This is a genomic window from Maribacter sp. PR1, assembly GCF_028464145.1.
Classification (GTDB): Bacteria; Bacteroidota; Bacteroidia; order Flavobacteriales; family Flavobacteriaceae; genus Maribacter.
The window spans coordinates 346027-403697 of the sequence record NZ_JAQPCG010000004.1; the positions used below are offsets into that span (position 1 = coordinate 346027).

Below are 57671 nucleotides of genomic sequence, written 5' to 3' on the forward strand. Positions count from 1 at the left end.
TTATATCCATGGAAGGCGTTGTATTCTCTATAATTTCAGTAATTAGTTTACCTGTAGCGGGTCCTAAACTCCAACCCATCATGGCATGACCGGTCGTGATGAATAAATTATCAAAGTTATCGGTCTTTCCGATGTATGGTAGTCCATCCGGCGATACGGGACGTAATCCGCATTTGGCATTTTTTATTTCTTCTTCGGTAATCTGAATATCAGGATAGAAATTTTTCACAACGTCGGCTATCGCTTCCACCCTACCCAAGTTTATCTCATGATTGATACCGGAAAACTCCATGGTTCCGGCAAATCTGGTAAAACCATCCATAGGGGTAACGGCTACTTTAGCTTCCATGAGAATTGCAGGCAATTTTATACCGGTAGGTCTGTATACATCGATACAATATCCTTTCCCGGCTTGCACCTGTAAATTCAGGTCCAAACCCCTTGCCAATTTATTACTCCACGAACCTGCCGCTAAAACGACATTATCCGGAGTATAAGTCTTCGTTTTAGTGTACACCGTATTGATTTTCGATTCGGAATATCCAAACTTCGTTACCTCCTCACCATAAATAATTTGCACACCGGAATTGACTAGATAATCCTTCATTTTAGCCATAAAAACATTTGGCGTACTATGGGAATCACAATAATAATGAAATGCTCCCTTACCGATAACATTCATTTTACCATGAATGGAGGCTAACTCCTCTTTATTAAGAATTTTTACCTCCAAACCGAATTCTTCAGCCTTTTTCGCCACCTTCTGTTCGGCCTGACCGTAAGCCTCGGTCTGATAAATCATTAGCAGACCTTTCTTTTCTAAATGAAAATCATCCAAATCCCCAGACCGTTTTATCTCATCGTACAACTTGGAGCTTAATAGGTTAATATCCTTTAAAATGGGAGCCGCTCTTTCCACTTTCTCTTTTGTAGAAGATTTATAAAAGGACCAGGCCCATTTAAAAAAATTAATATCCAACCTTGGTTTTATATAAAAAGGACTCCTACTATTCAGCATCATGGAAAGTCCCTTCGTAATAACGCCGGGGGCGGCTAGCGGCACTATATGGCTTGGAGTTAGATATCCCGCATTTACAAAGGAAGCCCCTACTCCACCATCGGATTTTTCCAAAACCGTGACCTTGTGCCCTTTTTTATGTAAATAATATGCAGAACAGAGCCCCATGATACCTGCACCCACAATTAACGTATTTTTATTCGCCATACTTATATTACTTGAAAACCTTGAGCATATGGATCAGCTTCATCTATGGTTATTTCATTGTAACCATACTGTCTTGCCCAACCTTTGATGCTCGGAACTATCCCATTAAAATTACCAATTTTACATTCTGATTCTACTACACCGATAAATTTAGAACCAATAAAACTTTCATGCACAAATTCTTCTCCCAATGCCAATTTCCCCTTGGCATGCCACTGCGCCATTCTAGCAGATGTACCTGTACCACAGGGTGACCGATCAATGGCCTTGTCGCCATAAAAAACGGCATTCCTAGCCACGGCATTCTTAGAAATAGTTTTTCCCGTCCAAAGAATATGACTTACATCCCTTATGGACGAATGATCTGGATGCACAAACAAATCGGGATAGGCCAAGTTTATGTTCTGCCTAAGTTCCCTAGCCATTTCTATTAATTGGGAAGCGGAATAATCCTGCAAGCCTGTAAAATTATCTTGTGGATCAACGATGGCATAATAATTACCTCCATAAGCAACATCAAAGGTAAGTTGTCCCAAGAAGTTCGAGTTTACTTTTAAATCCAAAGCCGCGAGATAGGAACCTACATTGACCAACTTTACCCATTCAACCTTTCCTTCGTGTTGATGGTAAGTAATTTCTACCAAACCCGCAGGAGTCTCCATTTTAATTTTACCCGGTACTTTAGGAACCACAATTCCTTCCTCAATGGCCATGGTGACAACACCTATACTACCGTGACCACACATAGGAAGACAACCACTGGTTTCAATAAAAAGTATTCCAAAATCATTATTGGAATTTGCGGGTGGATATAAAAAAGCACCGCTCATCATATCATGACCTCTTGGCTCGAACATCAACCCTTTTCTGATCCAATCATAGTCTTTTATGAAATGCATCCTCTTTTCACTCATGTTGGAACCCTTCAATGCTGGAGCTCCCTCAACAATCAACCTTACTGGATTTCCACAAGTATGGCCGTCCACACATTTAAATACATGCTTTTTCACACTAATCAGCTCTTTATTACTAGATAATCGAAATTAACTACCTGAAGTCCACTTTGAAATATTCTAATTCTAACAATTTATTTACAGGGCTACTCCGCCATATTTCTACTTTCAATATAGCGATTCACCCTTCCTTCCAGAATTGGGAGTGTTACCGTACCCTGTCCGAGAATAACTTCATGGAACTCCCTGATGTCAAAATCTGCACCTAACTCATTTTCTGCTTTCCTTCTAAGTTCCCGAATCTTTAATTCCCCCATTTTATAGGATAATGCTTGACCAGGCCAAGCAATATATCGATCCGTTTCAGTGTTAATTTCATGTAGGGACAATGCAGTATTGTTTTTCATAAAATCCAATACCTGCTGCTTGGTCCAACCTTTGGCATGAATACCCGTATCAACAACCAATCTGGTAGCACGCCACATTTCATAGGTCAACTTTCCAAACTTCTCATAGGGAGTTTTATATATTCCCATTTCATCTCCTAAAAACTCGGTATAAAGTGCCCAACCTTCACCAAAAGCGGATATATACATATTTCTTCTAAACCCTGGAATGCTATCGGATAGTTCTTGGTTCAGGCTCATTTGTAGATGGTGTCCCGGTACGGCCTCGTGCAATGTCAACGATGGTAAAACATACAAGGGTCGACTGTCCAACTTATAGGTGTTTACCAAATAATAGCCCGGCTCCGTGGAACTATACGAACCGGAATAGCGACCACCGGTATACTTTGGGGCCAAGGCATCCGGGACTTTTTTTACACCATACGGTTTTCTTGGCAAGGTGGAAAAATAAGCAGGTAACTGGGCATCGATCTGTTTGGCAATATTTCTCGCTTCTTTCAATAAGTCTTCTCCTTCGGTAACATAAAACTGTGGGTCGGTTCGAAGAAATTCCAAAAAATCACTGAACGCTCCTTTGAAACCAACAGATTCGATAATTTTCTCCATTTCGGACTTGATTCTAGCGACCTCTTTTAATCCTATATTATGAATGTCATTAGCCGTGTAGCTATTTGTAGTGGTATAATAATCTATTCTATTTTGATACACTTCTTTTCCTCCTGGCGTATCTGAAATTCCAATACTGGATCTCGTTTTTGGTAAATATTCCGATTCAAAAAATATTTTAATTTTCTTGAAAGTGGGAACCACAGCTTTTTCAATTGATTCTTTTGCCGCTTTTAATATGGAATCCCTTTGTTGTGATGTTAAATTAGATGGTAGGTCCTTGAATGGAGCGTAAAAAGGGTTATTCCCGTATTCCTCAGTTATGTGTTGATTATACGTGGATTCATATCCGTCAAAAATCACCTTAGGTTGCGAAACTCCTTTTTCTAATGCTTCGCGCAAAACCACAAAATGTTCCTCTGCAAAACGAGGTATATCATTAAGAGTTTTTAAATAGTTTTTTGCGCCTCTAAAATCTCTAATGGGTCTAATGCTATAATTTAAACTTAAATGAAAACCTTGGTCTGCCTGTATTGGATTCAAGTAAAGCCCAAAATTGTAAAGGTCAATCCTATTTTGAAGACTAAACTCAAGTAATTCCAAGGAGATGCGTTCAGTTTCAGAAAGCGTTTCTAAGTTAATACGCTCTAATTCCTTTAGTTTTTCTTCTGCAAATTCGGCATCTTGTTCATAAACCTTAGGTAAATACCTACCTAGAGGGTAATCCTTTCTATCATATAGCTTAAAGTTTTCAACTTCATCAATAATTTCTTCCAAAACAGCCTCATTCCCTTCACTTCTCTGGGCATTTAAAGAAAATGTTAATAAAAATATTAACCCACCTATAAGAGTAAAAGGCTTTGGAATCCACATAATACTGTTCCCTATTTATTATAATTGGCTACGCCATTATTTCTTCCAATTCTAGATATTCCGGTAATTTGGGTCTGTTTTCCATACCAGTTTCAATAATCTTCAAAACCCTTTCACGCTCCGCACCCTGCAAAGGAAGTCTGGGAGCTCTTACGTTTTCCGTTCCAATACCCGTGGCAACCTCGGCTAATTTTATATTTTGAACTAATTGAGGGTTAATATCCAACTCCAATAGTGGTAAAAACCACCTGTAAATTTCTAGGGCCTCCTTAATTCTTCCTGCCTTTGATAATTTAAAAATAGCAACAGTCTCAGCCGGAAATGCGCAGACCAAACCTGCCACCCAACCTTCTGCGCCCATTAATAGACTTTCCAAACCAAGCGTATCCACACCGGTAAGTACCTTAAGTCGATCTCCAAACCTATTTTTAATTCGGGTTACATTAGATATATCTCGGGTGCTTTCCTTAACCGCCTTTATATTCTCTTCTTTTAAGAGCACTTCAAACATATCCAAGGTTACTTCAATACCATAATCTATGGGGTTGTTATAAATCATGATTGGCAGGTCCGTGCTTCTGGCCACCTCTTGAAAATAAGTTACGGTTTCAAAATCATTGGCTTTATATCGCATAGGAGGCAACATCATTAAGCCAGAAGCCCCATTAACCCCTGCGGCCCTTACAGCTTCTATTGCTCCTTGTGTAGTTTGTTCCGCAATGTTCAAAATTACCGGAACTTTACCGTCTACAATTTCTATCGTCTTTTTTAATAAAGTCTCTTTTTCCTCCCCAGTTAAAGTACTTGCTTCCCCAAGGGTTCCCCCTAAGATAATTCCATTTACCCCGGCAGATACTTGCGCCTCAATATTAACTTGAAACATTTTTAAGTCCAGATCTCCCTCTTTTGTAAATTTTGTCGTAACAGCAGGCATAACCCCACTCCATGAAAGTGCCATATTTCTTCATTTTAATTTAGATAAAATTACATACCTAGGGATTGAAACCCTAATCCCATTTTATCATATCTCAATACTATATTACCCTTTAAGTTTTAATTTTATCCTTTTAGGTGAATATTTAAACATAAATTTACAAAATGAAAGTGCTTCCATTCATTATCCCCAAGTCCCCTTATGAAAATTTAGTATTTCAAATTGATGAGCAGGCCCGTTTCTATGACAAACTACATCAACACGAAGAAATACAAATCAGTTTTATTAGTAAGGGAAGTGGAAAACTTATTCTAATGGATAGTATACATCAATTTAGTCCTGATGACCTATTTGTAATTGGCAGCAATATACCACACCTCTTCAAGAGTGATGACACAACGGATGTAAACTCAAAAATGTATACGCTATTTTTTACACAAGATTCCTTTGGAAAGAATTTTTTCAATCTTTTGGAGCTTCAGACTTTAAATTCTTTTTTTAATAGGGCCCAAAATAGTTTTCGAGTTCTGAAACATCACAATGAACTGGGACTATTACTTCAAAAAATGGAGCATAAAAATAGGTTGGAGCGCTTTATAGGGTTGTTGCAACTACTAAATCAGTTAAGTGAAACAGCTACCAAAAGCCTTTCCCAATATTTACCAACAAAAGTAAGAAGTCTAGATGAAGGTGAAAGACTTCAAAGTATTTTTGACCTAGTCATCCAAAATTTCAAAAGACAAATTACACTAAAGGAGGTCGCAGATTTAACGTTTATGACCAAGAATTCATTTTGTAGATTTTTTAAAAAACATACCAATAAAAGTTTTTTTGATTTTTTAAAAGCCTACAGGGTCGAGCATGCCTGTAAACAATTGGCACAATCCAAAGCTCAACCCATAACCGAGATTGCCGAAGGATGTGGTTTCCAGTCACAATCTAATTTTAACCGGAGGTTTAAGGAAATAAAGGGGATGACACCAACGCAATACAGGAAGTCCATTCAATAAGTCTATTCCTACCTTGCTAATGTATTTCCTATTACATTTGGGGTATTTATATTAAATTACAGTTTAGTAACGAATACTTAAAAAAATACTTCAAATGAAAAATTGGCTATACATTGGTGTCCTATTGTTTATTGGAACTACTGCCATTGCTCAAAAGGCAAACACAAAAACCTTTGAAAAGTTTACAGAACTCAAAGTATATGACCGAATAATTGTATCCCTGGTAAAAAGTAACGAAAATAAACTCGTGATAACTGGTGATGACAAGGATGAGGTCAATATTTCCAACAAAAACGGGCTTCTAAAGATTAAAATGTCATTCGATAATTTTATGGATGGCGACGAGGCCAAGGGCACACTGTATTACACGGAAGATCTGACCCTGCTCGATGTTAATGAAAATGCCAAAATAACCTCAGAAGAAACTTTTAAAGGCTCCAAAGTGGATATTAAGGGCCAGGAGGGCGGTTTAATCGATTTAAAAGTTGCTTTGGATGAGGTTTACGTTAGAGCCGTTTCGGGTAGTGAAGTTACATTATCGGGTTCGAGTACCAAACAGGAGGTATCCGTAAATACTGGTGGTAAAGCTTATTGTAAGGATTTAAATACAACAAATACGGAGGTAGTGGTAATGGCCGGTGGCAGGGCAGACGTTAAGGCAACCGAAGAGGTAATTGCAAAAGTTAAGGCTGGAGGTTCCATTTATATTTATGGAAAACCAAAAAATATTAAGAAGGATAAAGTTTTTGGCGGTAAAATAGCTGAAATGAATTAAATATTCATTGTCCTATTTCATTAGCATCAAATGCTACCAATTCATTTTCTTGAAAATGGGGAGTTACCTCAACGGGATTACAGCAGACTTCACAATCCTCCACATACGTCTGTTTGGTAATGGAGGGATCCATTAACATGGAAACCTCTTCCCAACAATAAGGACACTGAAAAAAGTGCTCATACATAAAGAACCGAGTTTACTTCCCCTTAAGCCTTTTGGACAGTTCTTCCAGGGTCATCCTTTGGACCAGACTTTCCGCATTGGAACTAAAAATCACCTCATCCCCTAGTTTTAGCTCCATATCGTCACCGTCCCTGTGAAGAAATAAATCCGAGGCTTTCGCCTTTATCTCCTCCAACTTAATATCAAATCGTTTTTTCAGCGTAATATCCCCATCGATACGTGCCAATTGAAAGCCAGAGTAATCGAAAAGTCGCTTAAGTCCGCTAAAAAACCTAAAGCCGACAAAAATTAGTCCTGCTACAATGAATTTTACGGCCAGGGTGAATACATCCAATTCCTCACCATTTACGAAGGTCAGTACTAAATTCACTACCCCGTTTACCCCAATCAGAAAAACAATAAGTCCAAGTACAACAGCAAATACATCGGTCAAGGTAGCGTTCAATGTTCTCGTGACCAGAAATTTATTATCAACAGTTTCCGCCTTAAAACCAAAATCCTTTAAATACTCAAAATCCTTAATCCTCTTGATCTTATCCGCTATCGTTTTATCCAATTCAGAAGTATCGGCAATAATGCCCTTTTCCTTAATTTCATCCTTCAACAACAATTGGGACTCAAATGTCAATAGGGATTGTTGCTCCAACAACTCTAAAAGTTCCTTACCCGTTTTATCCTTGTACATATTGATTTCTTAATTAGTTGACTTGCCCCTGTTTATATTTCAACATTCAATAATTGTCCTGTAAGCTGAAGTAATTGAAGTTCGGCCAGTTTAGCATCGTATTTGGCTAAATTCTTATTGGTCTGTGCATTCAATAGGTTGATCTGAGCTTGCCTAAATTCAATGGATGTTATTCTACCCAATTGAAATTGTTCTCTGGAACGCTCAAAATTATTTTGGTTGGTAACCACGTTTTGCTCTTGTATTCTAAATATCCTCAATCTATTTTCAAAAATGGCCATTGCATTTTGCATGTCTCTATTTACCTCTAATTCTACTTGCTTCCTTAACAATTCTTGATTGGCATAGGTTATCTTAGCGTTTTTTACTCGAACTGCGGTACCTCCTCCGTCGAACAAATTCCATGTTAAGCTTGCACCTAACCCAAAACTGATTTGTGTATTGTTGGTCCCAGGAAAGACCTGGCCTGTAAAAAAGACCTGATCGGGATTTTGGCTTCTATTCCAACCATAAGAACCAGTAAGACCAATGGTTGGAAGATAACCAGATCTATTCACCTTAATATCATATTCATTGATTTTAAGGTTTCGTTCTGTTTGTAAAATAGCTACATTATAGGAGACCGATTGCTCCATATACTCCACCAAACTTATTCTAGGGATAAAGGTTACCAAAGTATCTACCACAAAATTTGTACTCAAATCTTGGTTTAAAAGCACATTCAAATCTCTCTTGGCATTTTCAAGTTGCTGTTTCGTATTCAATAGTGTAATACTATCGTTCGTTACATCCACCTGCGCATTTAGAATATCCAATTTGGTATTCTAACCAAATTCAAAAGCATATTCTGCTCTGGTAATCCGTTGTTTTGATATCTCCAAAGCCTGTGATTGTACATTTCTATTCTCCGTTAAACGAGCGATTTCAAAATAGACACTGAACATCTGAAGCATTGTATTCTCAATAGTTTCACGAGCCTGAAGTTCGGAAAGCTGATATTGCTCCTTAAGCCTTTTATAGGTATAAAATCTACCTAAGCCATCAAACAGGGTGTAATTTAAATTTAGGCCAGCGTTATATCGTTGACTTTCTAAATCTTTCAAATTAACATCCGCTAGAGGATTACCAATACTGTCTAACCTTCCTGGAAATTCTTGAATATTATTATTGCTTGCGTAATTTGCACCTGCCGTACCGGTAAGCGTAGGTAAATATCCTGAGTTTAATACACTGGCATTATTTTCCGCAATATCCACTTGGTTTTTGGCTATTTCTATGCCAAAATTGTTCTCTAATGCCTTAGCTACCGCTTCTTCTTTTGAAAGTAAATTCTCTTGTGCAATAACTAGAACAGAAGATAGTAGAAGGAAAAAGGTTAATCTAAATTTCGTCATTATAAGGTTTCTTCTAATTCTTTATGATGTGGTTGGTCCTCGATTAAAGTTCCATTAAGGCCATGATTTTTTTCTCCCTCCAAATGTTCGGATTCCCTTTTTTCCAAAATGGCTCTTTCTACTTCTTCTTTTGTAATCTTATGACCTGAAGCCAACATTCTGTTTTTGGATTTTAACTTATTACCGAAAGAGAGAAATAAGGGCAACATGAGCAAGGTCAAAATCGTGGCTATCCCAATACCATAAGCAATGGATATAGCCATGGGTTTTAAAAACTGGGCCTGTCTACTGGTTTCCGCCATTAAGGGTGCTAAACCGGCAATCGTGGTAACAGATGTTAAGAAAATAGCTCTAAACCTTGATCTACCCGCCTCATATATAGCGGAATCAAAGGTCATGCCCTCCCGCAGGTTGGAATTGAACTTTCCTATGAGCACTAGACCATCATTCACCATAATACCTATCAGAGCTATGATACCCAAAAGAGAAATCACGTTAATTGGGAAATCATGTATCCAATGCCCCCATGCAACAGCAGTAAAGCTAAATGGAACCAAAAGTAGCAACATGAGTGGTTGACTAAAACTTCTAAACGTAAAGGCAATGGTTATATAAATCAATAACAAAATAGAAAGGCCTACAACCTTTAAAGAACCCGTTAGTTTACCCAATTCCCTATTTTGTCCTTCGTAGGAAGCAGTAACTGTTGGATATCTTGACTGAATATCAGGCATGATGACATTTTGAATTTCTGCCATTATTTCTGTTGGGCTATCTTTAATATCCTTCATATCCGCAGAAACTTGAATTTCCCTTCGCCCTTCCAATCTATTTATGGCAACGTCACCACGTTCAATTGTATATTCGGCAATTTCCTTTAAAGGAACACGGTCGCCCGTAGGTGTTACAATTCGCATATCGTCCAGATTGGTAATGGATGATCGATCTTCCCGATCATATCTTACCCAGACTCTAATTTCATCTTGAGATCTTTGAAAACGCTGTGCCTGTACCCCAAAGAATCCTGCTCGCACCTGGTTCATTACCGTTCTTAAGTCGAGCCCCAATAGGTATGCATTTTCTTTTAATTGAAGCCTTATTTCCTTTATACCAGCGGGATCATTATCAGAAATGTCCTTTAGCCGTGTATTATTTTGTAGAATACCTTTTAACTCGTCCTTTGCAGCTTTGAGTTCCTCTATATTGTTTCCTAATAAGGAAACTGAAACAGGAGAGCCACCAAAGTTACCACCAGAGCCATATATTAGACTTTCTACACCTATAACCGGCCCTACCAATTCCTCGATTCTACGGGTAACCATATCCGAAACTACTTCATCGGGTCGCTCCTCACCCGGTAACAAATTAATTCTGAGTTCGGCCGTTGAGGATCCGGGTCCTATTCTCCTGATCATATTTTCGAACATCATTTTGTCCGAATTGGGCAAGTATTTATCCGTAAGCTCCTGATTAACTATTTCGGCCTTTTCTTCAATTAGGCTAATTATAGAATCTGTAATTTTTTCATTGGTACCATTGGGCATTTGTAATTCAATACCAACCCTGTCACTCGCAATCCTTGGAAAAAACGCAGTTCTAATAATTCCACCGCCAACAGAGCCAAAGGTTAGTATCAATGCCATGGCAAAAAAACTAAAGGTTAACACCTTTTGCCGCATTGCAAATCGAAGTGCCGGACTATAAAGGGAATCACGCATCCAGACCATTAACTTATCCCCAGAATCGTTGATGATTCTAAGTTTGGCAAATGCCTTCGCCAACCCTTTTTTTGGTTTTTTATCAAGAGGTTGTAACGCTTTTGAATGGGCCAAATGGGCCGGCAAAATAATTAATGCCTCGACCAAGGAAACTACCAAGGTTAGAATTACAATAACAGAAACCTCTCCAAAAAATTCACCGATTCTACTATCCAAGAACAAGAAGATAGAGAAGGCCAAAATTGTTGTAATTATTGCAGAAATAATTGGGGGAAGAACTTCCATAGTTCCATCAACGGCGGCTTGTACCGGTGATTTTCCTTTTTCATATTGCTGGTAAATATTTTCAGCAATTACGATTCCGTCATCTACCAATATCCCGATTACGATAATCATTCCAAAAAGGGACAAAACGTTTATTGTCACATTAAAGAACCCAGCAAAAACAAACATTCCCAAGAAAGCCACTGGTAAACCAAAAGCTACCCAAAATGCAAGTCTTGTGTTCAAAAACAAGGATAGGAATATCAACACCAAAATCATTCCCATAATGGCATTCTCCGTCAATAATTGTGTTCTTTGAACCAAGGTTTCAGACTGATCCGAGACAATGTCCAACTTAACATTGCTATACTTTTGGTTAAATTCCTCAATATAGGCCTTAACATCCTCAGCGGACTGTATCAAGTCTTCCGTATTCGTACTTGTTATTGATGTATTTACGGATAAGTTTCCATCAAAATATGTGGCGTTGGGGTTTTCTGCAAACCTATCACGTATTTCCGCAACATCTTTCAACCTTACCGTACTACCTGATGGGTCTGCCCTTACTATTAAATTCGATAGTTCATCGCCATAATAAGATCTATTATTTGCACGAATCAAATATTCTTCGGCATCAGTTTTTATATTACCTCCAGTAACCAAAATATTGGCATTACCAACGGCATTGGCAACCTCTGAAAAAGAAATTCCGTAGGCCAACAAATTATTTTCATTTACAGCAATTTCTATTTCCTCTTGGGGGAAACCTGAAATCTCAATCTGTGAAATACCATCGATTGCCCTTAAATCGTTTTCAATTTGTCTACCAACATTCTTCAAAGTAGCCAATGGTATGTTATTACCACTTATGGCAAAAGAAATGGTTTGCCTAACCGCTTCTAGTTTAGAAACAACCAAGGGCTCCATTCCTGAGGGAAAAGTCGGTACCCTATCAACGGCATTTTTAACCTCTAAGAGCATAAAATCAATATCCCTGCCCTTTTCTATTTCAATATTAATGGTTCCACTGTTCTCCCTTGATGTGGACGTTACACGATCTACACCTTCTAGACCCTTTAAATTGTCCTCGATCTTAAGAACAATACCCTCTTCAACCTCTTGAGGTGAAGCCCCAGGATAGGTGATACTGATGGAGATATTCTTGGAATCGGTTAAGGGGAAAAAGGAAGACTTAAGTGATTTTGCCCCCACGATACCAAAAAGGGCAAAAGAAATCACAACCACATTGACTGCAACATGGTATCTAATAAAGTATTCAATAATTTTTCGCATTATCCCTTGGAATTATCTGGTTGATCTTTGTAAACCTGTACGGCCATACCCGTATATGCTCCAATCAATGGTTTGGACATTATTGTGATACCCTCGGGAACATCCTTCAACACAACACTTTTCTCTGAAAAATAGACCGGTTTAACATCGATAAGATCCAATACAGAATCCCTAACAACAAAAATCTTATTGCCCTCTAGTAAAAGGCTTCTATCTATTTCTATAGCGTTCTCTTCTTTTTTTGCATCCAAGTTAGCTTCGAGGTACATACCTTCTCTCAGTTTGTCATTGTCAACCTCTATAAAAGCTTTGATCGTCTGGGATGCCTGATCAATTCTACCATTTATTCTGGTCACCTTTCCTGTAAATACCTCGTTATCATCTAAATTGGTCAACTCAACCGATTCACCAACCTTTAATAGGTCTGTAAAAGACTTACTAACCGCAACTTCCAATTCATAAACTCCTGGGTTAATAAATTCCCCTAATTTTTGACCAGACCTAACCAAGGTCCCTTCTGTAACAAGTGCTTCCGTTAAAACACCTGTAAAGGGAGCGGCAATACGATATTTTGATAATCGCTGCTCCAAATTCTTAACATTGTAAAAGTTGGTTAATATCCCTCTACCAGAAATAAAGAACCGTTCACTTTCTGAATTCATCTCCGGTAAGGCAGGTGTACTTTTAGATAAATCAAATCCATTGAGATAAGCTTGCCATTTGGGATAAATTTCCGGATAATCCAATCGTAAATCCGGCATAATAGACGTCAATTCATTATACAGGTTACTTTTGGCCGATTGTACACTGGCTGCATATTCCTCGGCATCAATACTAATAATGGTTTCCCCTTGCCGATAAGACTGCCCTTCTTTAAACAACTTATTACCTCTTCTAAAGACCCCTTGAACCTCGGCATAGAGTTCAACTCTCTGTTTTGCCGTTAAATTACCGTTGGCAGTAACAACGATAGGAATCGTTTTGTTCTCCACAACTTCTGTAAATACAGTTTTCACAACTTTTTCGGCTCGTGGTTTAAAGACCTTCTTACTGTCGATAATCACTTTTGCTAAGAAAAATGAAGCCAATATTAACACAATACCCAGTCCGGTAAAGATGATTTTTCGCATTTTGGTTTTGGTTTTAACTGATAGTTTTTAAAACGACTACAAATATAGTCCTGTAGTATGTCGATACTTATTTTATAAAAGTGAAACGTCCGAATTGATTAGTGAAACGACCTAGATGCAACTTAAATATTAACATAACATCCCGAATAGTTCCTCTAAAGGTAAAATTTCTTTACACTATTTTCATAACTACATAACTGTCAGCAAAATAGACTAAGAACTTATACTTTTAAACGGCGAAACTACAAAAAATCGATTCCCAGTTATTACTTAAAGGAGGTTAAAAATTTCATAAAACTTAACAAAGAGAAGTAAGTATCTTGAGATACTTTGATAAAATGACAATTATAGGAAAACAAAAAGAGGTGCTACCAACACCTCTTTTTCACCAAACTAACTAAAAGTGTAAACTACTCTTAATTTTCAACGTCTTCAAATTTTGTATCAGCCATTCTGGTCTTGCTAAATTTAATTTCCTTAAAATCATATTCCTTATCAAAACCATCATGGTCGAACACTAGAAATTCCCTTTTCTTTAGTGCTTCTAAATTTTTAAAGGAGGTGAATTTATTGTTTTGAATTTGAAAAATTTCCAAGCTTGCCAGTTGATCAAACTCTTTCGGAATTTCTCCGTTTAAACTATTGTTAGCCAAAACCAACTCTTTTAAGTTCCTTAAACTTCCCATTTCACCTGGTATAGCGCCTTCTAAACTATTTTCAAAAAGCCCTAGCGTCTCCAATTGCGTTAATTGACCTAGTGACTCGGGTATGTTGCCTTTCAAAGCATTGCTTGAAAGATTTAGAACTTTAAGCTTCTTTATGTCGCCAATACTAGAGGGAATACTCCCGGATAGGAAATTATTGAAAGCTGTTAATTCTTCTAAGCTTGAAAGTTCGCCGATATTGCCTGGCAACTTCCCCTTTAGTCTATTCATCTCCAATTTTAAAACTTTTAAATTGGGTAATTGAGCTAAATCCTGAGGCAACTCTCCAGTTATTAGGTTAAATGCCAAGTTTAATACTCTAAGATTCTCCAACCTAGAAATTCCTGTGGGCAAAGGACCCATAAGGTTGTTGTTGAACAAGTTTAACTCCACCACCTTATCATCTTCTACTTTTACACCATACCATTCGGAAACCGGTCGATTTAAATCCCATTTCTTTTTCCAATGGGTACCATTTGTACTATTATATAGTGCAAGCAAGGCTTTCTTTTCACTCTTTGAAACCTTTGCCATAGTGAAACTAGATATCAATAAAAACAGAGTAAGTACGGTGTAATACTTTTTCATAGGGTAGTTTTAATTTATAGCGTACAAGATTCTTGTTAAGAATTATCTTACAAATCTCCTACAATAACGATGAAGAAGCAAAAATTATCGTTTAATGGAACTGCTTTGTTGTGAAAGTGGATAAATGTGTGGTGAAATACCGATAACTGTTGGTGAATACTATTTAGAACTCTCTATCTCCATTGTAAGAGTTTCCCATTTTTCCATATGTTTTTCAAGCTTTGCCTTTTTTGCTTGATATGAATCAAAAAAATTAGGCTTGGCAATGGTTGCATCATAGTTCATAAGCAAATCATGATCTATTTTCTTGATTTCCTTCTCAAGTGACGAAATTTCACTTTCCAATCCGCTTAATTTGTTCTTGAGGCTCTTTAGTTGTTTCTGTTCTTCAAAGGACTGATTATTCTTTTCTTTAGGTCTGTCCTCCTTTGTTTCCTCTTTCTTCTCAATACCACGAAAATCATTCACCTTTCGCTGCTCTAGATAAAAATCGATATCTCCTAAATACTCTTTGATCTGTTTGTCCTTAAATTCATAAACTTTATTGGTTAATCCTTGGAGAAAGTCCCGATCGTGGGACACTAAAATAAGGGTCCCTTCAAAATTTAAGCAGGCTTGTTTTAAGACATTTTTCGACTTTATATCCAAATGGTTTGTTGGTTCATCCATGACCAAAACATTAAAAGGTTGTAATAACATTTTGGCCAAAGCCAATCGGTTACGTTCACCTCCAGATAATACCTTTACATATTTCTCTACCTCATCACCCCTAAATAAAAAAGAACCGAGTATGTCCCTGACCTTACTCCTGTTGGATTCATTCGCAGCGTCTATCATGGTATCTAAAATGGTTTTGTTACCATCCAAATACTCCGCTTGATTTTGGGCAAAGTACCCAATCTGAACATTATGCCCCAATTTTAAATGCCCTTCATAGGCCAACTCCCCAACGATTATTTTGGCCAAAGTAGATTTTCCCTGTCCGTTCTGGCCCACAAATGCGGTTTTGCTATCTCGCTCTACCAAAAGGTTTATATCGTTCAATACTTCTTTGTTGCCATATGCTTTTGAAAGGTTTTCTATCTCGACTACCACCTTACCGGGGGTAACTGAAACCGGAAATCTAAGGCTCATGACGCTATTGTCATCTTCATCGACTTCTATACGCTCTATCTTGTCAAGTTTTTTGATTAACGATTGTGCCATAGAAGCTTTGGTCGACTTTGCCCTAAACTTCTCAATTAATCGTTCCGCTTGTTGTATTTCTTTTTCTTGGTTCTTCTGTGCATTCAATTGTTGTTGGCGTATCTCATCCCTTAAAACCAAGTACTTGGAATAAGGCTTATTATAATCATAAATACGGCCCAACGATATTTCAATGGTTCTATTGGTAACATTATCCAAAAACATCTTATCGTGGGAAACAATCATCACCGCACCCGTATAGTTGTTCAGAAATTGTTCGAACCATATAATGGATTCAATATCCAAGTGATTCGTTGGCTCATCCAAAAGCAAAACATCATTACTCTGTAGCAGCAACTTGGCAAGTTCAATTCGCATGCGCCAACCCCCTGAGAAGGTTTCCGTTTTTTTATCAAAGTCCTCCCTTTGAAAACCTAGTCCTTGAAGAATTTTTTCTGTTTCTCCCTGATAATTATAGCCTCCCAATATTTCATAATGTGTTGAAACATCGCTTAAATCCACGATAAGTTGATTATAAGAATCACTTTCATAATCTGTTCGCTCCGCCAATTGGTGATTGATATCATCGATTTTTGATTCCAAAACCTTGATTTCCTCGAAAGCCTGATAGGCTTCCTCCAAAACGGTCCTTCCCATCTGAAAATCGATATCTTGACGTAAAAAACCTATCTTAACATCCTTTTCAACGGCTATAGTTCCCGAATCTATTTGCATATCCTTGGCAAGAAGCTTCAATAGTGTAGATTTTCCTGCTCCATTTTTACCAACGAGTCCTACCCTATTCCCAGCATTTAGCCTAAATGAGATTTCTTCAAATAAATATTCTCCTCCGAATGAAACGGAAAGATTGTGAATGTTTAACATCGTATTTTTTAATTTAAGACATCTAGGAGTATGAGATGATAGATTCTACTTCGTGAATTTACCCTGAGGTGCCTTTATCTATTTTAGTACCTTTTTTTAAGGATTTGCAAATGTTAAAAAAAGGATACAAACTCTACAGCATTTTAACAGGAACTTGATACAAAGCTAAGTTAAGTTTGTATTCGGACCTTATAACTTTTTGAAGTTTAGTATTGTATTAATTTTCTTGCAGATTGGAAAATCGTTGAATATCCACCTCTTTAATTAATTTTTTTCCTTCTTCCAAATACGAAAACAATTCCTGTGCGGCCCATGGTGCTATCATAACACCATGGGAGCCAAAACCATTTAAGACACTTAAATGTGGGTATTTCGGGTGGCTTCCCATTAATGGCCTTCTATCTTTCACCGTAGGTCTTACGCCCGCGACTTGCCCCACAACTTGGTAAGAACAGTTTACCACTTTGTTTAATTTCCCTACCAGTTCCTGCTTTGTATCCTCCGAGGGTTCATTATCCTTATCCTTAGGGTCGTAATTAGCCCCAACCAGATATAAATTCTTATCAAATGGAATTACAAAAACAGATGACTTAATAGCTTTCGATTCCTTTAATTCTTTGGATTCAATCAATATATACTCACCTTTTAAACCCTGCATAGGCAAGTAATTAAAATATGGATTTTTTTCAAGGCCAAAGCCTTCCGCAAAAACAATTTTTTTGGCCGAAATATTTCTGTAGCTAACGGCGGCATCCTTTATATTCAAATCATCATAGTCAAAAGTTTCATTAATGAAATTGCCAGATGCAATGAGTCTTTTTCTAAAAGCGTTCAAAAATGTTTCTGTTTTTAACCGATAGGCACCATTTAGTTTTCCAAAGTCAAAAGGGGCATTCAAGGCCTTATTGTTATTTCTTACCAAATCAGAAGACAGGTAGTCCCTTAAAAAAATCTTGTCGGAAGCTTCGAACCATAAATTTTGCTCTTCAGAAGAACTAAATTTTCTTAAAATGGGTTGATCAACTATAAGATCGTTGTTCAATTCTTTTTCAAGTTCCTCATAAAATTTCCTGGATACCGGCATTAACATATCTGCTTTCCAAGCTAACGTAAAACGTTTTAAAATAACGGGGTTCGACAATCCACCTGCAACTTTGGAAGAAGTTTGGGAATCATCGCTTATCACCAGAAAATTCTTTTTGTTTTTTTTAAGGGTTTCACAAAAAGCAGCCCCAGCAAGCCCTAAACCAACAACTATATAATCCAACATGATGCAAAAATAGGCATAAACAAAAAGCCCTGATAAAATTTTATCAGGGCTTCATATTATTGAATTGGAATTTTTTATTGACTTAGTAAGCCCACATATCTTGTTCTCTATCCCGGATAGTTTCTTTGATACGTTTTGCCTCCAATAATTGGAAGAGCGCATTGTCCGCAATATAATCGCTGACCTTACGGTCGCCATGTACATTATCCTCTTTATAGATAACGGCATTAAACCTTCTTGCGTTCAACAACATGTCAAATGATATGGGTTGTGCCGAGTTACGCTGGTTAAAGACTTTAGCCTCGTGCAAAATCTCACGAGCATCTGGATACCATATCCAAAATAACTCAACCTTGTCCGGATTTTCATCATCGATAAAGTTTACATCCGGAGCTACGGGTGCAATACCCAATAATCTATACTTTAACTCTCCCTGTCTTTTATCGAAATACCACATCCCCTTTATTCGGTACTCTTCAATTTCAGCAGCGGTAATGTTTCTTCGAGTAATATACTCTTCAGAAACTTGCTCACCCGCGTTCATTTGTTCGTAACCGTAATCCAATGTATCTACAGTTTGTAGGGCACCGGATAAGTCATTGAATGTTCTTTTTTCCGTAAAATAGGAATCTGCATAAGCTTCTATATTACCTTCTTGTAAGTTCTTAATCAATACATGATACAAGGATCTTCTATTTTTTCCTATATCCATTGTATCTGTAGGGTAATAAAGTGGAAAGTTTACCCTTTCGTCCAAATCAATGGTTTCCCATAGTGTCTTGGACCAAAGTATATCCCTATCATCCACATAACCATAATCCAAAGGAGCATCGTTATCTACGGCTTTCTGTTCCTCAGTGCGGACTCCAATGTCCTGAGGTTTTTTAGCGTTCAAGATATTGGCTTGAGCCATCATGGAAGCTGGCAACAATGTTACCGCACCCATTACTAAAACATTTTTCCAATTCATTCTTTTAAACTTTAAAATTAACCGGGCAACCATAAAAGTTGCCCGGTAGCATTCTATTTCTTTTAATTTGTTATCTCCACTACTACAGGAGAAACTTTCTTCAACTTGTAACTTTTGTTATTCGTAATATACGCTTCGATGTCGAATATTTGAACTACATCACCTCTTCCTGCACGTTTAAGGGCAGATTTGGCTTTAGCATCCAATTTATTACCTCTAACACTTACAGTAGGTTGCCCTGGAACTTTAAATTTAAAGCCGCTAACCGCAAGGTTTAAATCGAAATCAAAGTCATCTAATTGAGCGCTAACAGTACCAATCTCAACGTTTCTTCTAGGTAACTTAACGCTACCCGCTTGCTTGCTCAACGTTCCTTCTGGTCTTGGGATATCCTTAATCCTAAATTCTGATTTAGAAGATATTGGCTGACCATCTGGTAATGTACCTGAAGCTGTAATCGTAACCGATCTACCTGTTCCTGGGTTCATAACATACTTGCTACCACTGATAGCCTTAAGACCTGGTGCAGATGCACGAACTTTATTATTAGGTATTCCTGGAATCGAGATAGACATTGGGTTGGCTACTCCTCGGTAAACAACGTTCATCTTGTCAGCAGCGATCAAAGCTGCGTTAGGCTTGGAAATGGTGGCAAAAGAGTTTTTTACCGGAACTTCGATTTCCTCACCGTCTTGCTTAAAGTAAATAGTACCTTCTACTTCGTGATCACCAGCAGTACCAGCACCGATTAACATTTTAACTCCTCCAGCTTCCAATTTATAGTCAGATCCTTCAGAAAGTTTTCTTCCGTCCAAGGTTAATTCTGCTCTTACCGGAGTAGATGTGTTATCCGTTTTACTGATAATGATTTTACCATCGTACTTCTCACCTGTGTAAAAAGCAGATTTAGAGGCAGAAAGTGAAGTGGCGAAGTTCTTTAATGAAACTTGACTCGTCAACTCACCTTCCAACATGGATTTCAATGCAGCTTCTTCCGTTGCTTTAACATCCGCCTGAAGTGCAGTCAATTTAGCTAAAGAAGCTACCAATGGATAACCTTCGTAATGATAGTTGATCCAATCTTGCATACCATCTTTGGCCTTTACTTTACCTTCTTCATTTCCTGTTTCAAAACGATCGATAACCGATTGCTTAAGAGAAGTAGGGACAATAGTAGCTACTTGCTCTCTATAGTCGGTAAGTCTTTTCATAAACTCCTGACCACCCTCGGACAAGTTATCGCCCTGGAAGAATTTTTGATCCAAATAATCGGAATTATCCATACGTGCATAATCCTTTGGATTTTCCAATCCTTCTGTCATACCTTCCTTAAGAGATTCCAAATAATTGAAATACTCTTGGGACATTGATTTAATCTTCTGGGCGTTCTGATACAACTTTTCGTATTTTGCCGCATCTTCCTCTGCCTTCGTTTCTAGACTACCTAAGAACGCTTCGTTGCTTGCGGTTGTCATCTCGTTAGAAGTCTCTAGCTTTTCGTTCATAATACCGAATGCCGCTAGCACCTCTTTACTCATATTTAACGCCAGCATTGCGATGAAGATCAAATACATTAAGTTGATCATCTTCTGACGTGGTGTTTGTTTTCCTCCTGCCATGGTTTTTTAATTAGATTTTAATTAATAATGATTTGGTTTGGTTAAAATCCAATCTTAGTTTTTGCTCATTGCAGATAACATTCCTCCATAAACACCATTCAATGAAGATAGGTTTGTGGATAAAGAAGCCATTTGCTCCTTTAGAGCGCTTGCATTCTGAACAACTTCTTCATTAACCGAAGCTTGTCTGCTTGCACTTTCCAACTGTACTTTATAAAGACTGTTCAAAGACTCCATCTGAGCGGCAGCATGTACCATTTCATCAGAGTATTTTTTTGTAGACTCCATTGCATCAACAGTAGGAGCGATTCCTTTTGCTGCTCCTTCAAAGTTCTTAATACTAGAACCTAAGCTTTCCATAAGGTTTGCATCTACACCAGCTTCCTTTAAAAGGTCATCCAACTTTTTGGACAAAGAAGTTTCGGCATCTTTAATTTCAGCCGCCGCATTCTTTTTACCATTGGATTCTCCACCAGCTAGTTCTGGGTATACTAAAGACCAATCTACTTCGTCGTCTACAGGTTCAAATGCACTGATAGCAAAAATTAATGCCTCTGTGATAAGACCTATAGCTAATAACAATCCACCGGTTAAAGGTCCAAACTCCCAGTGAAGAATTTTAAACAATGCACCTATAATTACTACTGATGCTCCAAGCCCATAGGCCATGTTAAATAATTTTTTTGTTGATTTTGACTGTGCCATGATTTAATTTTAATTTAAGGTTTAATACTAAAGATTTGGTTAATAATTAATTTGATATGAATAGTTTACTATTTATTGTGTTGAATCTTCCTCACCCATGTAATCCTGCACTGTTCTGAATCCTATGTAACTACGGGCAGAATCAGCATATTCGTAATCCCTTGTACTTACTTGTAAGAAGTAAGCAACATCTTTCCAGGAACCTCCCCTGATTACTTTTCTTGTATTGGACTGATCTCCGCCATTTGGGTTCATCGTGGATACATAATCGTATGCACTTGGGTCGTAACTAGAATTTGTCCATTCCGATACATTACCTGCCATGTTGTAAAGATTGAAATCGTTTGGCTCATAAGATTTAGCTTCTACGGTATACAAAGCTGCATCTGCCGCATAATCACCTCGCTGAGGTTTAAAGTTGGCCATAAAACATCCGGTATCACTAATTACGTATGGACCACCCCAAGGATAAGTTCCTCCTTCAATTCCACCTCTGGCTGCATATTCCCATTCCGCTTCAGTTGGTAACCTGAACTGATTTACGAACTGCTTTCCTCTACTTTTTTGGTCATCATTTTTAAACTTTGTTCTCCAATTACAAAAAGCTTTAGCTTGTTGCCAGGAGATACCCACTACAGGATATTCGCTGTAGGCATCATGCCAAAAGTAATCGTTATGCATTGGCTCATTGTACGAGTACTCAAAGTCCCTAATCCAAACTGTAGTATCGGGATATATTTCCAATTCTTCGTGACGGATAAAATCTTTTCTACTTCCCTTGCCTTTTTTGGCGGCACGTGCAGCTGCCTCGATATCCATCCAGCTATATTTATACTTTAGTTTTGTGACATCAACACTGCGCTGTCCATTATAAGATTCCTCCTCTGGAATATACAAAGAGTCCATGACCTCAGCATAATACTCGTCAGGGTATTCCGAAGTGTCCCAAATAAGTTCTTCATCCTTATTCAATGCCCTACCTTCATAACCAGTTTCACCCATACCGGAATAGTTGTCCAGCATATATTTATCATAAACCGAGGCCCTCGTAGTATCCGCATCCTTAAATGCATATTCCCCAATACCTCCTTCTTCAGGGCCAATTCCCAACTCATCGGCAAGAATAGCCAATTTTGTTCTAGTGATAGAATCCTTGACCCATTCTACGAATTGACGGTATTCACTATTGGTAATTTCAGTATCGTCCATATAAAAAGATCGTACTGTTACTGTTTTAGTAGGTGCGTTCAATACTTTGGCCTGGTCTTCTTCACTTTTACCCATAATGAAAGAACCCCTTGGGATAAGTTCCATTCCATATGGTTTTTCGGGATACCATTTATTGCCCTGGACTCCGACTAGCTCTCCTTTAGTCTTTGACCCACAACTTGTGAGCAAAAAAACAAACGCTATAGATGATAACAATAGCTTCTTCATACTTTAGGTTAAATTTCGATTATGGTTATAAATGCAAATACAATGATGTTATTCTAACTCTTAAAACTATGTTTTGAATAAAATATTGTATTAAAGTCTTTTATGCTTTAATTATTTTCCGATTAATTAAAACCCTTTTTATAGGCTTTAAACCACCGCTCGGGAATTTTTTGGTTACATGCGTCCAAATAATCCTGCTCGGTGCAAGGTAATAACGCAGGTGTACCCGCTTTAGTATGTGAAGTAAAAATAGATGGCACCTCTACCCACCATCTTTCTGTTAAAAGACTCTTGTAAAAAACCAGTTCCTCCTCGTCATTGGGAACATTATACTTTGTAAAATCGTCCGTTCGGTTATATGGGGATTCCTTGATCCTATAATTAACACCCTCTATGAAGTACCAAATTATCTGTGCCAGGAGTTGTTGACATTGGACATTATTCTCCATTTCAAAAATACCGAATGCCATTACCCGCTCACTGATTCCGGCATATCTTGCTATCGCGCAAATTTCCCTGCCAGTAAATCCGTTGGGAGAAAAATTCGATGAAAAACCTATTTCACTTGCTTTAATGGCCCTTGCATCAAGGCTGACCATGTGTGCGTTTCTAAGCACAGGTTCCGCCAAGGAAAGGTCATTTGCAATTTCACCTAACCTGTAAGAGTCAAAAAAAAGACGATCCATGAGATCAACTTCCTCTTGCGCATTGAAATAGCTTTGGTATCCTATATTGGAAAAATTAAAGAGATTATTAGGCTTGTCTGTAATAATTTTGCTCATATAAGAATGGGAAGATATGAGCTCATCGTCAATCCCAAAGTCGAAACGACTATCCACCGCTACCAAGTTAATCATGTCCTTTATTCCGTCAAAAGCACGATATGCCGGATATGTTATATCTTGTGTTGCTCCTAAAATAATTGGAATAATACCTTCTTCCAATAAACCAGCAGTCACTTCTTTGACCACAAAATAGGTATCTTCTACGGTTTCTCCTTCTTCCAAGTCGCCAAGATCCACTATTGTAGTGTCCCAGTTCCCCAACATTAATTTATACAGCTGTAGTCGTATGGCAGAAACGTCTAGGTTTTCCAATTTTTTTTCAAAAGCGTTTCTGGATTCCTTAACACCGAAAATGGCTACTGTAGCATTTGCCAGAACAGGTAGGCCATCTTTAGTTGTATGTATATAGGTATTCCTGCCTATTGCCTGGTTTGGCAATAACTCGCAATGTGCTAATACTTTATCCTCTATGGGAACTAAAAAATCAAAAGCCATAATGGTTTTGAGGTGTTAATTTTGAAGTTGACAAGTGATTTAACCATCACTCTTTTTCAAAATTATACTACTTTTTTGATTTAGGTTTAGCTTTTGTCTTTTTTTTGGGGGTCTTTTTTTGAATTAACTCTGAAGCTTCTTCCAATGTCATTTTAGAAACATCTACAGTTTTGGCTAGTTCTACCTTTACCTTACCCTTTATAACATTGTGCCGTCCCCATCTGGCCTTTTCTATTCTAATACCTTCTTCTGGCCAGTTTTGGACCACTTTCTCGCGTTCCTTTTGTTTTTTTGCCTCGATCAATTCTACGATATCCTCTTGGGATAGGTTGTCAAAGTCATATTTCTTATTGACGTTGATAAAAATTCCGTTCCATTTTATGTATGGACCAAACCTTCCCACTCCTTTTATAACATCCTTATCCTCATAATTCGCAATGGGAGCATCGGCCTTTTGCTTTTCTTTTATCAATTCAATGGCCCGGTCCATCTCAACTTCCATGGCACTTTCATCTTTGGGTAACGAAATAAATGTCTTACCAAAACGCACATAAGGACCAAACCGACCTACATTGGCTTCTACTTCTTCGCCTTCATAAACACCAAGTTTCCTAGGGAGTTTGAACAACTCCATAGCTTCATCATACGTAATTGTGTTCAAAGATTGGTCTGGCAAAAGACTAGCAAATAATGGTTTTTCTTCCTCCTCAGCTATTCCAATTTGCACCATGGGGCCAAATCTCCCCAGTCGCACAGAAACTTGTCTTCCTGTTTTAGGGTCTTTACCCAAAACTCGTTCTCCACTGGCCCTATCCGCATTTTCTTCAACATCGACCACATTGGGATGAAAATCCTTATAAAAGTTTTTCATCATTTTTTTCCAATCTTCCTCTCCAGTCGCAATTTCATCAAAATCCTCCTCTACTTGCGCGGTAAAATTGTAGTCCAGTATGTTTGCAAAATTACTCACCAAAAAGTCCGTAACTATGGTTCCAATATCCGTGGGAACCATTTTTCCCTTGTCCGAACCTACATTTTCCGAAAGATTCTTCTGCTTGATTTTATCCGATTCCAAAACCAACTGGGCGTATTTTCTTTCTGCTCCCTCAATTGTGCCTTTTTCAACGTATCCTCTATTCAATATAGTGGAAATTGTTGGGGCATAGGTAGAGGGTCTTCCAATTCCTAATTCCTCTAATTTTTTCACAAGGGATGCTTCGGTAAATCTATAAGGGGGACGCGTAAATCGTTCCGTGGCCGTAATGTAATTATTGTAGAGTACCTCATCCACTTTCATGGCAGGCAACATTCCATCTTGCTCTTCTGCCAAGTCCTCTTCATCCACACCTTCCATATATACCTTTAGGAATCCATCGAACTTAATAACTTCTCCATTGGCGGTAAACTCGTCTGTATGCTTGTTTGCTTGAATGCGAACATTGGTTCGCTCCAACTCCGCCTCGCTCATTTGAGAAGCAATGGTCCTTTTCCAGATAAGGTCATACAGTTTGGACTGGTCACGCTCCAAGGAGGGGGATTGATTTCCCATATCAGTAGGGCGTACGGCTTCGTGAGCTTCTTGAGCTCCTTTTGACTTTCCAGTAAAGTTTCTAACCTTACTATATTTTTCTCCGTAATTTTTAATAATTGCCTCTTTGGCGGCATTGATTGCTTCTCCGGATAGGTTTACACTATCCGTTCTCATATAGGTAATAAGACCTGCTTCATACAACCTTTGCGCAACCTGCATTGTCCTACCAACAGAAAAATATAACTTCCGAGAGGCCTCTTGTTGCAATGTAGAGGTCGTAAAAGGAGCGGAAGGCGATTTCTTGGCGGGTTTTTTATCCAATTTGGCAACCGAAAACTCGGCGCCTATATTTTTTTGTAAAAAGGTATTAGCTTCTTCCTTGGAAGCAAATGTCTTGCTCAACTTTGCAGTGAACACACTACCAGATTCCGTCTTAAATTCCGCAGCAATCTTAAATGAAGCTTCCGGTGTAAATGCCTTTATATCCCTTTCTCTTTCTACGATTAGCCGAACCGCAACCGATTGTACTCTCCCTGCAGAAAGACCAGGCTTAATTTTTTTCCAAAGTACAGGTGACAATTGATAACCCACTAAACGGTCTAAAACCCGTCTTGCCTGCTGTGCATTTACCAAGTTGTAATTGATATCCCTTGGATTTTCAATTGCCTTTTGAATAGCTCCTTTAGTGATGGAGTTAAATACTATTCTTTTCGTTTTCTTTTTATCCAGGCCGAGTTCTTCAGCCAAATGCCATGAAATGGCTTCACCCTCTCGGTCCTCATCACTTGCCAGCCAGATCGTATCAGCTTTTTTGGCAAGATCTTTTAATTTCTTGACCAAGGCCTTTTTTTCCTTGTCAACTATGTATTTGGGCTCAAAATCATTCTCCACATCCACTCCCAATTCCTTGGATGGCAAATCCGCTATATGTCCAAAACTGGACTCAACCTTGAAATCTTTCCCTAAGAATTTTTGAATGGTCTTCGCTTTTGCCGGGGACTCAACTATAACTAAATTTTTGGCCATGCATCGATTTTTATGAGCAACAAAAGTAGTCCATTTTTTTAATTTGCCCCTATATATAATTGTTTGGCATAAAAAAACACCCTTGTTGCCGGGGTGTCCTTACTCCTTTTTAAAATGATAATCAGTTTAATTCCAGTTTACTTATCAAGTTAATTTTATGGTCTAAATATTCATATTGATAAAGTATCCCCTCTCCTATCATTAATAGATTTTCTTCTAATGGAATCACATCAAAGGTAACCAAGTCCTTAAAATGATCCAAGGTTTTCAAATCGGTAATATCGGATTTATCAAAGACCTTTAAACCTGAAGCCCCGTCACAAACAAACAGCTTTTCGTTTTTTATGCCTAGCCCATAAGGTTCATCCATACTATAGGTCTCCTTGAGTACGGGTTCGGATATATTGGAGATATCTATTATATACAGTCCGCTTTCCGTCGCTCCACAAGCATTTCCCCCACGCAAAGTAACATATGCATAATTATCGTCCACGACAACAGGGTCGCAAGCTGTTCCATGTTGAAACTCCGAGATAAAAGTGGGAGTCGAGGGGGTAGAAATGTCATAAATGTACATTCCGCTCATACTTCCCAAAAAAAGATACTGTCCTTTACTGAATATGGTTTCAATGTCAAAACCTGCAAAGACATCTTCCAAATCCTCCGGATTCTCCAAATCCGAAATATTAAAAATGTTGATATTATGGCTATCCACAGCATATAGAAAATCCTCTACAATCTTAAATCTGGCCAAAGAACCACCTTGTCCTACCGATGCATCATTAGCAGACTCGGCCAAGGCAAAATCTATGGTATTAAATCGTTCTTCAAAATCCGTTTTGAGCCTTCGTTCCGTTACTATTTCCCAACCTACCAAGATTTCCGTTTCATAGTTGATATTTTCATATTCAATAAAATCAGCCTGGGCAGGCCAAATAATATTATCCCTCAGTACATTTTCCAACCGGTTTACAATGGTGATATTATCAATATCGGAAATATCCAATACCATCAAATCCATTAGACTGTCCGCAAAGAGGTAATCATCTTTAACAGAAATATCAACGTTACCAGCTATTTTAATGAAAGCTATTTTTTTTGGTGAAGAGGGAATGGAATTATCTATAACATGCACCCCTTTATATTTATCGTTTACAAAGATGTAATCCTTATAGGCATAAATCTTTCCCGATTCCTCAATGGGCATAGGAGCAATTACATCTACCCCGTTTTTAAATTCCGATAAGCTCATTTTAAGTGGCTTGGCCACCTGATAATCTTCATACAAACCATCTTCCTTTTTCTCACAGGACAGGAAAACAAAGCCAACAAATAATAAAAGTGCTAGTCTTTTCATAACCATTCTATTTAAGCAAGTTGTTTTCACAATAGATTCAAAAAAAGGTGAATAGTTGCGTACCTCCATTTTCGTAATAATTATGATAATTATTCATCCATAGAAAATCCTACTCCATCCTTGTAGATAAAATAAACTGGTATTTTGGCAAGCATTGCTGTAAACAGTACACCAACACAACATAACAATATTCCTAGTTCGGCCACAATAGCCATGACCACTACAAGGCCAAAAATTACGAACCAATGCTTATTCCCTAGTTTAAAGCTAGCCTTTACCATTTCTAGCGCCGTCATCTCCTCATTAAATGTTATGAATGCTGGAAATAATGACATGGGTACTATTAAGTAAAAAATTCCTAGTCCACAGGTAAGTACCCCCAGGATACTTAGCCCAATCATCAGTAAAGCAAGTAGGAGTATTTTACCTAAGCGCCCTTCCCTGAAAAAATAAAAATAATCATCGTTATCAGGCCTTTCAAAATCTTTTTGTTTGCAAATTTTTAAAAATGCGGCATTCAAGGCCAGAGCAAAAGTGGTAATACCAATCATTACAATAGGGAAAAGAATGGACATACTTAGAACGACCACCAAAGGAGGATCATCACTACGGAGAATTCCCGGATCTGTAATACCCAAGGCTATCATAGGTATATATAACATTATATAAAAAGGTAGAATGGTTACAACAGTCAACAATAACGTTATAAACCCCTGTAACCAGACCTTTTTAAAAAGATCCACAGATCTACTAAATATAGAACCAAAGTCCAAAGATTGATTTTGCTCAATTTTATTGTAGGTGTTTTCTAAACTCATAAAGTAGTTTTTTGAATTGATTATAGATTGGCTTTCAAACTATAAATTTACGCTAAATTAAACTGTCATATTGTCATATTTTTGAATATAATACTATCTTTGCCCACCCAATATTTAATGGCTATTTGAGCAGGATATGGAGAAAACAATAGATGAGAGCATACAAGGTTCTGCTATAAGAACCAAAAACGATAATCAGAATAAGAGAAATCTGTACATCGAGAGTTATGGATGTGCCATGAATTTTTCCGATAGTGAAATTGTCGCTTCCATATTGGCCGAAGAAGGTTTCAACACAACACCATATTTGAACGATGCCGATTTGGTCTTGGTAAACACATGCTCAATAAGGGATAAAGCAGAGCAGACCATACGCAAAAGATTATTAGAATATAATAAAGTAAAAAAAACTAGACCTCATTTAAAGGTAGGTGTACTGGGCTGTATGGCCGAAAGACTTAAGGACAAATTATTAGATGAGGAGAATATCGTCGATATGGTAGTTGGCCCAGACGCATACAAAGACCTTCCCAGTTTAATCAAAGAAGTAGACTCTGGAAGGGATGCCGTCAACGTAATCCTGTCCAAGGATGAAACTTATGGTGACATTGCACCTGTTCGACTTAACTCCAATGGAGTAACCGCATTTGTCTCCATAACGAGAGGATGTGATAATATGTGCACTTTTTGCGTTGTTCCTTTTACGAGAGGACGGGAAAGAAGCAGGGATCCACATTCCATTATAGAGGAAGTGAACGAACTTTGGAATAAAGGATTTAAAGAAATCACCTTATTAGGTCAAAACGTTGATAGCTACCTGTGGTATGGCGGGGGGCTTAAAAAGGATTACGTCAAAGCTTCGGAGATGCAAAAGGCAACAGCAGTAGATTTTGCTCAGTTATTGGATATGGTGGCTATGGCACAACCCAAAATGCGAATCCGATTTTCAACTTCCAACCCACAGGACATGACGATGGATGTGGTGAGGACCATGGCCAAGCATAGTAACATTTGCAAACATATTCACCTACCTGTACAAAGTGGTAGTAATCGAATATTACGAAAAATGAATAGGTTACATACCATTGAAGAATATTTTCAATTGATTGATAACATTAGGGAAATTCTACCTGAATGTGCTATTTCCCAAGATATCATTGCAGGATTTCCTTCAGAAACAGAGGAAGACCATCAGGATACCTTGAATGCCTTGCAACGCGTACAATATGATTTTGGATATATGTATATTTATTCCGAACGACCCGGAACAATGGCAGGCAGAAAGATGGAAGATGATGTACCGGAGCCAACAAAGAAAAGAAGACTGTCCGAAATTATAGCACTGCAGAGAGCACATTGTAAAATTAGGACGGAAGAGCACCTCGGCAAAACCCAAGAGGTCCTTATAGAAGGAACATCAAAAAAATCCGAAGATGAATGGATGGGTAGAAACTCACAAAGTACTGTGGTGGTTTTCCCAAAGGAAAATTACAAAATTGGCGACTTTGTAAATGTTGAAATTACCAATTGCACCTCTGCCACGCTAATGGGTAAAGCCATCGGATATTCGGATAACAATTAAGCCTAACATACCATCGTATAAATGGAAAGTATACAAAGCATAAAACAACGTTTTGAAATTATAGGCCAAGACCCTAAATTGAATAGGGCCATAGAAAAAGCCATACAGGTCGCCCCGACCGATATCTCGGTTTTGGTCACAGGGGAAAGTGGGGTCGGCAAGGAATCCATTCCTAAAATTATTCATTCCCTATCCCATAGAAAGCACGCAAAATATATTGCCGTCAACTGCGGTGCCATTCCGGAAGGAACCATTGACAGTGAGCTTTTTGGTCATGAGAAAGGCGCATTTACAGGTGCCACCCAGACCAGAAGCGGTTATTTTGAAGTTGCTGATGGGGGTACCATATTTTTGGATGAAGTTGGTGAACTTCCCTTAACGACACAAGTACGACTCTTGAGGGTTTTGGAAAACGGTGAGTTTTTAAAAGTTGGTTCCTCCCAAGTTCAAAAAACCAACGTAAGAATAGTTGCAGCGACGAACGTCAATATGTTTGAAGCGATAAAAAAGGAAAAGTTTAGGGAAGACCTCTATTACAGATTAAGCACTGTTGAAATCAATATTCCGCCACTGCGTGAAAGACAAGAAGACATTCACCTGTTGTTTAGGAAATTTGCATCGGATTTTGGACAGAAATACAAGATGCCCACTATTCGTCTAGAAGATAGTGCCATAGAACTGCTCTTAAAATATCGTTGGCCCGGAAACATTAGACAGTTACGAAATATCGCCGAGCAAATCTCAGTTTTGGAAGAAAACAGGTCTATTAGCGCTAGCAAGCTAAATGGATATCTACCACATAGTATGAGCAGCAACCTTCCTGCCGTAATAAACAATAAGAAATCGGAAGGAGACTTTAGCAACGAAAGGGAAATCCTTTATAAAGTACTCTTTGATATGAAGGGCGACCTCAACGATCTTAAAAAACTGACCATGGAACTCCTTAAAAACAACGATTCCCAAAAGGTGCAGGAAGACAATGAAAACCTGATTCGTAAAATTTATGGCGATAAGGACGAGGAGGAAGATATTGAAGATCAGGATATTTCGCCTTTAGAAGTTTTACAATTGCCAGAGCCAAAAGCTGAAATGGCGTACACCCCTGCTCCCCAAGAAGACAAATATCATTTTGCTGAAGAAATCGAAGAAGAGGAAACCCTATCTTTACAGCAAAAGGAGATTGAACTGATTAAAAAATCCTTGGAGAGAAATAGAGGTAAAAGAAAGGCTGCGGCCTCAGAGCTAGGTATTTCGGAGCGTACTCTTTACAGAAAAATAAAACAATACGATTTGTAGGTTTTAACACAATTTAATTTGAAGGCAGGTAAAATTTTTAATGGACTGGTGGTTTTGGCACTCGTCATATTTGCATATAGTTGCGGTGTATACAACTTTACGGGAGCAGGACCCATAGACGCCGATACATTTCAAGTGAATTACTTTCAAAATTATGCCACTCAAAGTCCGGGGTCTACATTCGAACCAGGAATGGATAGGGATTTTACACAAGCCCTCCAAAACAGAATACTTAACCAAACTAGTCTAGATTTAGTAAACAACGGTAATGCCGACTTGTTGTACGAGGGCGAAATAACCGAATACAGAATTTCGCCAATGTCTGCTACTGCCCGACAGACCGCTGCACAAAATAGACTCTCTATACGCGTAAAAGCGCGATTTTATAATCGTAGAAATCCGGATGCGGATTTTGACCAAAGCTTTTCTTTCTTTTATGATTATCCTGCCAATGTGCAATTGTCTGCAGTAAAAGATGAGGCTCATGAAGTTATTTTTGAACGTATAACGCAAGATATTTTTAATGCATCCCTAGCAGATTGGTAACCTATGACGATAACGGATTTTACATACTTCCTTGAACATCCTACCAAAGTTGTGGACCCTTTGCAAGCAAAACAACTGGAAGATATTATTGATGAATATCCGTATTTCCAAGCTGCAAGGGCTTTACATTTAAAAGGACTAAAAAACCTTAATAGTTACAAATACAATAAGGCCTTAAAAATAACTGCTGCCTATACAACAGATAGGGATGTCCTCTTCGATTTTATAACATCGAAGGACTTTTTAAATTACGATTCACCTGCTTCAAACAAAGAAAATGAAGATTCGGATTTAATCATACAACCAAAGGAAGAAAAACCGTTGATCGAGGAGTCTGAGGATAAACCCTTGCCACAGGACATCCAAGACGCTGAACACATTCTTGACCCGGAGATTTTTGCTTCGAAAGAACCAGAAAATAATGAGAAGGATACATTAGAAATTGGTCAGCCCCTTAACTTTGATAAAAAAGAAAAATATTCCTTCACGGAATGGCTACAGCTGACTTCCAAGAAAAAGATTGAAAGGGATAAACCGACTCTAAAAACAGGAAATAAAGCAGAAAAGAACAAAACATCCTCACTAAAAAAACAGAAGTTTGATAGAATTGATAAGTTTATTGCCGAAAACCCTAAAATAGTTCCCAAGGAAAACATTAAGCCTTCCTTTAATGCCAAAGACTCTATAAAGATGGATAAGAATGAGTTGATGACAGAGACTTTAGCTAGGGTTTATTTGGAGCAAAAAAAGTACAAAAAGGCCATTCAGGCATACAAAATTTTAAGTTTGAAATATCCGGAAAAAAGTAGTTTCTTTGCAGACCGAATAAAATCGGTGCAAAAAATTCAACAAGAAAACAAGTAAGTAAAATGAGTACATTTTCAATATTTCTAATACTGATTATTATTGTTTGCTTTTTATTGGTATTGGTAATTATGGTACAGAACCCTAAAGGCGGAGGTTTATCTTCTTCTTTCGGCGGTGGAGGAAATCAAGTTGTAGGAGGTGTTAAGAAAACGGGAGATTTTTTAGATAAAAGTACCTGGACCTTGGCCGGATTGTTGGTTGTTTTAATTTTAGCATCCAATGTAGCCTTGAAAGGAAATTTTGGAGATGGGGATTCAAAACTACTTCAGGGTGACGATATTGAAACTACGGTTCCAGAAACTCTGCCAGAAGAGGTTACGCCACCTGCCACAAATGAGACTTCCCCGAACGATAGTTTATAATTCAAAGGTCGAAAAAATATATAAAATGCCAGCTTAATGACAAGCTGGCATTTTTGTTTTACAAAGTGTCAGTTTTTAGGTAATGGCATAATTTCTGCCACTTAAATGTGAAACTTATAAAAAATCAATTTAAAATTTTAATATTATGGCTAAAGTTAACATCAAACCATTGGCAGACAGAGTTCTTATAGAGCCAATGGCAGCTGAAACACAAACTGCGTCAGGAATATATATTCCAGACACGGCAAAGGAAAAACCTCAAAGGGGAAAAGTGGTTGCCGTAGGTCCTGGTACCAAGGACGAAAAAGTTACTGTGAAGGTTGGTGATACTGTTCTTTACGGAAAATATGCAGGAACGGAATTAAAGTTAGAAGGTTCTGATTACCTGATGATGCGCGAAAGCGACATTTTAGCTATTGTATAAATAGCTTCCGGCTATTGGCGCTAAGCCTTTGGCCCGTCTAAATAAAGTCAAAAAAAATAAAAATAAATTTCATGGCCCAAGGCGAATTGCTTAGGGCCTCAAGTTAAAAACAATTAAAAATGGCAAAAGATATAAAATTTGACATCGATGCTAGAGACGGCCTCAAAAGAGGAGTTGATGCATTGGCAAATGCAGTTAAAGTAACACTAGGACCTAAGGGAAGAAACGTAATTATTAGCAAATCCTTTGGGGCCCCACAGGTAACTAAAGATGGGGTTACCGTAGCAAAAGAAATAGAGCTTGAAAATGCCCTTGAAAATATGGGTGCCCAAATGGTGAAAGAAGTTGCTTCCAAAACGAATGATCTCGCGGGTGACGGAACTACAACGGCAACCGTTCTTGCCCAAGCAATTGTAAAAGAAGGCCTTAAAAATGTTGCTGCCGGTGCAAATCCAATGGATCTTAAAAGAGGTATCGACAAGGCAGTAGAAGCTATTGTGGAAAACTTGGCGAAACAAGCTAAAAAAGTTGGTGATTCTTCTGAAAAAATTAAGCAAGTTGCTTCTATCTCCGCAAACAATGACGAAACTATAGGTGACTTAATTGCACAGGCTTTCGGGAAAGTTGGTAAAGAAGGTGTTATTACCGTAGAAGAAGCAAAAGGTACAGATACTTATGTAGATGTTGTTGAAGGAATGCAGTTTGACAGAGGGTATCTTTCACCATACTTTGTAACCGATTCAGAAAAAATGGTTACGGAATTAGAGAACCCATACATCTTATTGTTCGATAAGAAAATTTCATCCATGAAGGATTTACTTCCTGTATTGGAACCAGTAGCACAATCTGGAAAACCTTTATTGATCATCGCTGAGGATGTTGATGGTGAAGCACTGGCAACTTTGGTTGTAAACAAATTAAGGGGCTCCCTGAAAATAGCAGCTGTTAAAGCTCCAGGTTTTGGAGATCGTAGAAAAGCTATGTTAGAGGACATTGCCATCTTAACTAAGGGTACCGTTATTTCTGAGGAAAGAGGATTCTCTTTGGACAATACAACCATTGACATGCTAGGTACTTGCGAAAAAGTACAAATAGATAAAGACAACACCACAATTGTAAACGGTGGTGGTGTAGCCAAAGACATAAAAACAAGGGTCAATCAAATTAAATCTCAAATTGAGACCACTACTTCTGATTATGATAAGGAAAAATTGCAAGAGCGTTTGGCCAAGTTGGCAGGTGGTGTAGCCGTGCTTTATGTTGGTGCCGCATCTGAGGTTGAAATGAAAGAGAAAAAAGATCGTGTAGATGATGCATTACATGCAACCAGAGCTGCTGTTGAAGAAGGTATTGTTGCTGGTGGTGGTGTTGCCTTGGTCAGAGCTAAATCTGTTCTTTCCAAAGTAGCTACCGAGAATGAGGATGAAGCTACCGGACTACAGATTGTTGCCAGAGCAATAGAATCTCCATTGAGAACGATTGTTGAAAACGCAGGTGGAGAAGGTTCTGTAGTAGTTGCTAAAATCCTTGAAGGAAAAGGTGATTACGGTTATGATGCCAAATCCGATAAGTTTGTGGAAATGATGAAGGCAGGTATTATCGACCCTAAGAAAGTGACCAGGGTTGCATTAGAAAATGCTGCTTCAGTTTCTGGAATGATCCTTACCACCGAATGTGCATTAACCGATATTAAGGAAGATGCTCCTGCGGCTCCACCAATGGGTGGTGGCGGTATGCCAGGAATGATGTAAAACATTGATAAAAAGCAATTTATTGTCATAAATTAAAAACCGCTCCTTACAAGAGCGGTTTTTTTATGGTAGTATTTTTCACTAATTTAATTCAGACAAAACCATTGCTATGTCTAGATTCAAGAACCTACTTGTCCTCTGTTTGTTTTCGTCTATATTTTTTTTTCAGCGAATGTGCGCTCAGGATAATATCAAACAAATTTTTCTACACTTTAATAAGAGCACATATATCAGTGGCGAAAATATATACTATAGTAGCTACCTTTTAAAAAAGGATTCTAAAAAACTCCATTTGCCTAAGGAATACATTTACATTAATCTTTTGGACGAGAATGGTAATAGTATTGATAGCAGAATTACTCAATCTGATAATGGTTTAGGCTCGGGGTCATTTTTTTTAAGTAAAGAAATGGAATCTGGGCAATATTACATACAAGCCCACACTTATGACATGAATTTCTTGAATCAAGACCACTCCTCAATTTATCCTATTTCCTTAATCAATATGGACTCAGGGCTTCTTCCCTTACTTACAGCCAGCTCGCAAATCAACATAGAATTTTTTCCTGAAGGAGGGAATTTGATAGAGGGAATTTTTAATTCTTGTGTTGTACAAATAAGGGACGCTTATAACATGCCTCTTCAATTAGATTCATTAATACTATCGAATGACAAAGATTTAAAAGGACAACGCATTACCATAAACAAAAAGGGGCTTGGTAAGTTTTCATTGATACCAGAAAATGACATCGACTTTATGGTTACCGCCCACTATGGAGATAAAACCGTAAAGGTTCCCGTTTTAAAGGCAAAACCAAAAGGGTATGTTTTAATGGCCAATACTAATCATGAAAAGCAGGAAATTGGTATTTCAATTCGTACGAATCAAGTTACCCATAGCAAAATGAATCAAACCTATTTTTCTTTACATATAAAAGGAGGTGACGCATTAGAAATACTAGAAATACCAATAGACCTCGTTAAGGTAAAAAAAGAAATCATCCTACCCTATGCAAACCTGCAACAAGGATTTAATACAATTTCACTTTTAGACTCTAATAATTCTATTTTGGCCTCTAGAAAAGTCTTCATTCTTAAGGACCGACATACCACACTACCACAAATAACCAACGTAAAGCGCGAAAACGACTCTTTGACCATACATATTAAAACCGCCTTGGGGGAGGAAGAAAACTTTAAACCTGGCATTAGTCTATCTGTTCTTCCTGAAGAGAGCACCTCGCAGTCGACTCTTTTATCAATCAATACAAACAATTCTCAAAATGAAATTCTTCTGGCACCAAACCTCATACGTAATCCCAATACCAAACTTTCGAAGGAACAGCTTTACCTTACTGATTTAAGTTTGCTCGCGGAACCAGTAAAAGACAACTACCATCAAACTGAAAATTCTTTTCCAAACCATAATTTATCTACCGTAGACGGTTATGTAAATCTTTTTGGCACCAAAAATGACTCCTTAACCGTACTGTTATATTCCTATGAGAACAGACTTTTTGAAACTTCTCCACTAGGAACGGATGACAAATTCCAATTTAACAACATACCCCTTAAAAACAAGAGTTCAATTGCTTTGACCGTACTCAATAAAAAAGGGGAATCTATATATGCCAATTTTTTCTTTACCGTACAACCTTATTCAAAAAAATACAAGTACAGCTACAGCCCTACTATTCACCAAAAAGACGCCATACGTTTAGAACCTATTGAACAAATCCTTTCACCCATTTCCAACGAAATTAAACTTGATGAAGTAGAGGTGGTAGAGAACAAACTAAAGTATGATAAATTCTTCGGGGATTTTAACGGCCGTAAAGTAGACAGCACCATGTTAAATTTCAATACACTGGGCAATTATATGAGGTCATTCGGTTATAACGTAACGTTTGTATCACCATATGACATTGACCCTAAAAGAGCTGCGTCAACTCAACTTTATAAAGTATGCAGGGATCCAAGATATCAAAATCCTCAAATTTTATATCCATCTTTAGTCTTTAACGGAACCAGCACCGGTTATGTTATGGATTATGAGAATGTTAGAATGGAACTTATCGATGAAATATTTTTTTTAAAAAGAGCAAGATGTGATCCAGGTCTATTCGTTGTTTTTACCAATGACAAATATGCTAAAACCAGGTTAGCCGAAAGGGATAAAAACAGCAAAGAGTTTACTGTTGATCAAGGTTATGACGGCCCTAGTAATTTCGTAAGACCATCGTATACCGACTTTGACACTGTTGGTTACCAAAAATGGGGTGTTATAGGTTGGTTTCCTCATTTAAAACCAGATAAGAATGGGATTATTATTTTTAAGATTCCCAATGACCATCAAAAAAACTTGTCCCTTCAAATGGTCGGGACAACCATGGATGGAACCCTATTCAATCAAAATATTTTTTGTACTGTATCGGACTAAAAAACTTATATTTTTTTAAATAAAGAAACCACCTTTTTTCTTTACAGAAGGTGGTTCCTTATTCCAAATGATAAGACTTATTCTATAAATCCTAACAATACTACTTCTTTCTAGGAGCAGCTTTTGGAGCAGCCTTTTTCCCAGCTTTAGCTGAAGAAGGCTTTCCGGCTGGTTTACCAGCTGATTTTGCTTGTGCCATTGATATCTAATTTACAAAAATTTAAGCTAATGTATTTCAGATTGTGATCCGTGATATTTTTGTTTGGAAAATATTAACTAAAAACAAGTGATAAAAAATTAAAATAACTATATTCCGTTGATTTACATATTATTATGATTAAAAAAGCAAACTAAAATTTAGTAAAAAATGATTGTAATTCTGAACGTTAAACATCAATTTTGTAGTAATAAAAAATAATCCTAAATGTTCGAAACTTTAAGACCACACATCACAACTATTTTAGAAACTAATAAACAGATTGATATCAAACTGCAAGAAGTCTGCAATCTTTTAAAAGAAAAAATAGACCATTATGACTGGGTAGGATTTTATTTTAAGAACGGGGAAAAAGAGGAACTAAAATTAGGACCGTATGCGGGTGTACCTACGGACCATACTATTATTCCCTTTGGTAAAGGTATCTGCGGACAAGTGGCAGAAAGCAATCAAAATTTCGTAGTACCGGACGTTCAAGCACAGGATAACTACATAGCCTGTAGCATTACCGTAAAATCGGAAATTGTTGTACCACTATTTGTTAACGGTAAAAACATGGGTCAAATTGATATTGATTCCAATACTTTGGACCCATTTACCGAAGACGACGAGCGGTTTTTGGAATTTGTCAATGAACAAGTCGCTAAAATTCTTTAAAACTTTAGCTTTTTTGTTGATAAACTCAACCCATTTTTACTCTTAAAAAAAGTACTTTTGTTCGTTTAATCGTAAACTTTAAGTACCCTAAAATGAGCAGCTCAAAAAAAGCCTCCTCGGCCCTTATTTCCGTATTCCATAAGGATGGATTAGAACCTATTGTTAAGAAATTTGAAGAACTTGGCATTACCATTTACTCTACCGGAGGTACGGAGAAATTCATAAAGGACTTGGGGATAGAAGTGATTCCTGTTGAAGATGTAACCAGTTACCCTTCAATTTTAGGGGGAAGGGTAAAAACTTTACATCCAAAAGTTTTTGGAGGAATTCTAAATAGGCAGGACAATGAAGATGACGTTTCCCAACTAGAGGAGTTTGACATCCCTCAACTCGATATTGTAATCGTAGATTTATATCCTTTTGAGAAAACAGTGGCAAGTGGAGCTTCGGAACAAGATATTATTGAGAAAATTGATATCGGGGGGATTTCACTGATACGAGCAGCAGCAAAGAATTTTAAAGATGTAATGTGCGTTTCCTCAATGGAGGACTATGCCGAATTTTTGGAAATAATATCCAAAAATGAAGGCGAAACCACCTTGGAAGATAGAAAGAGATTTGCGACAAAATCATTCAATGTGTCTTCGCATTATGATTCCGCTATTTTCAACTATTTCAATAAAAATCATGACATTGCGGCCTTGAAGGTTAGTGAAACTCAGGGGAAAGTATTGCGTTATGGTGAAAATCCGCACCAGAAGGGATTTTTCTTTGGTGATTTTGACGCCATGTTCTCAAAATTGCACGGCAAGGAACTATCGTACAATAACTTGTTGGATGTAGATGCTGCCGTAAACTTAATGCTGGAATTCAAAAACGATGCTCCAACATTTGCAATTTTAAAACATAATAACGCTTGTGGACTTGCACAACGAAACACCTTACACCAAGCATATATTGATGCATTGGCGGGAGATCCTGTTTCCGCTTTTGGAGGGGTTCTCATTAGCAACAAAGAAATAGACAAAGCTACAGCCGAAGAGATACATAAATTGTTCTGCGAAGTGGTCATAGCACCTAACTATTCTGAAGAGGCCTTGGAAATATTAAAAGGAAAAAAGAACAGGATTATCTTGACCCAAAATGAAGTTGAAATGCCCGAAATGCTGTTAAGAACATGTTTAAACGGGGTTTTACTTCAAGAAAAAGACCACAAAACGGACACTTCTGCCGATGTCAACCATGCAACGAACACCAAACCCAGTGAAAAGGAATTGGAAGACTTATTATTTGCCTCCAAACTCTGCAAACACACAAAATCCAACACCATTGTCTTGGTAAAAAACAAACAATTATGTGCTAGCGGAACGGGACAAACTTCTAGGGTTGATGCACTTAACCAAGCAATTCACAAGGCAAAGTCCTTTAATTTCGATTTAAATGGTGCGGTTATGGCCAGTGATGCGTTTTTCCCATTTCCAGATTGTGTAGAAATTGCGGATAAAGCGGGTATTACCAGTGTCATACAACCAGGAGGATCAATTAAAGATCAGTTAAGCATAGATTATTGCAATGAAAATGATATTTCTATGGTGATGACTGGCACACGTCATTTTAAGCATTAAATTTACTACTTTTGTCGACGTATTGCACCCCCTAATCCATAACCAAATACTATCATATGGGATTTTTTGATTTCTTGACCGAGGAAATAGCCATAGACTTAGGTACGGCTAACACCTTAATTATCCACATGGACAAAGTCGTTGTAGACAGTCCATCTATCGTTGCTAGGGATAGAGTTAGTGGTAAAATCATTGCAGTTGGAAAGGAAGCCAACATGATGCAAGGAAAGACCCATGAGAATATAAAAACCATTAGACCATTAAAGGATGGTGTAATCGCAGATTTTGATGCATCTGAAAAGATGATCAACATGTTCATAAAGAACATTCCTGCCCTTAAGAAAAAATGGTTTCCCCCGGCATTGAGAATGGTTATTTGTATTCCATCCGGAATTACAGAAGTGGAAATGCGTGCCGTTAAGGAATCCGCTGAAAGGGTAAATGGAAAAGAAGTATACTTAATCCACGAGCCCATGGCAGCAGCTATTGGTATTGGTTTGGACATTATGCAGCCCAAAGGAAATATGATTGTCGACATAGGTGGTGGTACTACTGAGATTGCTGTAATAGCCCTTGGTGGAATTGTTTGTGACAAATCGGTAAAGATAGCCGGTGACGTATTTACAAACGATATCATTTATTATATGCGTACCCAGCATAATCTATATGTTGGGGAGAGTACAGCTGAAGCCATTAAAATCGAAATCGGCTCGGCTACCGAAGACTTACAGTCACCTCCTGAAGAAAAATCAGTACAAGGTCGGGATTTGTTGACGGGAAAACCAAAACAGGTACAAATTTCCTATCGTGAGATTGCAAAAGCCTTGGATAAATCTATTCTTAGGGTTGAAGATGCCGTAATGGAAACACTTTCGCAAACCCCTCCTGAATTGGCTGCCGATATCTACAACACGGGTATTTATTTAGCAGGTGGTGGGTCCATGTTACGAGGGTTGGATAGAAGGCTCTCCCAAAAGACAGATTTACCGGTTTACATTGCCGAAGACCCCCTGCGTGCTGTTGTACGTGGAACGGGAATCGCATTAAAGAACTTAGAAAGGTATAAAAGTATTCTCATAAAGTAAGATTTTATCCAATTCCTTGAAATGAAAATGTAGAAGTGAATGCAACAGATTATAAATTTTCTGATTAGATACAAAATCTTTTTGCTTTACCTTTTCTTACTGCTCATCTCTCTTATTTTTACTTTTCAGTCACACTCTTACCATCAGTCCAGGTTTCTGAATTCCGCTAATTATTTTTCCGGAAACATCTACGAGTTTTTTGATAATACTACTTCCTATTTCGGTTTAAAGGAGGAGAATCGAAAATTGCTTAGGGAAAACCAAAGGCTTAGATATCAACTCTACAACAAAAACACGGATACTATACAGCCCCTAGACTCTTTAGAAAACAATTACCTTGTTGTAAGGGGCAGGGTCATAAAAAACAGTTATTCAGACCAACGCAACTATATTACCATCAATAAAGGAAAAACGGATAGCGTAGAGCAGGATATGGGTGTAATTACCTCTAAAGGAATTCTTGGTATCGTAGAAAACACTTCCAATGGCTTTTCTACGGTGCAAAGTATTTTAAATGAAAAATCTAACATCAACGCAAAAATAAAAAACTCGAATCATTTTGGTTCCTTGATTTGGAATACGGAAGATTATAATACCGTGCAATTAGTAGATATACCAAGGTTAGTGGAACTTACCATTGGTGACACCATAGTAACGGGTGCAATGAGCAGTATATTCCCAGAGAATGTTCCCATTGGGACCATTAAAAAATTTGATTTGGACACATCTCGAAGTTTTTATTATATCGATGTAGACCTATTTAATGATATGACCAATATTGAAAGTGTATACATTATAAAAAACCTAAATCGGGAGGAAATAATAGAGTTACAGGAGGAAACAGAAATAAATGATCAATAACACCTTTTTTATAAACTTAATTAGGTTTGTTCTTTTAATACTAGTGCAAATACTTGTATTTAATAGGCTAAATTTTTTTGGTTTTATTAACCCAATGGTGTACGTTTTATTTCTTTACTGGTATCCAATTAAAAAAAACAGAACCAACTTTATTCTCATATGTTTTCTACTTGGCCTTTTAATTGATATTTTTTCTGACACATTGGCTATAAATACCGCCGCAACCGTATCTATCGCCTATTTAAGGCCCTCAATAATGAGATTCGTTTTTGGAGTAAATTATGAGTTTCAAAGCTTTAAGTTAAATAGCTCTACCAGGGCACAACAATTCACATTTTTAGCGTTATTAATTGTAATCCATCATGTTATATACTTTACTTTAGAGATTTTCAGTTTTGCCAACATTCTGCTAATCATTCAAAAAAGTATAACGATAGGGGTTTCATCAATAATTTTATGTTTATTGTTAAGTTCGTTATTCAGTACTAAAAAAGAATGAGAAAAATTCTACTATCATCGATAATCATTGTTATAGGCCTTACTTTTCTAAGTAGGTTGTCCTACTTACAGATTTTCAGTTTTTCTCCAGACCAAGTTATTGAAGACCCTAGTATAAAAAGAGTATATACGTATCCTGAAAGAGGTTACATTTATGACCGAAACGGACATCTTTTGGTAGGAAACGACCCGGCATACGATGTAATGGTTATCCCAAGAGAAGTAAAACCATTGGATACACTCGAATTTTGCAGTATGTTGGGCATTGACAAAGAAAAGTTTGTCGAAAAATTGAGAAAAGCCCAAGTCTATTCTCCCAGATTACCTTCAGTATTGGTACCCCAGCTTTCCAAAGAGGATTATGCCAAGTTACAAGAGAAAATGAGAAAATATACTGGATTTTATATTCAGAAACGCTCATTAAGATATTATGATACACCAAGTGCAGCTAACGTCTTGGGATATATAAGTGAAGTTAATGAGGGAGACTTGGCAAAAAATAAATATTATATACAAGGGGAACTAAAAGGTAGAACAGGGGTCGAAAGATATTATGAAGATCTATTAAGGGGTAGAAAAGGAGTGGAATATATTCAGAAAGATCGTTTTAATAGGGATTTAGGACCTTACAAAAACGGAACTTTGGATACACTTCCGGAACAGGGAAAACAAATAAGCATTACCTTGGATAAAATCCTTCAAGAATACGGTGAAAAATTAATGGTAGGCAAAAGAGGAGGTATTGTTGCCTTGGAACCTGCTACAGGTGAAATTTTGAGTATGATATCGGGTCCAACCTATGACCCTTCCCTTCTGGTAGGCAGACAACGATCTAAAAACTACACGGAATTATATAACGACACCATAGCGAATCCTACATGGGATAGATCAATACATGCCCAACAGCCTCCAGGGTCTCCATTTAAAACTTTAAACGCCCTTATCGCATTGCAAGAAGGGGTCTTGGACGAATCTACCACCATAAGGTGTTACCATGGATTTTATGTGGGTAGAAAAAAAAGAGGCTGTCATTGTGGTGGTGGACTTCGTAACCTGAACAGCGGTATATTCCAGTCTTGTAATGCCTATTTTGCTGGGGCTTTTCGTAAAATTTTTGAAAAATTCGACACTACGGATGATGCCATGGATGTTTGGGAAGGGCATATGAAAAGTTTTGGACTTGGCGATTATCTTGGGTACGATTTACCGTTCGGACAAAAAGGAAGAATTCCCAGTAAGGAATATTATGATAAATGGTATGGAGACAATAGGTGGAGTTCGTCCTTTATTATTTCAAATGCGATAGGACAAGGAGAGATTTTGGCAACTCCTGTACAACTTGCAAATATGACGGCTGCCATTGCCAACAGAGGCCATTATTTCACGCCCCATATCCTTAAGAAAATTGAGGGCCAGGATATCACCAATCCTAAATTCACAGAAGCCAAACATACCACTATAGATTCAAAATATTTTGAACCTGTGGTACAGGGAATGGCCGATGTATATAGAAAAAAAGGAGGTACGGCATACTGGCTCCAAGTCCCTGGTATTGAAATTGCAGGTAAAACCGGTACGGCGGAAAACTTTACTAAAATTGACGGAGTAAGAACACAACTTACCGATCACTCCGTTTTCGTTGCTTTTGCCCCAGTCGATGACCCAAAAATAGCAATAGCCGTTTATATTGAAAATGGCTACTTTGGATCTAGATACGCAGGTCATATCGCCACTTTAATGATAGAAAAATATTTAAAGGGAGAAATCTCAAGAAAGGACCTGGAGAAAAAAATGCTGGAAAAAACCTTGGAGCACGAATACGCCAAACCATATAGTGGTGAGGAATTTAAAATAAACGAACGTGTTTGGTAAGGTTCTAAGAAGAATAGATTGGCTTTCGATTCTTATCTATTTGGCACTTGTTTTCATTGGGTGGATCAATATCTACTCCAGTACTTTTACCGAGGAACAGACTTCACTCTTAGATTTTGGGACCCGTTCTGGAAAGCAGCTATTCTTTATCATTGTCAGTTTCGTTACTATAATTATAATTCTTGCCTTAGAGGTAAATTTCTATGAACGCTTCGCAAGTCTATTCTATCTTATTTCCATGATTTCCCTTTTGGGACTTTTTATATTTGGCAAAACAATTGCTGGGGCCACATCTTGGTATGATTTAGGCTTCTTTAACCTGCAACCTTCCGAGTTGGCAAAAGTGGCGACTGCATTGGCACTGGCCAAATATTTGAGTGATATACAAACAGACCTCCGGCGTAGAAAGGATCAATTATATGCCTTGTTAATCATTCTTATACCTGCAATTCTCATAGTTCCCCAACCAGACCCTGGAAGTGCCTTGGTTTTCTTTGCCTTGGTTTTTGTAATCTTCAGAGAGGGCTTGCCATTATATTACTTGGGAATCGGACTTACCTTGATACTAATTTTTATAACGACGCTCATGTTCGGGACTATTTGGTTAGTCATAGGTCTTGTTTTGTTCATCATATTGTTCTTTCTCCTAAAAAGAAAATCTTTTAGGGTCCCAATAATTCCCTTGGTCATAGGTTCAATCGCCATTGTTCTATTTTCATTATCCGTGAACTTTGTTTTCAACAATGTTTTTGAGCAAAGGCATAGGGACAGATTTAGCCTATGGTTACGTTTGGAAAAAGACCCAGCCAAATTGGAACAGATTCGAAAAACTATTGGTTACAATTCTTATCAATCTGAAAAAGCTATTGAATCTGGAGGTTTTTTTGGGAAAGGATTCCTTGAGGGTACCAGAACGAAAGGGGATTTTGTACCAGAACAGGATACGGATTATATTTTTACGACTATTGGCGAAGAATGGGGTTTTATAGGTACGGCAACAGTAATCGTTCTTTTTTCCATTCTTTTTCTAAGATTGATTTTTCTTGCAGAACGACAGAAAAACGATTTTGCAAGAATGTATGGTTATGGCGTAATCTCTATATTATTAATACACTATTTCATAAATATAGGTATGGTCATCGGTATTTTGCCAACCATTGGTATTCCTCTTCCTTTTTTCAGTTATGGAGGCTCAGGATTACTTTTTTTCACTATTCTTCTTTTTGTATTCTTAAAATTGGACACCAATAGGCTAAAGGAAAGCTTTTAAAAACTCCAGTTTTCCAAATCAACCGTGCGTTCTAAACCTCTTTCAATTTTCTCATCGAGTTGCGGAAAAAAGTCGATACCGGTATATTTTTCTATACTATCTATGGAAACGGCAAAGTTTTGAAAGGGAACACTTTGTTCCTTTCCGGGCAACAGAAATCCAATTATCCTAAGTTTCCCTTCATCCTTACGAGCAATAATCTTATAGAAATACGCTGGAACATCCACATCTTCATGCCCTATTTCCACCAAACCAGCCTCCAATACACCACCTGTAATAACATTGAGCCTTCCATACCTTTTGGCCCATTGCCTCACATGAATTTCCAATCTATTCCAAATTCCAGAATTAAAACCCCTATCCTGCGGACTAATGTTGCTTGTGTAAAAAGTTTCATTATAAGCCTGCTCTGAAAATCTCCGATCCCCAGCAGGGCACAAATGTCCCCTATCATATCCAGAACCCCTGTAATTTCTCCAATCCGCGGATTTAGACTTTACCCATGGATCTTCTATAAAGTAGGGTCTAGTTCGGTCATCATAGGTCAGGTGTTCCCTATCTAAAATATACGCTACCCATTCCGCTTGTTCAAACGGTTCATTGTAGGATAACGAATAATAGGAATGGTGAACTATGTCGCCCGTTGTTGAGCTCGGGAGATATACTTCTGGAAAAGAGCTTATATCATTCCCTTCAACGCTTTTGGAATAGCTACTCGGTGTATAAAAGTTTTCAAAAATCCAAAAACCAACGATACATAGTACTATTAAAATGGAGTAAATAGTCTTATTTTTACTATATCTGGCCATCTCTCAAAGTTAGTTGAATTTTGTAAGATTTTAATAAATCGACCGACTTATGGCATAGATCAAAACACAATAAAAAAGAAACGAAAATATATGGCTTTAACTTGGAAAGATGTTATCCATTACTCAGTAAACGGAAACCCTATTCCTGAAAAAAGGGTGGAAAAAACCGAGGAAGAATGGAAGAAAACATTAACACCTGAACAGTATAGAATTACCAGGGAAAAAGGAACCGAGGCTCCACATACTGGAGCATTATGTAGTGTACATGACGCTGGAAAATATGAATGTGTTTGTTGCGGAACCCCTTTGTTCGATTCAAGCATAAAATTTGAATCTGGTACCGGCTGGCCAAGTTTTACGCAACCAATAAAAGATAACACAATCAAATATATAAAGGATTCCTCATTTGGAATGATTCGGGTAGAGGTGCAGTGCAATACTTGCGATGCCCATTTAGGACATGTCTTCCCCGATGGTCCACCCCCCAGCGGATTACGTTACTGTATCAATTCTGAATCTATGAGAATGATAAAGGAGAAAACAAATGAATAAACCAAAATTAGAAACTATAACCTTAGGAGGTGGCTGTTTTTGGTGCACCGAAGCAGTATTTCAGGAACTCAAAGGGGTAACCTCTGTAGTTTCAGGCTATACGGGCGGCTCGGCTCCCGGTAAACCAACTTATAGGGAAATATGTTCCGGACTCACAGGTCATGCAGAAGTTGTACAGGTGACTTTTGATATGGCTGTAATTACGTTATACGAAATATTGCAAATTTTCATGACCACTCATGATCCTACAACCTTAAATAGACAAGGAGCTGATGTTGGTACTCAGTACCGATCTGTTATTTACTATAAAAATGAGGTTCAAAAAGAAATAGCGAAAAATGTGCTGAATGACATTACGCCCCTTTATAAAGCGCCGATAACTACTGAACTGAGTCCGTTGGGTGTTTTCTATGAAGCGGAGGAAGACCATCAAGATTATTACAAAAACAATAAAAGTCAAGGCTATTGTCAAGTGGTTATCAATCCCAAACTGGCAAAGTTGAGAAAACTATACGCGGAAAAGGTAAAATAAAAAAGCCCCTTTAAATAAAGGGGCTTTTTTATTAATTTACAAACTAGTTCTTTACACTGCTCGCTAATTTTATGTTTTTTAGATTATTCATTTTTAAATCCTCTAGGACATTAACCGCTTCTTCCACGTAAACATCTTTAGCAAGATTTTTATGCCAACGATCTCTCTTTTCCCTTAACACAGAATCTTGAGTAAATAATTCTTGTTCATATTTCAATGATTCAAAGGTCAATTTGGAATCGTAATTTGAAAGATTTTTAAAATAGTCCGATTGTTCCTTGTCCTTATCTTTTTCTTCTTTGTAAGTAACATAATTAAGGGAAATTTCAGTTTCGTCTTGCTCAGATTTCAACCATTTTGCATTTTCCTCTATTAGTTTAATTTGGGAATTACTTGCCATTCTCTTCTTACTCTTTTCAACGGTTCTATCATAATCCAAGTAACCATCCCATGGTTCATAATCAGCCGGTGTAATCTTATCCCATTTTAATGGATTGGATTGGTCTCGCTCTCCAAGATCTATATAACTATATCTATCTGGTACGACTACATCACTTTTTACACCTTCTAACTGTGTGGATCCACCATTAATCCTATAAAATTTCTGTGTAGTTAATTTTATGGCGCCTAAATCACCATGTTCATTACTGCGTACGATATTGGATAATGGGATTACATTTTGAACAGTACCCTTACCAAATGTTTGCTTACTTCCGATTACAATGGCTCTTTTATAATCCTGCATCGCTGCTGCCAAAATTTCAGAAGCCGATGCTGAAAGTTCGTTTACAAGAATCACTAATGGTCCATCCCACTGAATTCTTTCATCCTTATCATCATAAACATCCTTTTCTTTATTACCAGACCTTACTTGAACAATAGGACCATCTTTAATAAAAAGACCTGCCATTTCTACCACCGTCTTTAAAGATCCGCCTCCATTGTCCCTTAAGTCCAAAATAAGACCTTCTATTCCTTCTCCTTTTAAACGCTCAACTTCTTGAGCAACATCAGTTGCAGCATTTCTTTCATTATAGTCTTCAAAATCAACATAAAATTTAGGAAGATTGATAATTCCAAACTTTTCGTCTCCTTTAATGATATTGGCGGATTTGGCATAGGATTCCTCTAACTCCACTACATCCCTTGTCAATGATATCTCCTCTAGGGAACCATCTACCTTTCTAACCGTTAAGTTTACCACAGTTCCTTGAGGACCCTTTATTAATTTAATGGCATCGTCCAAACGCATACCAACAATATTGATGGGTTCTTCATCATTTTGACCTACTTTCAAAATTTGATCACCAACTTCCAAACGCTGGTCTCTCCATACAGGCCCACCTGAAATAATTTCTACAATTTTTGCCCCTTCAGGTTTTTTCTGAAGTCTGGCGCCTATACCCTCAAACTTACCGGACATATTCATGTCGAACTTTTCCTTTTCATCAGGAGCAAAGTAAAAAGTATGTGGATCAAATTCATCCACTATGGTATTGATATATTGTACAAACCAATCCTTACGATCCAAATCATCTACAAAATCAAAAAACTCGTCTAAAGTAGATTCCGTTGATTCCCTTGCTTCTATCTCCGCTTCTTCGGGTGTATGTGCAGCATGATCATGATCATCAGTAATAGCATCGTCCATAGCCTTCTCAGCATGAGAAATTTTAGAATCATAAGTTCCTAAAGTAGCATATTTCAGTTGCTTTCTCCAACGTTCCGACAACTCATTCTTATTTGAAGCGAAAGGCTCCTCTTCGTACTTTATGCTTATACTTTCGTTCTCCGTGTAATCAAATGGTTTTTGCAAAACCTCCTTGTAAATCTCTTTAGCATCCCCCATTCTTTGCATTAACCTATCATAAACCAAATTGAAAAAGGATATATCCGTATTCTTTATTTGATCGTCTATTTGAAATTTGTACTGTTCAAAATCCGCGATATCAGATGCTAAAAAATATCGTTTTGTTGGATCTAGCACATCAATAAAATCTTCAAAAACACTAACAGAAAAATCATCGTCAATGTCTTTGGGCTCATAATGACCCTTCTCCAAGACATAGGTTATTAAATCCAACAACAATTTATCCTTGTCATCATTGTCAAAAGACTTATTGGTGAAACTACAGGAGGCAACTGCAACCAGCAACACCGTTAAAACGTAGGCTAAATTTCTTTTCATAAATATATTTTTAAATCTATTTTTCAAAACCTTTGAATTTGAGGATTATATAAACGACATCTACGTCGAAATCCCCTAAGATAAAGAAAAAACCATGCCAATTAAGAGACGGAGAATTAATTTTTTGTTAAACGGCCTCCTCGACAAATCCTATTTAAAAACGTATTTTTACTCCAGAAAGTATACAGTATGGGAAAACCTTTGATATTGGTCACCAACGATGATGGAATTACCGCTCCGGGGCTCCGCGCATTGGTCTCCTATATGAAGGAAATCGGTGATGTAGTTGTCGTTGCTCCGGACAGTCCTCAATCCGGTATGGGGCATGCCATTACCTTGGACAGCACCTTGTATTCCAAAAAAATGCAAGTAGACCTAAGTCATACCGGTACCGAAGAATATAGCTGTAGCGGTACGCCTGCGGATTGTGTAAAATTAGGATTGCAAGAGTTATTGGAAAGAAAGCCGGATATCTGTGTCAGTGGTATCAATCATGGATCAAACTCCTCTATTAATGTGATATATTCCGGTACTATGAGTGCCGCCATAGAAGCAGGTATCGAAGGAGTTCCTGCCATAGGTTTTTCACTGTGCGATTATAACTGGGAAGCTGATTTCTCACCCGCTGAAAATTTTATAAAAAATATAGTAAGGGAGGCGCTACAGTGTGGAATTCCAAAAGGAGTGGTGTTGAATGTAAACATCCCCAAACTTCCTCAGCAAGAGTTAAAAGGCATAAAAGTTTGCAGGCAGGCTAAAGCCAATTGGAAGGAAAAATTTGATAAGCGTACCAATCCCATGGGTAAAGATTATTATTGGCTTACCGGTGAATTTGAGCTTCTCGATAAAGGAGAGGATACAGATGAATGGGCCTTGGCAAACGGATACATTTCCATAGTACCTACCCAATTTGATCTAACCGCCCATCATGCTATTCAGGATATAAATAATTGGAACTTAAAATGAATATTAAAAAAGAACTTTTAATTGGATTTTTGGTGGGTGTAATAGCCAATACCATTGGAACTCTGGCCTACATTATTTTATTTTCCGACCTAAGTATCCTTGAAACCTATAACGCTGCCGTTGCACAAGGTCATGTTGGTAGCTTATTAGCTTTGGGTGCTGTTCTAAATCTAATTGCATTTTTCGGTTTTTTAAGGATCAAAAGGGACAACCGGGCCAAAGGTGTTCTAATTGCCACTATTTTGACAGCTTTTGTAATTCTTTACTACAAAGTCTTTTAAAATGAAATATTACATTATTGCAGGCGAGGCTTCAGGGGACCTCCATGGCTCTAACCTGATTAAGGCCCTGAAGATTGAAGACCAAGAAGCTAAAATCCGTTCTTGGGGAGGGGATTTAATGGAACAAGCCGGTGCAGAACTTGTAAAGCACTATAAAGAAATGGCATTCATGGGTTTTCTGGAAGTGATAATGAACTTAAACACCATTTTTAAAAATATTGATTTTTGCAAGAAGGATATTGAAAGTTATAATCCAGACATTATAGTTTTTATAGATTATTCTGGTTTTAATTTAAGAATTGCCAAATGGGCCAAGGAAAATGGATATAAAACCAATTATTATATCTCACCCCAAATATGGGCATCCCGTGAAAGTAGGATTGAGAAAATTAAAAGAGATATAGATGCCATGCATGTAATTCTTCCTTTCGAAAAGGATTTTTATGAAGGCAAACACAACTACCCAGTAAACTTCGTAGGTCACCCTCTAATCGATGCTATCTCAAAAAGGGAAGAAGTGAACGTACACAAATTTAGGGCCTCATTCGATATTGATTTACAAAAACCTATCATTGCCCTATTGCCTGGAAGTAGGAAACAGGAAGTGGAAAAAATGCTTTCCGTAATGCTTTCCGTGACCAAAGACTTTCCCGAATATGAATTTGTAATAGCAGGGGCTCCAAGTTTGGACTCAGCATTCTACCGGCCTTTTCTGAAAGGTGAAAATATAAAAGTGGTCCAGAACAAAACCTACGACCTGCTCTCTATATCAACAGCTGCCTTGGTTACCAGTGGAACCGCAACGCTTGAAACTGCACTATTCGGTGTTCCCCAAGTGGTTTGTTATAAGGCCAATTGGATTTCTTATCAAATAGCAAAAAGAATAATTACACTGGAATATATTTCTTTGGTAAACTTAATTATGGATAAGGAAGTGGTAAAGGAACTAATCCAAAACGACTTGAGCACGGCCCAGCTTAAAAAAGAATTGGCTGCAATATTAACGGGCGAAAGAAGGACTGAAATATTAAACAATTACTCGGCTTTAAAAATAAAATTAGGAGGTGAAGGCGCAAGCCAAAAAGCTGCAAAATATATAATAGAAAATGCCAAATCGTAGTATAAATCAGTCTATTATAAAATAATTCTATAATTTTGATGTTCAAGTAAAAGATACTACTTGGAATCCATGCGCAACATATCCTTTATTTTACTTTTGGTTTTGGTGGCAAGTTGTGGTAGTCAAAAAAACTCTAGGTCTACAAAAAATCGCACCGTTTCCGTAGCTGCAGCAGATGAAGCTCGAAAAGGAAACAATAGCGATTCACCGAAAGTACACCCTGAATCTATTGGCGAAGAAACACCCAACAGATTCGACTCCAAAGCAGACTATATCATAAATACGGCATTGACATTTTCAGGTGTACATTATAAATATGGAGGTACATCTCGAAAAGGAATGGATTGCTCCGGACTATTGTATGTTTCGTTTGCCGAACATGACATTAACCTGCCCAGAACCTCTATTCGAATGGCGGAAAGGGGTAAAAAAATTCGTGTTAGGGATGTGGCCAAAGGTGATTTATTATTTTTTAAAACCAGTAAAGGCTCAAAACGTATCAACCATGTGGGTATGGTTGTCAAGGTAGAAAAGGACGAAATTAAATTTATCCATGCTTCAACATCCAGAGGCGTTACCGTATCCTCCTTAAGAGAAGGTTTCTGGAACCATGCCTTTGTAAAAGCTACCAGAATACTCTAACATGAAGTTATTGGCGTTTGTTCCCATTAAGCTTACGCTACTTCTTATTCTCGGGATTTTAATAGGTTACTTTGCTCCCTTTGATCTAAAACTTTCCTTGATATTTTTACTCTCTTGCACAATTATACTGGGATATCATTTTTTAAATACTAGGCAAGGGAACCTAAGTTTTGGAATCGCAGCTGCCTTTACCGTTATCGCAATCGGGATTTTTGTCAGTATCTATGCGCAACCTAAAAATCATGAAACCCATTTTAGCAAACTCATTAAAGATCAAAACCCAATTCTTAAAATAAAAATTAGGGAGGTTTTAAAACCAAATACATTCTCCCAAAATTATATAGCCTCAGTGTTATCCGTAGATAATACTAAATCCACTGGAAAGTTACTTATAAACCATCAATTAGATTCTACTTTTAAATTGCTAAGTGTAGATGATGAGTTGTTTCTTAATTCAAGAATAAGTTCCATAAAACCACCGCTAAACCCAAACCAATTTGATTATCAAAAATATATGGGGTATTTGGGTGTTTATGACCAAATAAGACTGACTAACACTAATTATTTCAAGCTTGTTATAGCTCCACGAACAATTATGGGTTACGCTCAGGAAATTAGGAGTAACATCATAAAAAAATTACAGAAAGAGGAATTTGGTGAAGAACAATTGGGGATAATACAAGCATTACTATTGGGCGAGCGCTCCAATATTTCCGAAAATACATATACCAATTACATAAATGCAGGTGCCGTTCATATACTCGCGGTTTCCGGACTTCATATTGGGATTCTTTTGCTTTTGATTCAGTTTCTACTACGTCCCTTAAAGTCTTTGCCAAACGGCAAGACGATTATTTTAATTACAACCGTTCTTTTACTTTGGGGGTTTGCTTTTATTGCCGGCCTATCGCCCTCCATCATTCGTGCTTGTTCTATGTTTACGTTTGTTGCCTATGCCATGTACTTAAATAGGCCGACAAACAACTTCAATATTCTGGCACTCTCTATGTTCTTTGTACTACTTATTATAAATCCCAATCTATTGTTTCAAGTTGGTTTTCAAATGAGTTATGCCGCCGTGTTTGCCATTGTCTGGATATATCCCCTTTTACAGAAATTCTGGTTTCCCAAAAACAAAGTGGTACGTTATATTTGGCAATTAATATCGGTTAGTATTGCGGCACAACTAGGAGTTTTACCCATTGGCTTGTTTTATTTTCATCAATTTCCCGGCTTATTTTTTATCTCCAACTTACTTATTGTTCCAGCTTTGGCCATAATACTTGGCACTGGGCTATTTATTATTTTTCTATCACTTTTTGATATGGTCCCAAACAAACTGGTTTGGTTTTACAATGAATTGATAGGGTTAATGAATACTATCGTTTACTGGGTTGCAGAACAGGAAGACTTTATTTTGAAGTCCATTTCATTCGATGTTCTTCAATTGATTTTGGGGTACCTTGTAATAGTAACTTTAGTATACGGCATGACCCGATTAAATTTTAAGAGCGTTATAACTTTTTTAATCTGTCTTTTTACTTTTCAAACGTATACCATTTTTGAGGAGTACGCTGCACTTAAAAAAATTCAGGTCATTATTATGCACCAAACTAGGAATTCGGTTATTCTCAGCAAGAATGGTAATGAGCTAAATGTTTTAAGTACAGATTCATCAAACGCCAAACGTTTGGTAGACAACTATGCCATTGCAGAACGAATAAATAAAATTCATTATATCCCGATAAAAAACGGTTATAAAGCAGAGAATTTCAACCTTCAGATAATTGATAGCTCTGGAATATTCATAGAAACAGAATCCAATACCACCTACTTACTGACCCAATCCCCTAAAATAAATCTTGAACGTTTAATTAATAAGAATAAGCCAAAGAAAATTATAGCAGATGGCAGTAATTATTCGAGTTATGTAGAAAGATGGAAAATTACCTGTTCTAAATACAAAATCCCATTTCACTATACCGGTGAAATGGGGTTTTATCAACTGAAATAAGCTTATTTAATGATTGGCAAGTTCAAAATCCTCGGCCTCCTCATCAGAGATTTTAGATTCTCCGTCTTCCGCACCATGTGCCAATCGCTTGAGAGGTTTTAGCATTAAAATTACCAGTACACCTATCAGGGACCATATCACTGCTATACCCGTAAAAATCTCAAATTCACCTAACTCTTGTGAGGCTTGACCTATTAATCCTGCTACCTTGTTACCTAGGCCCGTTGCAGCCCAATAGAGTCCCATGATAATTGAGGCATATTTTAAAGGTGCCAATTTAGTGATGTAGGATAGGGAAACTGGAGATGCACATAATTCCCCGATAGTATGTAATAAATATGCCAATATCAACCAATACATTGCAGAAGAACCATTGGCCTCATATTCCAGAGATGCCGCACTCATAAAACCAAAACCTAAGGCCATAATAATTAACCCCACCGCAATCTTAAACATAGAGGATGACTCCTTTCCCTTTTTACGCCATTTCAGCCAAAAAGCGCCGACTGCTGTTGCTAGGGTTATAATAAAAAATGAATTCACGGATTGAAAAACAGAGGCAGGTATTTCAAACAAACCAAAAAAGTTACGGTCCGTCTTTTGTGAAGCGTATAGATTCATAAGTCCTCCAGCCTGTTCAAATGCAGCCCAGAAAAGAATAATCAGTAAAAATGAAATCAATAGAACCTTAATACGGTCTTTCTCAATTTTTGTAAGTGGCCTATCTAAAATTTCCCTATCCTTCTCGTTTTTTCTACTAATAAGATTACCCACATTTTTCAAATACTTTTGTCCCCATATATAAACGGCCTGACCCAAAAACATTCCGATGGCAGCCAAACCAAACCCATAGTGCCAGTTGATGTTCTCTCCAACATATCCACATAAAATAGGGGCTAAAAAGCCTCCGATATTGATTCCCATATAAAAAATGTAAAAGCCAAGATCTCTACGTTCATCCTTAGCTTTATATAGACCGCCCACCATAGAAGATATATTGGGTTTTAAACAGCCCACACCTAGAATAATAAATAGACAACCTATATAAAATGTGGTTTCGGAGTTCAATGCAAGCACTGCATGCCCAATACATAATAGGGCTCCCCCTAACATTACTGTTTTTTTCTGCCCCAAAAGCCTATCGGCAATCCACCCACCGGGAATGGAAGATACGTAAACAAGCATGGTATACCACCCATAAAGGGCCAAGGCTTCGTCATTGGTCCAACCAAATCCCGCATTACTAGATGTAGTCTCCGCTACCAAAAACAACGTGAATAAAGCTCGCATTCCGTAATAGGAAAAACGTTCCCACATTTCTGTAAAAAATAGGATATAAAGACCCACGGGGTGGCCAAATAATTCTTTCTTATGAGCTGGTTTAGCGTATGCCATAATTTCTTGATTTGGTTTTTAGGTTGATTATAAATTTTCCTTTACAAAATTGGTCATCTTGTTAAACAAATGAATTCGGGTGTTTCCGCCATAGATACCATGATTTTTATCCGGGTAAATGGCCCAATCGAATTGCTTGTTCGCCTGTACAAGGGCTTCTATCATCCGCATCGTGTTTTGTACATGCACATTATCATCTCCCGACCCATGGATAAGTAAAAAATCACCCTTAAGCAATTCGGGATAGTTAAAAGGTGAATTATCATCATATCCACCGGGATTTTCATCTGGTGTACGCATGAAGCGCTCGGTGTAAATAGTATCATAAAATCGCCATGAAGTAACAGGGGCAACGGCAATGGCCATTTCAAAAGTATCGTTTCCCTTTAGTAGGGAATTGGTTGCCATATGCCCACCAAAGCTCCAACCCCATATCCCGGTCCTATCGGCATCAATATACCCTCTCTCACTTAACTTCTTTGCTGCAGCAATTTGATCTTCGGTCTCATACTTGACCAGATTTAAATACGTGATTTTTTTAAAATCCCTTCCTTTGTAACCCGTTCCACGGCCATCAACGCAAGCTACAATATAACCCTCGGCCACTAAGGTCTGATGCCAATAATCCCTGGCATTGAACCAAGTATTACTTACACTTTGGGAACCTGGACCACTATATTGATACATGAGCAAGGGGTATTTTTTTGAAGAATCAAAATCCTTAGGCTTTATAATGTACATATTTAAATCGTAGCCGTTTATATTTATGGTTGAAAACTCCTTTGGGTTAATGTTATAATCATTCAATTTGCTCAACAAAGCTGTATTATCTTTAATATCCTTGACCTTTTTACCGGTAAGTGCATGGTGTAAGGTATACACGGGTGGTGTTGTCGCATTAGAGAATGTGTTGATGAAATAGGTAAAGTCCGTACTGAAAGATGCTGAATTGGTTCCTTCACTTACGGCAAGCTCTTTTTTCTTGCGGCCA

46 protein-coding genes and 1 pseudogene (2 of these 47 only partly in view) are annotated in these 57671 nt (G+C 37.7%); 23 read left to right on the forward strand and 24 right to left on the reverse strand.

The genetic code is table 11. The features are described 5' to 3' along the window. The 4 genes from PP182_RS10550 to PP182_RS10565 form a co-directional block, all read right to left on the reverse strand. On the reverse strand, window positions 1-1225 hold the 5' portion of the coding sequence (locus PP182_RS10550; protein WP_272651210.1) for an NAD(P)/FAD-dependent oxidoreductase. It extends 29 nt beyond the left edge of the window; only the first 1225 of its 1254 coding nucleotides appear in the window; the start codon lies at window positions 1223-1225; its stop codon lies off the left edge, out of view. 2 nt (window positions 1226-1227) lie between these two features. Continuing rightward, a complete protein-coding gene (locus PP182_RS10555) occupies window positions 1228-2235 on the reverse strand; it encodes a 4-hydroxyproline epimerase (RefSeq protein WP_272651211.1) in 1008 nt (335 codons plus the stop codon). A gap of 89 nt (window positions 2236-2324) precedes the next feature. Beyond that, window positions 2325-4064, reverse strand: a complete 1740-nt coding sequence (locus PP182_RS10560) for a DUF885 domain-containing protein (protein ID WP_272651212.1) — start codon at window positions 4062-4064, stop codon at window positions 2325-2327. Window positions 4065-4092: 28 nt separating this feature from the next. Next, window positions 4093-5022 (reverse strand): dihydrodipicolinate synthase family protein, encoded by a 930-nt coding sequence (locus tag PP182_RS10565; protein WP_272651213.1) that lies wholly within the window; start codon window positions 5020-5022, stop codon window positions 4093-4095. 140 nt (window positions 5023-5162) lie between these two features. Between PP182_RS10565 and PP182_RS10570 the strand changes: the two genes are divergently transcribed. After that, on the forward strand, window positions 5163-6008 hold the full coding sequence (locus PP182_RS10570) for an AraC family transcriptional regulator (RefSeq protein WP_272651214.1): 846 nt from the start codon (window positions 5163-5165) through the stop codon (window positions 6006-6008). Between the two features lie 94 nt (window positions 6009-6102). Further along, a complete protein-coding gene (locus PP182_RS10575) occupies window positions 6103-6783 on the forward strand; it encodes a head GIN domain-containing protein (protein WP_272651215.1) in 681 nt (226 codons plus the stop codon). Between the two features lie 4 nt (window positions 6784-6787). Here PP182_RS10575 and PP182_RS10580 read toward each other — a convergent pair whose 3' ends face one another. From PP182_RS10580 to PP182_RS10655, 16 genes and pseudogenes are all read right to left on the reverse strand, one after another. After that, window positions 6788-6970 (reverse strand): CPXCG motif-containing cysteine-rich protein, encoded by a 183-nt coding sequence (locus tag PP182_RS10580; protein WP_272651216.1) that lies wholly within the window; start codon window positions 6968-6970, stop codon window positions 6788-6790. Window positions 6971-6982: 12 nt separating this feature from the next. Further along, window positions 6983-7654 carry a hypothetical protein gene (locus PP182_RS10585; protein WP_272651217.1) on the reverse strand — a complete coding sequence of 224 codons (672 nt, stop codon included), beginning with the start codon at window positions 7652-7654 and terminating at the stop codon, window positions 6983-6985. Between the two features lie 32 nt (window positions 7655-7686). Then, a pseudogene (locus PP182_RS21055) lies at window positions 7687-9048 on the reverse strand (TolC family protein). Beyond that, on the reverse strand, window positions 9048-12323 hold the full coding sequence (locus tag PP182_RS10595) for an efflux RND transporter permease subunit (protein WP_272651218.1): 3276 nt from the start codon (window positions 12321-12323) through the stop codon (window positions 9048-9050). The pseudogene PP182_RS21055 and the gene PP182_RS10595 overlap by 1 nt, the downstream one beginning before the upstream one ends. Then, window positions 12323-13453, reverse strand: a complete 1131-nt coding sequence (locus PP182_RS10600; RefSeq protein ID WP_272651219.1) for an efflux RND transporter periplasmic adaptor subunit — start codon at window positions 13451-13453, stop codon at window positions 12323-12325. Before PP182_RS10600 ends, PP182_RS10595 begins: the two co-directional genes overlap by 1 nt. 416 nt (window positions 13454-13869) lie before the next feature. After that, window positions 13870-14745 (reverse strand): leucine-rich repeat domain-containing protein, encoded by an 876-nt coding sequence (locus tag PP182_RS10605; protein ID WP_272651220.1) that lies wholly within the window; start codon window positions 14743-14745, stop codon window positions 13870-13872. 159 nt (window positions 14746-14904) lie between these two features. Further along, on the reverse strand, window positions 14905-16815 hold the full coding sequence (locus PP182_RS10610) for an ABC-F family ATP-binding cassette domain-containing protein (RefSeq protein ID WP_272651221.1): 1911 nt from the start codon (window positions 16813-16815) through the stop codon (window positions 14905-14907). Between the two features lie 217 nt (window positions 16816-17032). Then, window positions 17033-18085, reverse strand: a complete 1053-nt coding sequence (locus PP182_RS10615) for an NAD(P)/FAD-dependent oxidoreductase (protein ID WP_272651222.1) — start codon at window positions 18083-18085, stop codon at window positions 17033-17035. Between the two features lie 82 nt (window positions 18086-18167). Next, the gene (gene porN / locus PP182_RS10620) at window positions 18168-19055 is read right to left on the reverse strand and encodes a type IX secretion system ring protein PorN/GldN (protein WP_272651223.1); all 888 of its coding nucleotides are present in this window, start codon (window positions 19053-19055) and stop codon (window positions 18168-18170) included. 62 nt (window positions 19056-19117) lie between these two features. Continuing rightward, window positions 19118-20674 carry a type IX secretion system motor protein PorM/GldM gene (gene porM / locus PP182_RS10625; protein WP_272651224.1) on the reverse strand — a complete coding sequence of 519 codons (1557 nt, stop codon included), beginning with the start codon at window positions 20672-20674 and terminating at the stop codon, window positions 19118-19120. 54 nt (window positions 20675-20728) lie between these two features. Next, window positions 20729-21379 (reverse strand): type IX secretion system motor protein PorL/GldL, encoded by a 651-nt coding sequence (gene porL / locus PP182_RS10630; RefSeq protein ID WP_272651225.1) that lies wholly within the window; start codon window positions 21377-21379, stop codon window positions 20729-20731. 72 nt (window positions 21380-21451) lie between these two features. Continuing rightward, window positions 21452-22816, reverse strand: a complete 1365-nt coding sequence (gene porK, locus PP182_RS10635; protein WP_272651226.1) for a type IX secretion system lipoprotein PorK/GldK — start codon at window positions 22814-22816, stop codon at window positions 21452-21454. 122 nt (window positions 22817-22938) lie between these two features. After that, window positions 22939-24096: a formimidoylglutamase gene (locus tag PP182_RS10640; protein WP_272651227.1), complete on the reverse strand. Its 1158-nt coding sequence runs from the start codon at window positions 24094-24096 to the stop codon at window positions 22939-22941. A 67-nt stretch (window positions 24097-24163) separates the two neighbouring features. Beyond that, complete coding sequence (gene topA, locus PP182_RS10645) at window positions 24164-26653, reverse strand: type I DNA topoisomerase (RefSeq protein WP_272651228.1); 2490 nt, start codon at window positions 26651-26653, stop codon at window positions 24164-24166. A 121-nt stretch (window positions 26654-26774) separates the two neighbouring features. Next, complete coding sequence (locus PP182_RS10650; protein ID WP_330097991.1) at window positions 26775-28010, reverse strand: LVIVD repeat-containing protein; 1236 nt, start codon at window positions 28008-28010, stop codon at window positions 26775-26777. A gap of 89 nt (window positions 28011-28099) precedes the next feature. Continuing rightward, on the reverse strand, window positions 28100-28828 hold the full coding sequence (locus PP182_RS10655; protein ID WP_272651230.1) for a hypothetical protein: 729 nt from the start codon (window positions 28826-28828) through the stop codon (window positions 28100-28102). A gap of 136 nt (window positions 28829-28964) precedes the next feature. Here PP182_RS10655 and miaB point away from each other — a divergent pair, with 136 nt between their 5' ends. The 14 genes from miaB (at window position 28965) to rodA (ending at window position 46181) form a co-directional block, all read left to right on the forward strand. Then, entirely contained in the window at window positions 28965-30410 is a 1446-nt protein-coding gene (gene miaB, locus PP182_RS10660) for a tRNA (N6-isopentenyl adenosine(37)-C2)-methylthiotransferase MiaB (RefSeq protein ID WP_272651231.1), read from the forward strand. 21 nt (window positions 30411-30431) lie between these two features. Further along, the gene (locus PP182_RS10665; protein ID WP_272651232.1) at window positions 30432-31706 is read left to right on the forward strand and encodes a sigma-54 interaction domain-containing protein; all 1275 of its coding nucleotides are present in this window, start codon (window positions 30432-30434) and stop codon (window positions 31704-31706) included. An 18-nt stretch (window positions 31707-31724) separates the two neighbouring features. Next, window positions 31725-32252, forward strand: coding sequence for an LptE family protein (locus PP182_RS10670; protein ID WP_272651233.1), 528 nt, complete (start codon window positions 31725-31727; stop codon window positions 32250-32252). Window positions 32253-32255: 3 nt separating this feature from the next. After that, window positions 32256-33116, forward strand: coding sequence for a hypothetical protein (locus tag PP182_RS10675; RefSeq protein ID WP_272651234.1), 861 nt, complete (start codon window positions 32256-32258; stop codon window positions 33114-33116). Window positions 33117-33121: 5 nt separating this feature from the next. Beyond that, window positions 33122-33481, forward strand: coding sequence for a preprotein translocase subunit SecG (gene secG, locus PP182_RS10680; protein ID WP_272651235.1), 360 nt, complete (start codon window positions 33122-33124; stop codon window positions 33479-33481). 145 nt (window positions 33482-33626) lie between these two features. Continuing rightward, window positions 33627-33905 carry a co-chaperone GroES gene (locus PP182_RS10685; RefSeq protein ID WP_272651236.1) on the forward strand — a complete coding sequence of 93 codons (279 nt, stop codon included), beginning with the start codon at window positions 33627-33629 and terminating at the stop codon, window positions 33903-33905. A 119-nt stretch (window positions 33906-34024) separates the two neighbouring features. Further along, window positions 34025-35656: a chaperonin GroEL gene (groL, locus tag PP182_RS10690; RefSeq protein ID WP_272651237.1), complete on the forward strand. Its 1632-nt coding sequence runs from the start codon at window positions 34025-34027 to the stop codon at window positions 35654-35656. A 292-nt stretch (window positions 35657-35948) separates the two neighbouring features. Then, window positions 35949-38096, forward strand: a complete 2148-nt coding sequence (locus PP182_RS10695) for a hypothetical protein (RefSeq protein WP_272651238.1) — start codon at window positions 35949-35951, stop codon at window positions 38094-38096. A gap of 424 nt (window positions 38097-38520) precedes the next feature. Then, window positions 38521-38970, forward strand: coding sequence for a GAF domain-containing protein (locus PP182_RS10700; protein WP_272651239.1), 450 nt, complete (start codon window positions 38521-38523; stop codon window positions 38968-38970). Between the two features lie 92 nt (window positions 38971-39062). Continuing rightward, window positions 39063-40595 carry a bifunctional phosphoribosylaminoimidazolecarboxamide formyltransferase/IMP cyclohydrolase gene (gene purH / locus PP182_RS10705; RefSeq protein WP_272651240.1) on the forward strand — a complete coding sequence of 511 codons (1533 nt, stop codon included), beginning with the start codon at window positions 39063-39065 and terminating at the stop codon, window positions 40593-40595. A 56-nt stretch (window positions 40596-40651) separates the two neighbouring features. Then, a complete protein-coding gene (locus tag PP182_RS10710) occupies window positions 40652-41680 on the forward strand; it encodes a rod shape-determining protein (RefSeq protein WP_094997287.1) in 1029 nt (342 codons plus the stop codon). 39 nt (window positions 41681-41719) lie between these two features. Then, a complete protein-coding gene (gene mreC / locus PP182_RS10715; RefSeq protein WP_272651241.1) occupies window positions 41720-42541 on the forward strand; it encodes a rod shape-determining protein MreC in 822 nt (273 codons plus the stop codon). A gap of 495 nt (window positions 42542-43036) precedes the next feature. After that, window positions 43037-44911: a penicillin-binding protein 2 gene (mrdA, locus tag PP182_RS10725; protein ID WP_272651243.1), complete on the forward strand. Its 1875-nt coding sequence runs from the start codon at window positions 43037-43039 to the stop codon at window positions 44909-44911. Next, window positions 44901-46181 (forward strand): rod shape-determining protein RodA, encoded by a 1281-nt coding sequence (gene rodA, locus PP182_RS10730; protein ID WP_272651244.1) that lies wholly within the window; start codon window positions 44901-44903, stop codon window positions 46179-46181. The genes mrdA and rodA overlap by 11 nt, the downstream gene beginning before the upstream one ends. Here rodA and PP182_RS10735 read toward each other — a convergent pair. Then, entirely contained in the window at window positions 46178-46990 is an 813-nt protein-coding gene (locus PP182_RS10735; RefSeq protein ID WP_272651245.1) for a DNA/RNA non-specific endonuclease, read from the reverse strand. The two genes, rodA and PP182_RS10735, sit on opposite strands and share 4 nt — an antisense overlap. Window positions 46991-47080: 90 nt before the next feature. Here PP182_RS10735 and msrB point away from each other — a divergent pair, with 90 nt between their 5' ends. Next, window positions 47081-47542 (forward strand): peptide-methionine (R)-S-oxide reductase MsrB, encoded by a 462-nt coding sequence (gene msrB / locus PP182_RS10740; protein WP_272651246.1) that lies wholly within the window; start codon window positions 47081-47083, stop codon window positions 47540-47542. Next, window positions 47535-48074 (forward strand): peptide-methionine (S)-S-oxide reductase MsrA, encoded by a 540-nt coding sequence (msrA, locus tag PP182_RS10745; protein ID WP_272651247.1) that lies wholly within the window; start codon window positions 47535-47537, stop codon window positions 48072-48074. Before msrB ends, msrA begins: the two co-directional genes overlap by 8 nt. Window positions 48075-48117: 43 nt before the next feature. Here msrA and PP182_RS10750 read toward each other — a convergent pair whose 3' ends face one another. Beyond that, complete coding sequence (locus tag PP182_RS10750) at window positions 48118-50262, reverse strand: carboxy terminal-processing peptidase (RefSeq protein ID WP_272651248.1); 2145 nt, start codon at window positions 50260-50262, stop codon at window positions 48118-48120. A gap of 189 nt (window positions 50263-50451) precedes the next feature. Here PP182_RS10750 and surE point away from each other — a divergent pair, with 189 nt between their 5' ends. The 5 genes from surE to PP182_RS10775 all read left to right on the forward strand — a co-directional run bounded on the left by surE (window position 50452) and on the right by PP182_RS10775 (window position 55285). Beyond that, window positions 50452-51228: a 5'/3'-nucleotidase SurE gene (surE, locus tag PP182_RS10755; RefSeq protein WP_272651249.1), complete on the forward strand. Its 777-nt coding sequence runs from the start codon at window positions 50452-50454 to the stop codon at window positions 51226-51228. Then, window positions 51225-51509: a hypothetical protein gene (locus tag PP182_RS10760; protein WP_272651250.1), complete on the forward strand. Its 285-nt coding sequence runs from the start codon at window positions 51225-51227 to the stop codon at window positions 51507-51509. The genes surE and PP182_RS10760 overlap by 4 nt, the downstream gene beginning before the upstream one ends. A gap of 1 nt (window position 51510) precedes the next feature. Next, window positions 51511-52629, forward strand: a complete 1119-nt coding sequence (gene lpxB / locus PP182_RS10765) for a lipid-A-disaccharide synthase (protein ID WP_272651251.1) — start codon at window positions 51511-51513, stop codon at window positions 52627-52629. Between the two features lie 69 nt (window positions 52630-52698). Then, window positions 52699-53271, forward strand: a complete 573-nt coding sequence (locus PP182_RS10770; RefSeq protein ID WP_272651252.1) for a C40 family peptidase — start codon at window positions 52699-52701, stop codon at window positions 53269-53271. Between the two features lies 1 nt (window position 53272). Then, a complete protein-coding gene (locus PP182_RS10775) occupies window positions 53273-55285 on the forward strand; it encodes a ComEC/Rec2 family competence protein (protein ID WP_272651253.1) in 2013 nt (670 codons plus the stop codon). 6 nt (window positions 55286-55291) lie between these two features. Here the strand turns inward: PP182_RS10775 and PP182_RS10780 are convergent, their stop codons facing one another. Both PP182_RS10780 and PP182_RS10785 read right to left on the reverse strand, forming a co-directional pair. Beyond that, window positions 55292-56680, reverse strand: coding sequence for a peptide MFS transporter (locus PP182_RS10780; RefSeq protein ID WP_272651254.1), 1389 nt, complete (start codon window positions 56678-56680; stop codon window positions 55292-55294). A gap of 27 nt (window positions 56681-56707) precedes the next feature. Then, window positions 56708-57671, reverse strand: partial view of a S9 family peptidase gene (locus PP182_RS10785; protein ID WP_272651255.1) — the 3' portion only. Its footprint extends 1202 nt past the window's final position; 964 of the gene's 2166 nt are visible here — the last part of the coding sequence; the start codon falls outside the window, past its right edge; its stop codon occupies window positions 56708-56710.

What these genes read in the sequence shown, in the direction of transcription:
- PP182_RS10560 (WP_272651212.1), bottom strand. Translation starts at nt 4,064, where the DNA reads ATGTGGATTCCAAAGCCTTTTACTCTTATAGGTGGGTTAATATTTTTA.
- PP182_RS10565 (WP_272651213.1), bottom strand. Translation starts at nt 5,022, where the DNA reads ATGGCACTTTCATGGAGTGGGGTTATGCCTGCTGTTACGACAAAATTT.
- PP182_RS10570 (WP_272651214.1), top strand. Translation starts at nt 5,163, where the DNA reads ATGAAAGTGCTTCCATTCATTATCCCCAAGTCCCCTTATGAAAATTTA.
- PP182_RS10575 (WP_272651215.1), top strand. Translation starts at nt 6,103, where the DNA reads ATGAAAAATTGGCTATACATTGGTGTCCTATTGTTTATTGGAACTACT.
- PP182_RS10580 (WP_272651216.1), bottom strand. Translation starts at nt 6,970, where the DNA reads ATGTATGAGCACTTTTTTCAGTGTCCTTATTGTTGGGAAGAGGTTTCC.
- PP182_RS10585 (WP_272651217.1), bottom strand. Translation starts at nt 7,654, where the DNA reads ATGTACAAGGATAAAACGGGTAAGGAACTTTTAGAGTTGTTGGAGCAA.
- PP182_RS10595 (WP_272651218.1), bottom strand. Translation starts at nt 12,323, where the DNA reads ATGCGAAAAATTATTGAATACTTTATTAGATACCATGTTGCAGTCAAT.
- PP182_RS10600 (WP_272651219.1), bottom strand. Translation starts at nt 13,453, where the DNA reads ATGCGAAAAATCATCTTTACCGGACTGGGTATTGTGTTAATATTGGCT.
- PP182_RS10605 (WP_272651220.1), bottom strand. Translation starts at nt 14,745, where the DNA reads ATGAAAAAGTATTACACCGTACTTACTCTGTTTTTATTGATATCTAGT.
- PP182_RS10610 (WP_272651221.1), bottom strand. Translation starts at nt 16,815, where the DNA reads ATGTTAAACATTCACAATCTTTCCGTTTCATTCGGAGGAGAATATTTA.
- PP182_RS10615 (WP_272651222.1), bottom strand. Translation starts at nt 18,085, where the DNA reads ATGTTGGATTATATAGTTGTTGGTTTAGGGCTTGCTGGGGCTGCTTTT.
- porN (WP_272651223.1), bottom strand. Translation starts at nt 19,055, where the DNA reads ATGAATTGGAAAAATGTTTTAGTAATGGGTGCGGTAACATTGTTGCCA.
- porM (WP_272651224.1), bottom strand. Translation starts at nt 20,674, where the DNA reads ATGGCAGGAGGAAAACAAACACCACGTCAGAAGATGATCAACTTAATG.
- porL (WP_272651225.1), bottom strand. Translation starts at nt 21,379, where the DNA reads ATGGCACAGTCAAAATCAACAAAAAAATTATTTAACATGGCCTATGGG.
- porK (WP_272651226.1), bottom strand. Translation starts at nt 22,816, where the DNA reads ATGAAGAAGCTATTGTTATCATCTATAGCGTTTGTTTTTTTGCTCACA.
- PP182_RS10640 (WP_272651227.1), bottom strand. Translation starts at nt 24,096, where the DNA reads ATGGCTTTTGATTTTTTAGTTCCCATAGAGGATAAAGTATTAGCACAT.
- topA (WP_272651228.1), bottom strand. Translation starts at nt 26,653, where the DNA reads ATGGCCAAAAATTTAGTTATAGTTGAGTCCCCGGCAAAAGCGAAGACC.
- PP182_RS10650 (WP_330097991.1), bottom strand. Translation starts at nt 28,010, where the DNA reads ATGAAAAGACTAGCACTTTTATTATTTGTTGGCTTTGTTTTCCTGTCC.
- PP182_RS10655 (WP_272651230.1), bottom strand. Translation starts at nt 28,828, where the DNA reads ATGAGTTTAGAAAACACCTACAATAAAATTGAGCAAAATCAATCTTTG.
- miaB (WP_272651231.1), top strand. Translation starts at nt 28,965, where the DNA reads ATGGAGAAAACAATAGATGAGAGCATACAAGGTTCTGCTATAAGAACC.
- PP182_RS10665 (WP_272651232.1), top strand. Translation starts at nt 30,432, where the DNA reads ATGGAAAGTATACAAAGCATAAAACAACGTTTTGAAATTATAGGCCAA.
- PP182_RS10675 (WP_272651234.1), top strand. Translation starts at nt 32,256, where the DNA reads ATGACGATAACGGATTTTACATACTTCCTTGAACATCCTACCAAAGTT.
- secG (WP_272651235.1), top strand. Translation starts at nt 33,122, where the DNA reads ATGAGTACATTTTCAATATTTCTAATACTGATTATTATTGTTTGCTTT.
- PP182_RS10685 (WP_272651236.1), top strand. Translation starts at nt 33,627, where the DNA reads ATGGCTAAAGTTAACATCAAACCATTGGCAGACAGAGTTCTTATAGAG.
- groL (WP_272651237.1), top strand. Translation starts at nt 34,025, where the DNA reads ATGGCAAAAGATATAAAATTTGACATCGATGCTAGAGACGGCCTCAAA.
- PP182_RS10700 (WP_272651239.1), top strand. Translation starts at nt 38,521, where the DNA reads ATGTTCGAAACTTTAAGACCACACATCACAACTATTTTAGAAACTAAT.
- purH (WP_272651240.1), top strand. Translation starts at nt 39,063, where the DNA reads ATGAGCAGCTCAAAAAAAGCCTCCTCGGCCCTTATTTCCGTATTCCAT.
- PP182_RS10710 (WP_094997287.1), top strand. Translation starts at nt 40,652, where the DNA reads ATGGGATTTTTTGATTTCTTGACCGAGGAAATAGCCATAGACTTAGGT.
- mreC (WP_272651241.1), top strand. Translation starts at nt 41,720, where the DNA reads ATGCAACAGATTATAAATTTTCTGATTAGATACAAAATCTTTTTGCTT.
- mrdA (WP_272651243.1), top strand. Translation starts at nt 43,037, where the DNA reads ATGAGAAAAATTCTACTATCATCGATAATCATTGTTATAGGCCTTACT.
- PP182_RS10735 (WP_272651245.1), bottom strand. Translation starts at nt 46,990, where the DNA reads ATGGCCAGATATAGTAAAAATAAGACTATTTACTCCATTTTAATAGTA.
- msrB (WP_272651246.1), top strand. Translation starts at nt 47,081, where the DNA reads ATGGCTTTAACTTGGAAAGATGTTATCCATTACTCAGTAAACGGAAAC.
- msrA (WP_272651247.1), top strand. Translation starts at nt 47,535, where the DNA reads ATGAATAAACCAAAATTAGAAACTATAACCTTAGGAGGTGGCTGTTTT.
- PP182_RS10750 (WP_272651248.1), bottom strand. Translation starts at nt 50,262, where the DNA reads ATGAAAAGAAATTTAGCCTACGTTTTAACGGTGTTGCTGGTTGCAGTT.
- surE (WP_272651249.1), top strand. Translation starts at nt 50,452, where the DNA reads ATGGGAAAACCTTTGATATTGGTCACCAACGATGATGGAATTACCGCT.
- PP182_RS10760 (WP_272651250.1), top strand. Translation starts at nt 51,225, where the DNA reads ATGAATATTAAAAAAGAACTTTTAATTGGATTTTTGGTGGGTGTAATA.
- lpxB (WP_272651251.1), top strand. Translation starts at nt 51,511, where the DNA reads ATGAAATATTACATTATTGCAGGCGAGGCTTCAGGGGACCTCCATGGC.
- PP182_RS10770 (WP_272651252.1), top strand. Translation starts at nt 52,699, where the DNA reads ATGCGCAACATATCCTTTATTTTACTTTTGGTTTTGGTGGCAAGTTGT.
- PP182_RS10775 (WP_272651253.1), top strand. Translation starts at nt 53,273, where the DNA reads ATGAAGTTATTGGCGTTTGTTCCCATTAAGCTTACGCTACTTCTTATT.
- PP182_RS10780 (WP_272651254.1), bottom strand. Translation starts at nt 56,680, where the DNA reads ATGGCATACGCTAAACCAGCTCATAAGAAAGAATTATTTGGCCACCCC.